The sequence below is a fragment of the Pantoea sp. CFCC18177 genome (assembly GCF_059412425.1).
Map to the genome: position 1 here is coordinate 1 of NZ_JBNBPL010000008.1, position 57,177 is coordinate 57,177.

Below are 57,177 nucleotides of genomic sequence, written 5' to 3' on the forward strand. Positions count from 1 at the left end.
AAAGATGGGACTGGGCGGACTGAGTCCGGTGGAGTACCGGACTCATAATCAAATTAAGCTGACTTAAAGAGTCCAGGTTAAGGGGTTCAGTTCACGATGGAGCATCCATGTTCCAGCGCCACCTTTCGCCCGCGTCCTGCGGGCTCTCCTGGCATACTCGCTCAGCTCAGCGCTGCGAAATGCCTGCCCCGGTGCGGCCCCAGCCAGCTCATTAGCTTCAGTGCGGATTGTCAAAAAGGGCACATTGCCTGAAGCTCTGACGCCTCTGCTGCCCCCTCAGGGCTATCCGCAGCGCTGAGACTTTTACGTTGGACCAGGAGCCCCACGCGGGGAGGCGTGGGGCAGTTCGCGGCCGACCATGGATGGTCATCCGCGAACGGTCCGTCCGGCACGACGTGGAAGTCGAAGGTACCGCTTTAGCGGCGCGAGGACGGCCCAGAGGGGGCAGTAGTGGCGGCAGAGCCCGCACTGAAAAAACAGGCCACTTATCAATAAGCAGCCTGAGTTCTTAACTGACATGCATTACGGCTCCCGGCAGCCTCTTCTGGCAATTCCCATTACGTTCAAGAGTGGGTCAGAAGCTAGTTTTTCGTTCCCGACATGTTTTCAAATTGCTGCGTCAGATAATTGCTGGTGTTATTGAGCGAGCTGATGACGGTATCAAGCCGCGTAAACTGCGCTTTGTAGCGCGCAAGGGTGTCATCAATTTTCTTGCTGGCATTGTTATATTGCTCGGTCAGCGCATTCAATTTTTTACTGATGCCGTCAGTGGCACTTTGCAGCACCCCTTTCGAGCTGAGCATGGAACGCATACTGGACGCCATACCGGTGGCAATACCTGTTTTCTCGCCATCCCCTGAGAAGATATCTCTGACTGCTTCAGGAGTGACCGCCAGTGCGCTGGTCAATTTATCTGCGTCCAGTTTGAGCTTGCCGGAGGTTGGGTCGGTGCTGATACCCGCCTGAGTCAGGGTAGCGAACTGCACGGAGCCGGAGCCGCTTGCCAGAATACTTTTAAGCTGTGTCTGAATGATGCGCAGTGTGCCGTCTCCCAACAATGCGCCGTTGGAGGTGTCCTGACTCGCACCCGCATCAACCGGGGTGTATTTGGTCAAATTGCCCATCGTATCCTGTAGGGCATTATAGGCATTGACCCAATCAGTAATGGCCGTTTTCGCTTTTGAATTATCGCTGCGGACACTCAAGGTCTGCGTGCCAGATGTCTGGTCGTTGAGGTTTAAAGTCATACCTTCAATGGCATCGGAAATCGTATTGCTGCTGCTCTCTACCGGAATGTTATTGATGGTCAGGCTGGCATTTTGTGCCGCCACGTTCTGCGTTATCCCGGACGTGCTTATTGCCGGGTCATACCCCAGAAACGCTTGCAGCGTGTCATCACCCGTGACGGATATGTTATTGAGGGCGTGGCTGGTGCCCGTCTCTGCTGAGGTGAATGAGAGGCGAAAGTCTTTATCAGAGACTTTGATCAAACTGGCACTGATGCCCAGGTTTGACTTGTTGATAGCATCTCTAATTCCGCTTAACGACGTCTGTTCTTGCTTTAAATCAATCGCATATTCATGGCCATCTTCGCTGACGAATGAGATTTTACGCGTCTCTGCTGCACTTCCTGTGGCCTGATTGATGTCGGATCGCGTGGCGCTGGTCAGTGTTTGAGACTGGGCAAGATGCGAAACACTGATGGTGTATTTACCCGGTAACGCTTTGCCGCTGGAATCCGCCGTAAATGCACTGCTGCTGCTTGTGGCTTTCGACTGCGTGTAAAGACTGGCATCTTGCAGGCTGGTGTTGGCGGTCTGAAATGCCTGCACCGCCGTTTTCAGTGTTCCGTATGCAGAGAGCTTAGCCGTTGCGGCTGACTGCTGTTTAGAAATCGGAACCAGTACCTGTTTCTCTGCGGTAGTGAGATTGTCGAGAATATCGCCCAGTTTAAGACCTGACCCAATCCCTAAAGTTGAAATCCCTGCCATCATAAACTCCTGTTATATATCATGTCGTTATGGTTACGTCATGAGTGAGTCTATGTTGGCTTGCTTACGATTTCAGGGTTGCACCGGCGTCGCTCCAACAGGTCCTTCCGTTATTTACATTAATGAGCGTGCAACATCGCCTTAGGCGTGGCGATAACGGACGAAACCTTCAGTGTTTTTGGCGCGTTCAGGAAACCGGGTGCGTGGCGCCTGACTCGCTGGCTGCCGAGGGATTATTACCGAAAGGTCGATTCAATGGGCAAACCCAGACTGGCGATGAAAATCGTAGGGTATGGTCTCAAAGCCAAAGTGACATTCGATCTGCTTTCATTGAACCATGACAACCGTTAGCTACGGCTGCTTTTCCAGTAACGCCAGGACTTATAGGAGAGGACGGGGGGCTGGATGAAGGCTACGATGAGCATGGTGATGAATAACCCAATGCCCACTGATAAACAGTAAAGCCTGTCATGCGTGAACAGCGTCCAGAGAAACACCGCAAAGCAGGCAAAATAGATCCACAAAACAACCCTGAATCGGTTTGCCAGTCCCTGAATGGCTTCCGCCAACGTACCGCCATAGCTGTCAATATTATTACGGATCTTATTCAAATCAGAGCCTGTGAATCCTGCTTTGCGAAGTGCTTCTTCATTCACTCTCATTGCCTCAGCATCCTTTAAAACCAATCAGCCTTTGCAGAAATACCAGATAATCGAAGTGTGATCGACTTGAGCGGGTTGTCCAGGCTTCTGTTCACTCGGATGAAAACGGGGAAGGGCCAAAAGTGCTGATATTTTTACCCTTTATAACAGCAGAATATTAGCTGCTTATAAGACGGGTGAACTCATGCAGAAAATCTATAAACGCGCGCACTTTTTCAGGCAAATGGCGGGTGTTCGGATAGAGCGCATAGATCCCTTGATGGGGAAAATGATGATCTGGCAGCACTTGTACTAACGCTCCCTCAGCCAATTTATCCTGGACCAACCAGGCGGGCAAAAGCGCAACGCCTGCGTTTGCCAACGTAAAGGCCAGCAGCGAAGCCGCACTGTCGGCAGTGATCATCGCTGGATGGCGTGCGCTGAACAGCACTGTTTCTCCCGCTGGCGTGGTCACCTGCCAGCTCAAGGGTGTTAACAGACGGCTATGTGCAATCCATTTCGCGTCGGCGAGTTGTTGCAAACTCTCAATCGGTTGGGTGGTGAGGTACTGGGGAGTAGCCACCACCAGAATAGCGAACCGATCTATGAGACGGGCGTGGTGACTGGAATCCGCCAACTGACCAAGACGGATGGCCACATCGAAACGGCCGGCAATCAGGTCATCATTTTTTGATGATGAAGCATGTTGGATACGCAAGTGGGGGTGTTTGACTGCAAACGCCGCCAGTGCCGGTACCACAACGCGCGCCCCGTATTCAGGCGTAGTAGTAATACGCAGCGAGCCGCTGAGTCCGTTATGTTCACTGTGAATGTCATCAAGTATTTGCGCGGCGTCCTGCAACAGATGCTGGCAGCGATGGTAAAACTTCTCACCGGTTTCGGTCGCAGCAACGCGCCGTGTGCTTCTGGTCAATAAGGCGACGCCAAGTTCTTGCTCAAGCTGCTTTATGTTGAAGCTAACCACTGCTTTTGTCAGTCCCAGCGTCTGAGCGGCGCCGGTAAAACTTCCTGCCTCAACCACCGCAACAAACATTTCCAGACGCTGCATATTAATCATCTGTTACGCCTTTGATGAAGGATGACTGTCAAAAATAGTTTGACAGTATAACTGCATAGCGTGGATTTATCCCGTATTACCATGCTCCTATACTGCGCGCATGACTGCTGTTATGACTGAGAAATCATGAGTTATCGCGTGCGCGTTGCCACTGTGTATCTGTTGGGATTCTTCATCGACCTGGTGAATATGTTTATCGCTAATGTTGCCTTTCCTGAAATTGGGCGACAATTCGATGCGCCGGTCAGCCAACTGGCGTGGGTGAGTAACGCTTATATTTTAGGTTTGACGCTGGTGATACCCCTTAGCCGCTGGCTGGCAGAACGCTTTGGCGCGAAACGTCTTTTTATCCTCTCTTTGATGATTTTCATTTCAGGGAGTGTTGGCGTTGCTGCGTCTCAGTCGATATTGCAACTTATTGGCTGGCGTTTATTGCAGGGGGTAGGGGGGGGATTGCTGATCCCAATCGGACAAACTATGACTTACGTGCTGTATCGCAGCCATGAACGCGCAAAGCTCTCCTCTGCTGTGATGCTAGTGGCTTTGCTGGCTCCAGCACTGTCGCCGGCCGTCGGCGGGTTATTGATTGAAAGTTTTAACTGGCGCTGGGTATTTCTGGCAAGTGTGCCACTGGCCGTTGTGGCCGTGATCCTGGCAGCGTGGTGGCTTAATGCAGATACACCCACGGTGGCCACTGAGCGATTGGACATGGTGGGATTAGTCAGCGGCTGTGGTGCATTGACGTTGATCCTGTTGGGACTGACCTCCTTAGGCGAAACTCAGCCAGCGAATAAAGGTGTATTCACACTCTTAGCGGGGATGATTGTTTTTGGCGGATATATCAGGAATGCACTGAATAAAAGCCAGCCTCTGATTGATCTCCATCTGGTGCGAGATCCGCTGTTGCAGACGTCCATGCTGATATACCAGTTTGTACCGGGAATTTTTACTGGCGTGAGCATGTTAGCCATGCTTTACCTGCAGAATGAGCTGGGTATGCATGCCGCCTGGGTGGGGGCATTAATGTTGCCTTGGTCGATCGCTTCATTTATCGCGATCAGTTATACGGGGAGGCGATTTAATACCCTGGGACCGCGTCCACTGTTTATCAGCGGAAGTATCATTCAGGCGCTGGGCATTGGGCTTGTGGCCGCAACGGGACACTCTGCATCAGCGGTGATATGTGTCATCGCATTCTGTCTGATGGGATTGGGAGGCAGCTTATGCAGCAGTACAGCGCAAAGCTCGGCCTTCCTGCAGATCTCTGACGAGCGGTTGGCCGATGCCAGTGCGATTTGGAATATTAATCGTCAGCTCAGTTTCTGTCTCGGCGTGACGCTGCTCAGCCTGCTGTTTAATTTGCTGTTAAACAGCGGAATCTCTACTGATCTCGCCTTTAAACTTTGCTTTGTGATTGCGGCCTGCACTGTGGTCTTACCGATTTTATGTTGTCTGCGTATTGCCAATCGCAAGGTATTACTTACCCTCAATCAGGAGAAGAAATGAACCGGTATTTTCAGGAAGTTTTAGAGGCACATGAAGGCATTCAACAATGGCTGGGTAATGCGGAAACGAAAGATGAAGTCTGCGATAACCTACTCGCCCGCTTCGGTCCTGATTTCAGCATGGTAAGCCCGGCAGGCGGTCTGTTGAATTTTGATGCACTGAACCTTTTCTTTCGCACACAACGCGGTGCCCGGGCAGGTCTTACCTTGCACATCATGGATATGCAATTGTTAGCTGAAAGCGAAAAGGGGGCAACGGTTTGCTACAAGGAACAGCAGCACATTCCGGGACAAGCTTCGACTTTGCGCTTTTCGACAGCTGTCTTCGAGCTGGATGAACAGGAGAGTGTGATTTGGAGACACCTGCAAGAGACAGCGCTACCGCAGGGAGTTTAACGACTGGAAAAGTTGATTGCGCTAAAGAGTTTTGTATTTAATTAACAGCCGTAAATCGTACTGAGAACATTTTCGGAGCTATAACGTGGAAAGAATCAATATCAGCGCACTCGACGATCATATCTTTATTTACTTCGGTCAGGACTACAACCTGTTTGACGATAGTGAGGATATCGAGCCTAAAATCGACGCATTCTTGGCTGCATCGCACAAAGGGATGCAGTATGCGGTTATCGACGATATCGACTTGTTCCTGCAGGAGTGTGATAACCTGGAGACTGATTTCAGGGCGCATTACCGGAGTTCTTTTATCCCCGAAAACTGGGAAACCACGCCGGCTAAATTTTTGGATTTGGTTAAATGTCAGATACGCCAATATCTGCAGGCTTCGGAGCATTCTGTCTAATCAGGTTCACGGCAGGTTTTTTATCACAGCATTAAGGACTTTATCTTTTTGGCGTCTGTCGTTCTGAAAAGGTCATGTGAGCTTTGGTAGGTCGGTAAAATTACTTTTATATCAATAGCATATCTAAGATCGCAAAATACTTATTATGTTAAATAAGATGTTCAGTCGAACTAGCTTGTTGATAACTGCCCTTAGCTTACGTATTAGATTGGTTGAGTTCTCGACTGGACTACGGATTCACCCATTTGCAGCCGCCAAGTTCTCCGGCCGAATTATAATCCAGCAAAGCCCTTTGATTGTGTTCCCGCGCCAGATGGCACCAATCCAGCTGGCTAATCTGAATCAGCATCACACCGAAGTTATCTTCAGCGTTGCCGCCGTTGTTGGGATGGTTGTAAGTGTTGCTTCCCGGCGCGGCACCCGCGTAAGTTTGCTGTGTGCGTTGCGATAACTTTTGCCATGCCGCTTCAGCCACTGCGCTGTGTGCACCGTGCAACTCAACCGCGCCCTGCAGCCGCAACTGGGTTTTATCGCTGTAACCCAAAACCGTCACGTCTGGATTGATCTTCAGCGCCGGCCATTTCGGGCTGCGCATATCGGTATGAAATTCCAGCGTTCTTGTAACGCGATCAACACCACGCAGCACTACTGTCCTCGCCTGTGGTTTTCCCAGTTGATCAACAGAAGCGATCGTTAAGCAGTGAAAACCGCTGTCAGGATCGTTGGCACCAGATTCCAGCGCATTCCAGCAATCTGTATCAATCATGTTGAGACGCAATGGCATTCGTTGCTCCTGTTGGCTGGATTAATCGTTACTGATGGCGTTCCACAAGCTTAATAATGAGCGCCTGAAGTTCGGCTAATCCTTGCTGCTGGCTGATGTCGCCGGACACCACCGCATTAGAAATCGCATCGGCAGCACCTAAAATCCCCCACATACTGGCTTGGGGGAGTGATGCTTCGGAAAACCAGCCTCGAAATTTCTCAATGAAGTCATGCTGGTATTTACGCTTCACCTCAGCCAGTTCCGGCGTACTATCGAGCGCCGACAGCACATCTGGAATTTCCCGCCCCTGGGCTAACACGCAATCGACATAGCTGGACGCCACCACGTAAGCCCGCTCGGTAAGGCGAGTACCGGCGGCGTTCATCGCCGCCTCGATGATGGTGTTCTGCCGCAGGTCGAAATCTTCATACAACGCAGCGAGCAGACCATGGCGCGTACCAAAATGATCGTAGACCACCGGCTTGCTCACGCCAGCCTCTTCTGCCACGCGCCCTAACGTCAATGCATCACTGCCCTGCTCTCGCACCAGATTCCACGCCACAGTCATCAGTTGCTGCCGTCGGGCTTGATGAGACATGCGTTGGCGAGTGGATGAGTTCATGCGAGTTCCTTGACGTTAAAAAGTCGCTGGCCAAGTTGATGTGCCAGCGCGAAGTGTGCATCAGGATAATTTATATCGCCAGGTAACAACAGTTCACTGGTCACAACGGGTGCGCCGCAGTAGTCAAAAATGCCCACGTCAATCTGCGTACGCATGCTGCTGAAATAACCGCGACGTAAATAAGTTCGCTGACTCGCTGCGCCCAGCGCCAAAAGGTGTACCTGTAATTTGCCGAGTTTTTTCACGACGTGTTGGCCGTCATCCTCGTACGCCCAGCCTTGAGTGAACACGCGGTCTATCCAACCTTTCAACTGCGCGGGGAACGACCACCAGTAAATCGGATAAACCAGTACCAGTGCATCGGCACGGTCCAGCCGCTGCTGCTCGGCCACGACGTCGGCTGGCGACGGGGCGGCATTTTTGAACTGATCAAAATCAGCCTGATTGAATCGAGGATCAAACTGCTCTGCAGCCAGATCGGCAATTTCGTAACTGTTCCCGCCAGCAGCAATGCCTTGTGCCACCTGCGAGACGATGGTGTGAGTATGAGAATGGTGGTCTGGATGAGCTGTAACGATAAGAGCATGCATAGCGACAACCTCCAAAAGAATTAACCTACCAATGGTAACTTACTGTTGGTAGGTTGTCACATTTGAAGGGATGTGGCAAATCAGATCGATGATGGCTGCCGAAGCCCGAATCTAATGATTTTTAGACATCGTCAAGATTGATGCCAGTAGAGTTAGGTAAGCAAAGCGCAGCGACGATCCCAATGATATAAGATGCGATCGCAAGGGCCCCCATGGCATAACCCAGATGAATTTTACTGGATACAATTCCCACTAAGGCTGGCATTAAAGAACCAAAGCCGCGACCAAAACTGGCGCAAAAACCAGCCCCGCTTCCTCGAATGTACGTTGAATAAAGTTCGGAGAACGCCGGTGTCAAACCCGAAGCCAGACCACCCTGCAAGGCTCCCAGGAAAAAACCCAGCACTAACGTAATATTCAGGCTTACATTAGCAAACATGTAGATACTGACGACGGCTATTTGCCCTATCAGGAAAAGGATGATGGTTTTCCATCGACCCAATCTGTCGCTTAATCTGCCATATATGAAGGGTCCCACTAATGAACCCAATATATTAATTGCCAGATAGCCAGACATAGATAATACCGGCAATCCTAACTCCATTCTTAGATAGGTAGGCAGCCAGGTAATCATAATATAGGCGCCACCAAAGATTCCAGAGGCGAGCAGTGTGGCGGTAACTGTAATTCGTCGATTTTTACCTTTAAAAATGTCAGCGATGTTATTGGATTTCTTTTTTTTAGCGATGCTCAAAAAGACCGGAGATTCTGGTACTAAACGACGAATAAACCAGACAAGAATGGCAGGAATAATACCGATCAGGAAAAAGAGTTTCCACGCTATCTCTTGAGGAAAAAAATTGAGCAGCACAGGCAGCACGGCTAACGAGATTGCGTAACCAATAGCGTAACCACTTTGGATAGAGGCGCCTACACGTCCTCGGTAGCTGGCGCGGATCACTTCGCTGATTAAGACCCCACCGACAACGACTTCGCCACCATAACCGAGTCCCTGAAGAAATCGGACGATTAGAAATTGCCAGAATTCACCACAGAGTGCGGTTAATGCGGTGAAGCAAGCCACCCACAAAACCGTCAATTGCATAACACGAATGCGTCCCCAGCGATCGGCCAGCATACCCGCACTCCACCCGCCCAATGCACTGCCAATTAAAGAGGCTGAACCCAAAATACCCGCTTCAGATTTTGTCAGGATTGCCAGGCTCAATAATATCGGCATCACCAGCGAATATATGGTGCTGTCCATTGAGTCGAGCGTGAATCCGCCCAGACACGCCCACCATGTTTTCTGCTCATCCCTGTTTAATGTACTGTACCATCCCAATTTCATTGCTCACCTTCCGTTTTATAATAGTAATAGATTGAGCACCTTGTAGGTGTCGAGGGTTGTGATATTCAAATGCATGGTCATTTAAAAAATAAGTAAAAGCGCCATCGGTCAAAAATATCCCGAGGTTCCTTTATTGTTGTGCGGTAAAGACACAATTATTCCAGTCGGCAAAATGCATCCTGCCAGTTGAAAGGCATCAGGTCGTGATAGTTCACCCCTTTCGCCTGCATACTGGCGGGTAAAGCAGCCTGAACCTGCTGCGTCGCCTGGCTCATCGTGGCATTTAGCCCCACATCCTGTAGCGTTTTGATGACCTCACCCATCTCTTCAGCACGACGAACGCCATGTTCCGCAACGCGGCTGATTAAGTAGTGGGGTAATTGGTCGTTCCACCCCAGAGAGGGGAAGCTGGCATGCAGTGAGGAGAGAACCGCGTCTTCGACGCCGTATTGTTTTGCCGCACTCAGGCACTCTGTCGTGAGCGCTTCCAGTCCTTTGATCATTACGCTGCGGCACATTTTGATTGCCGATACTTCGCCAACATGCAGGCTGGCGGCGCTGGCCTGACAGCCTAAAGCATTAAAAATCGAAGCAGCATACTCTGCGTGGTTACCGCCCATCAGTAATGGTGTCTGAAGTCGTTTAGGGGGTACGGGCGCCATCACCGCCACATCCAGATACGCTCCAGCACCCGCCGCCACTGCTCGCGCGGCAGCGCGTTTGGTTTCCGGTGCAACGGAGTTAAAGTCGAGGAAGTACTGGCTGCTCCGCAATAATGGGGCTGCTTGTTGGGCTACCTCAAATGCATTAGCGGCGGTGACCAGGGACAATACCCAATCAGCGCCTTCCAGTGCCTCAGCAAGGGAACGGGCCGGGTGAACCGAACCCTGCTCAGTTGCTGCTTTTAACGTCTCGCCCGCAGGTGTGAGAAACTTTTTATCCCAGACACTGACTCTCGCGACCTGCGAGAGATCTTTTGCATAAATTTGCCCTGCTTCACCAAAACCAATAATGGCGATGTTCGTCATGTCCTGCTCCTTATTTGCCTGACCAGAGCGTGCCAGGAATCGCGACGGAACCTTCAAACAGCAAGCGAGCGGTACGAATCAGTCCGCTGTTAATGACGTAGCCGTTCAGGTCTTGGCTGAGCATGACGCTAAATTCCCCTTCCGGGTGTTCTATGGAGAGCCGATGCTCGATTTCAGCACTGACTTGTGCCACGCCTTCCGTTATCGCACCGGGGATCAGGCAAGCCGTGGCCACACTCACGGCACCCAGTACGCCGATAGAGGCATGGCAGCGATGGGGAATAAAGGTGCGAGTGGTGACGGTCCCTCCATTTACCGGAGGGGAAATCAGCGTCATTTTGGGGACGGTGCGCGTGCTGACATCGCCAAGATTCATGCGTAAACCGGCCTGTAAGCGAATGGATTCCAGCCGGGCCTTCAGCTCATCATCAGCGTCCAGCTGTTCACGGGTTTCCAGGCCGCTGCGTTGCAGATCGGCGGCGCGCACTAAGACCACAGGCATCCCGTTATCGATGCAGGTTACGTCAATGCCATCAAAGGTATCGCGTGCTTGCCCGGTGGGCAGTAATGCGCCGCAACTCGAACCGGCGATATCCTGGAAACGGATGACCTGCTCTGCCGCGCAACCGGGCACGCCGTCAATTTGCGTATCACCCTGATATTCCACTGCTCCGTCAGGCGTCGCGATTTGCGCTTCGGCGATCTGCCCGGTATTCACCATGAAAATGCGGACTCGCGTCAGGGGGCCCTGAACGGGAATCAGACCTTTTTCAACCGCAAACGGGGCCACGGCGGCCAGAATATTGCCGCAGTTCTGCCCGTAATCCACTTTTGCCTTATCAACGTTCACCTGAGCAAACAGGTAATCCACGTCGGCGTCTGAGCGTGCAGAAGCAGAGATAATCGCCACTTTGCTGGTCAGCGGATCGGCACCGCCGATGCCATCAATTTGTCGCGGATCGGGGGATCCCATCACCGCAAGCAGCACCGCGTCACGCAGTTGCGTCTCTTCTGGGAGATCGCTGGCCAGAAAACAAGCGGCTTTAGACGTTCCACCCCGCATCAGAACACAGGGAATTCGGGTCTGTTTCATGATGAAAGCTTCTGTAAATCGTCAAGGGAATCAAGGTAGCGCAACCCTTTTTCAGCGAGCTGTTCGCGCATCTGATAAATATCCAGACCGAGTTCACCTGATGCTAACCGCACGCGTTTACTCTCTTCATTGGCGACACGCTGCCGGGCAGCCTGTGCCACCGCGTCGGCATCAGCCCTCGGCACCACCACCACGCCATCATCGTCAGCGACCACGATATCGCCCGGATAGACCAACTGGCCGGCGCAGATCAGCGGGATATTCACGGAACCCAGGGTTTCTTTAACCGTTCCCTGGGCATAGACCGCGCGCGACCAGACAGGGAAGTTCATCTCGCGCAGCGTTTGACTGTCGCGAATACCGATATCGCCGACTAATGCCACGACACCACGTGCTTTTAACGAGGTGGCGAGGAGATCGCCGAAAAAGCCGTCATGGCAGTCAGATGTCGGTGCCACCAGCAAGACATCATCCGGTTGACACTGCTCGACAGCAACATGAAACATCCAGTTATCGCCAGGCGAGACCAATACCGTCACGGCACTGCCCGTCACGGTGACACCCTGCTGGATCGGCCGCACTCGCTTATCCAGCAAGCCCTGGCGCTGTTGGGCTTCGTGAACGGTTGCCACACCAAAGTGGGCGAATTCTTTGACCAGGGCACCATCGGCTCGCTGAATTTTGCGCACGACCAGGCCTTTTCTGTTCACCATGCTCATGCCAGATCCTCCGTCACGCGGGGGAACAGGCTCTGATACCCTTCACCGTGGGTAATCACCCGTGTTGAGGTAATGCCAGTATTGCGTTTGGCCTGCACGCCGCGCTGTAATGCGACGCGGGTATAGTATTCCCACAGATGTTCCTGCCCGGCCATACACTGAATCGCTTGGTATTTTTTGTCCCAGACCGAAGTAATATCCAGTAATACATCCGGTTTCCACTGGCACTGCTCGGGCTGGTGGGGTTCAAAACAGTAGACCGGCGGTGCACCAATAATCGGCTCGCCGGGGCGATACCCCTCGGCCTGCGCGATGATGCGCGCTTCCTGCGTGAGATTTGCCGCAAGAGGATGATCGTAGTTATAGGGATCGGCAATCGAGTGTGTCAGGACAAAGTGAGGCTGAATGCGACGGAATACATCGGCCAGACGGAACAATGTCTCTTTGTCAGCGCGTAACGGATAGTCGCCCAAATCAAAGAACTCAATACTCGCACCCAACACTTCAGCGGCCGCTTCCGCTTCCGTGCGACGGTGCTGTTTCACCGTCTCCTCCGTCATATTGCCTTTGCGCCATAGTTTCGCCGATTCGCCGCGCTCACCAAATGAGAGACAAACCACATGCACGTCATAGCCGCGTGCGCTATGCAGCGCGATTGCGCCGCCCGCCCGCCAGACGAAGTCAGCGGAATGGGCACTGACCACCAAAGCACTTTTTTTTGCTGCGTTTTCCATCTTATTTCCCTGCTGTTGCGTTTTTTTTATCCTGCCATGACCCTTCTGAGGCGAATAATGTCTTTCATTGCGCATGCTATGAGTTTTATTTATGTTGTGATGATGATCTCGTGGAGGGAAGACCGGATGACGAATAAGAGCGGCGAAGAATTTGATATAAAAATCATGCAACTAAGAGCGCTTTGTTTAATTGCAGAAAGAGGCACAATATCGAATGCTGCTGAATATTTATTTCGCACCCAATCTGCGGTCACGCGATCGATTCGTGATCTTGAACACACTTTAGACACGCCTTTGTTTGAACGGCATGCCAGCGGAATGCTGCTGACCGAGCAGGGGAAATGTGTGTTACCGCGTGCGCAGCGTGCGCTGCAAGAGCTCAACCGCATCCCGGCCTTGCTGGCAAGATTTAAACAGCGGGAAAGTGTGCGCGATGAGGCTGAGCCCATCTGGTTATTCAATGTGAGGCGGTTGAATATTTTTCTGCAGCTCTACCACCTGCACCATACGCAGAGTGTCGCCAATATGCTGGCGATCAGCCAACCCGCCGTCAGCGCCGCGCTTAAGGTGCTGGAAAAGGGGGCCGGTCAGGTGTTATTTCAGCGTTCGCCAAAAGGGATGATGCCGTCAGCGGCGGCACGTGAAATAGCACCGTATATCAGCCGGGCACTGAATGAAATTCGTCACATCCCGGAAGACCTGGCCGCACAGGATGGGAAATTGCAGGGCGTGGTTCACGTCGGCGCCCTGCCCCTGTGCCGCACTTCTCTGCTGCCTCGTGCCATCAGTCGCCTTGTCGCTGCCCATCCGGCAGTGAGAGTGGTGACCAATGAAAGTGCATACAGCTCGCTGGTGACCGAATTACGGGCGGGTGAGGTTGATTTGATTCTGGGTGCGCTGCGACAGATTGATGGAATCACAGATATTGATCATCAGGCACTGTTCAGCGAAGAGCTGGTCCTGTTGACCCGCCCTGGGCATCCCTTGGTCGGAAATCCCGTCATCCCTGAGGATTTCGCGCAGACGCAATGGATTTTGCCGCGGGCGAATACACCAGCCCGACACTTACTGGATCAGGCCTTTAAGACGTTGGGGATCGCCTCTCCTGTGCCTGTCGTGGAGAGTGGCGACCTTGCCATCGTGCGTGGCCTGTTGATGAATTCCGACATGGTGGCGGCCGTTTCCTGGCATCAACTGGAATACGAATTACGCGCTGGCACGTTGGTGCCTCTGAGCTTCACGCTGCCCGATACGCAGCGTGATATTGGCATTACGCTGCGCCATGGGGCGCTTCACTCTCCCGCTACGCTGGCATTGATTGAATCCATTCGCGCCGAAGCCGTCTCAGACATCATCTAAACGAAATGCATAGGGTGATTAACGCTAAACTGCATGAGTGGCAATCATGTCGGCGTTTTTCACCTGTTGCTTTCGCCAGAGACTATGCCAACTCGCTCACAATATAAATGTAACTCATACCTTTAAAAGGGTTTTTAAACAGACATAACGCGCCAGGCTGCATACCGTGTAATTGGATTGTTAATACGCAACGACAACAAAAATAACCTCAGTCCCTTTACCGAGAACCTACCCATGAACACAGAAAAACTGGTCGATATCAAAGCCTGGATTGATGCACGGCCTATTTCGCCCTTTCAGTGGCGCGTACTCTTTCTCTGCCTGATTATCATCATGTTCGATGGCTACGATGCTGCGGTGATGGGGTTTATTGCTCCCGCGCTGATTGAAGAGTGGCATATTTCCCGTGCCGCCATGGGGCCCATCCTCGGCGCTGCCATGTTTGGCGTGGCGATAGGCGCATTGATTGCCGGCCCTTTGTCCGATCGCTTTGGGCGCAAGAAAGTCATTCTGCTGTCGGTGCTGATGTTCTCCACTTTCAGCCTCGTCTGCGCATTTGCTACCACGCCTTTACAAATGGCCTTGCTGCGTTTTATCGCCGGCTTGGGGCTGGGGGCCGTTATGCCTAACTGCGTCACGTTGCTGTCAGAGTACATGCCTGAACGGCGCAAGGGCGTCATGATTACCTTGATGTTCAGCGGTTTTAATATCGGGTCTGGCTTGGGCGGGTTTATTGCGGCTGCATTGTTGGCGCACTATCACTGGTCTGCCGTACTGATTTTTGGTGGCGTAATCCCATTACTGTTGCTGCCATTCCTGGGCGTGCTGTTACCTGAATCCGCCTTCAATCTATTGGTGCGTAAAGCACCCCGTGCTCAGATTGCGGCTTTGCTGAACCGGATGGGCGGACATTTCACCCCGGATTCGGCCTTTATCCTCAATTCCCCTCGGATGAGTCGCAACAGCACCATTTCACAGCTGTTCCGTCACGGCTTTGCTCGCGGCACTATCATTCTGTGGATGACTTACTTTATGGGGTTGTTCGTCATCTATCTGTTGAATGGCTGGCTGCCGACCATAATGCGTTCAGGTGGTATTTCACTGGAACAAGCCGCCGTGATTGCCGGTCTGTTCCAGCTAGGTGGTCCACTGGGCGGCATCATCGTTGGCGCGTTAATGGACAAACTCAACGCAAAATATGTTATTGGCGTGGTGTACCTGTTGGGCAGCCTCTGTTTAATCGCTCAGGGGGTGTTTAACTTCTCTGGCGTGAGCCTTGGCATTTTCATCTTCATCATCGGCATGTGCATTAATGGAGCGCAGAACGGGTTGCAGGTCTATTCGCCCGCCTATTACCCCACGGAAATTCGCGCAACGGGGGTCAGTTGGATGCACGGTATCGGTCGTACCGGTGCCATTTTAAGTTCTTCCGTGGGGGGCTTACTGATCGGGGCGTTTCCAGCACAGTCCGCCATCTTCTTCATCCTTGCTTTGCCCGCGCTGTTCGCCGCAGTAAGCATTGTGTTACACCGTAACGTATCACTTTCATTGAAAGTCAAAGGGGCGGACCTGGATGATCTTCCAGTGCTTTCACAAACCCTAAATAACCGGTGATGTTACGCTCTAAAAAAAAGCTAATTACCTTACATATTGTTTAACAGGAATTTCATTATGACGATTCAACTGCCGGAACCCTGCTTTGATATTGCCCATCTGGCTCACGTTGAGATTTATAGTGACAAATTTGAAGAGAGTCTCGACTTCTTTGTTAACGTCTATGGCCTGACCATTTCGGCTCAGGATGCGGATCATGCCTGGTTGCGTGCCTGGGATGATTACGAGTTTCACAGTCTGAAGTTGACTCGGCACCACACCACCGGAGTCGGCCATATTGCCTATCGCGCCAGTTCAGAAGCCGCTTTAATGCGACGTGTCGCGGCCATTGAGGCGAGCAAGTATGAGGTGCTGGGCTGGGTCGATAATGAGCAGGGGCACGGTCGTGCTTTTCGCTTTGCCGATCCCTTTGGGCATGTTTTCGAGATTTACTACGATACGGTGCGCTACCAGGCGGACGCCGAGGAACGCCCATCGCTGAAAAATTTGTCACAGCGTTATCATGCACGCGGTGCCTGCCCACGCCGTCTTGATCATCTCAATCTGTTAGCCGCCGATGTCAGCGAGTTCAAAAACTTTATGGAGACCTGTCTGGGCTCACGCGTCACAGAGATGATTCAGCTGGATAACGGCCGCATTGGCGGGTGCTGGTTCACTATCAATAATAAAACCTACGATCTGGCCTGTACGGAAGAGCACGGTGGCGGCAACGGACGTCTGCATCACGTCACCTATGCCACGGATACGCGCGAAGATATTCTGCGTGCAGCCGACATCTTTTTGGAGAATGGTATCCATATTGAGACCGGTCCACACAAGCACGCGATACAGGGCACGTTCTTCCTTTATGTCTGGGAGCCTGCGGGGAATCGCGTTGAGCTGGCTAACTCGGGTGCGAGACTAATTCTGGCTCCTGACTGGCAAACGGTCGTCTGGACTGAGGCTGAAAGGAAAAAAGGCCAGGCGTGGGGGCTGAAGACTATTGAAACCTTCCATACGCATGGTACGCCGCCATCTCGTTCTAACGGTTAAATTCCCTGCCATATTAGCCGTGCGGACAGCATCAGCTGTTCGCTGGCTGATTGACGTCAACAACGTTAATGATGTTTGCATGGCGCTAAAATTCGTGTCTTCCAACCGATCCCCTGACCACCATCCAGCTATCAAACCTCGGTAGTTCCCCAACTGACTGCTGGCGTATATGGCAGATCAACCTGCGCGCGGCTTCACGTCCCATTTCATACACCGGCTGAGCAACCACGGTTAAAGGCGGTGTCATCAATTCCGTCCAGGGAAAATCATCATACATCACAAACGACATCGCTTCGGGCACCCCTAATCCGCGTTTTGCCAGCCCTCGTAGGATGCCCATGGCAATGAGATTATCTGAGGCAATCAGTGCAGTGGGTGGTTCTGGGAGAGATAACAACTCCGTCAATAGTTGTTCGATGATCGCGTCGTTAAAGGCATTGAGGCGGATAAGGCTGGGATCCAGTTTAAGCCCTGCGTCCTGGTAAGCATCTATCATCCCCTTTACACGCTGTGCCACGGGAGTTGGCCCTAAAGTTGTTGCCGTTGAGTAGGGTTCAGGCACCCGCATACTGGAGAGATAAGCAATGCGTTGATGGCCAGCATTGAGTAATAACGTGGTTGCCTCTTTCGCTGTGGCTAAAAAGTTTGCCTGTATCGCCTCAACGTCCATGCCTTCGACTGCCCGGTCAAACATAATCAGTGAGCGGCCTTCGGCCAGCACCTGTTTAAGGTGTTCATTATCGCGTGACATCGAACTGCAAGGTGCCACGATGATGCCATCGACACGCTTATCCAGCATAACGCGCACTGCTTCCTGCTCCTCTTCCAGTGTCTCATCACTGTTGCTGAGAAGTAAGTGAAAGCCTGCCTGTCTGGCAACATCTGCCATGCCGCGTAATGCGAGCCCAAAGTGTGGGTTTTCAATATCCCCGACAATCACGCCAATGGTATTAGAGCGCCCGGTATTCATGCTGCGGGCCAGCTCATTAGGCCGATACCCTAAGGCCTCTGCCGCCTGGTTAACCCGGGTTTGCACCTCTTCACTGACGGAGCCATACCCGCCTAGTGCTCTTGCAGCCTGCGCTTTTGACACGCTGGCTGCGCGCGCGACATCAGCCACGGTAGGGCCACGGGAACGGTGATTTTCATTGGTCATAATTATTTCGAATCACAAGTTGATGACGACAGAATTGACGCTTCTTTAGGCGTGTGCTTAATATCAGTATATCCACTTGAGACCGGTCTCACAACATGCGCCGGTTTCATTTTGACCCTCGCTGAGACCGGTCTCAATCATAATATACCGGCTTAGCGGACTCTGAAGTTTCACCTGCACAGACGGAAGAGCCTTATGACATCGCAAAAATATTTTACCCACCTCACTGCCGCACTACTCGGCTGCGCCGTGTTGTTTTCAGCCAGCTTCAGTGCTCTGGCAGCAAATGGCAGCAATCCTTACGGTTTACTGGAACCCGGACATCTGCGCGTGGCCAGTTTGGGAGACGCTAAGCCCTACACCTTCACCGACAAGAACGGAAATTTTACTGGGTTTGATATCGAGTTCTTTAAAAACGTGGCGCATAGGATCGGCATCGATAAGGTGGATTTTGTCGGCCAGGATTTCTCCGCCATTCTGCCCGCGGTAGCGAACGGACAATATGATGCCGGTGTGGCCGCGATTGGGATCACCCCAGCACGGGAAAAAACCGTCGATTTTTCGACCGGCTATCTGGCTGGCTATCTGACCGTGCTGACCCGCAGTGACTCGGGGGTGAAGAATGTTGAAACGCTGGCACATAAGCGGTTAGGGGTGATCCAGGGCACGTTGCAGGAAAGCTACGCGTTGCAGCATTTCAAACAGACCGACCTGGTGCGTTTTCCTGATAACAACAGTGCCGTTTCCGCGCTAAACAATGGCACCCTGGATGCCATGTTCCTCGATTACGAAGCCGCCAAAGATTATGTCACCCGTTTCAAACTGGTCACAGCGGCTGATATCCCCTCTTTCGATGCCCCCGCCGGTGTGGCGATCGCGAAAGACAAGCCTGCTTTTAAAGCCGCTCTCGACAAAGCTATTAAAGATGCGATGCAGGACGGCACCTGGAAACAGCTTTATGAGAAGTGGTTCCCGGGTTCGCCGATGCCGAAACAGTATCTGCCGAACGGCCAATAACCTCGCGCGACATCTGAGCGAGAGACTGCATCCGGTGACGGCAACGGTCCGTCACCCGTAACAGAGAATCGGCTATGGACCTGATTACCATTCTTTCCCGGACGTTCTTTGATATTCCCTCAATGATGGACGTTCTGCCGCAATTGCTGGCAACTGGACTGGTTAACACCATTATCATCTCAGTCGCTGCGACGATACTGGGGACGCTGTTCGGCCTGATTTTGGCGTTGATGGGCATCTCCCCTTCGCGCTGGCTGCGACTCCCGGCGCGGTTATATACCGATTTGTTTCGCGGCTTGCCCTCCATCCTTACCATTTTACTGATTGGTCAGGGTCTGGCGCGATTCAGCTACCAACTGTTTGGTCCTACACCCTACCCGCTCGGCATTTTTGCCTTAAGCCTCATCGCCAGTGCCTATATGGGCGAAATTTTTCGCGCGGGTATTCAGAGCGTTGAGCAAGGCCAAATGGAAGCCTGCCGGGCACTGGGGATGAGCTACAGCCGCGCGATGAGGCTGGTGATCATTCCGCAGGGCATACGACGCGTGTTACCCGCCATCGTGAATCAGTTTATTGCCATCATCAAAGACTCCTCGCTGGTGTATTTGTTGGGGCTAATGACGAATCAACGCGAGTTGTTCCGCGTGGGTCAGGATGCCGCAGTACTGAGTGGCAATCTCTCTCCGCTGATGCTGGCCGGCCTGTTCTATCTCATCATCACCGTGCCCCTTACCCATGCGGTGAACTATATCGATGTGCGCTATCGAACCGGACGCCGTCGGGCGAGCGCGCCACAAAGCGGCCTGAAGGAGGTTGATGAGGTGGGGCAAAAGCGCACCGTCGCGCCGACTGGCTCACTGACCCGCGAGCGAGGACATTAATATGGCGACTTCCACTGCATTCCATGGCGCGAGCCTTGAGTTGCGCAATCTGACACTGGCTTACGGGCCAATTGAAGTCCTGCGCAATGTGTCTCTGACCGTCGCGCCTGGTACCACAACCTGCATCATTGGCCCTTCCGGCTCGGGAAAGTCGACGCTGTTACGCGGCATCAACCGTTTGCACGAACCTAAAAATGGCGATGTGTTGCTGGCGGGGCAATCGGTACTCAAGGACAAGCCCGATGCATTACGCCTGAGAATTGGCATGGTGTTTCAGCACTTCAATCTCTTCCCCGATCACAGCGCGCTGGAAAACGTGGCGCTGGCACCCTGGAAAGTCAAAGGGCGGCCAAAGGCTGAAGCGTGGGACATCGCCCGTCGACGGCTGGCTGAAGTGGGATTAGCGCAGCGCGCTGACCACCGTCCGCGCGATCTTTCTGGTGGTCAGCAACAGCGAGTGGCGATTGCACGCGCACTGGCGATGGAACCGGAAGTGATGCTGTTTGATGAAGCGACCTCCGCGCTGGATCCCGAATTGGTTAAGGGAGTGCTGACGCTAATGGCAGAACTCTGCCAGCGCGGGATGACCATGGTGGTGGTGACACATGAAATGGGCTTCGCCCGTCGCGTGGCCGACCAGGTGGTGTTTATGGATGAGGGGGAAATCGTCGAATCCGGCACGCCTGAAGCGATCTTTGATCGACCACAGTCTGCCCGTTTACAGCGCTTTCTTTCGGAGGTGCTTTGATGACACGCCAACGCATCTTGGATCTTGCCCTCCACGAACCCGCGTATGTGAATGCCTGACGGCTGTTCATTTTTAAGAGAAGGAATAAATGATGTCTGAGAAATCTGTAGCGAACACCGTTATCGTGCTGGGCGGCGGTATCCTTGGGGTATCCACTGCCTGGCATCTGGCCAAAGCTGGGGCGAAAGTCACACTGGTTACCGAATCAGAACTGGCGTCGGGCGCTTCAGGACGTTCACTCTCCTGGCTGAATTCTGCTGGCGAGCGTTCACTGCCCTACCACAACTTACGTATGGCGGGTATCGATCGCTACCGCACCCTGTTTGCTCGCTATTCTAATCTCGACTGGTTGCGTTTCGATGGCGCTGTTTTCTGGGCGGCTGATGATGAGGCGGGAACCCAGGCGCGCCATCAGTATGAGAAGTCGCATGGCTATGATTCACGCCTGATTGACCAGACCACAGTGGGTAGCGTGGATTCGCAGGTGAATAAAGCCAGTCGCTCAAAGATTGCGATTGCCAATCCGGGAGAGGGCTGGGTGAGCCTCCCTCACCTTATCGATCATCTTGTTGAGGCGTTTAAAGCGCTGGGGGGAGAAATCGTTGAGGATGCGGGTAAAGGCAGTGTGATGACCGATTCTGGTAGAGCGATTGGTATTCGCTGCGAAAAGCGCGGGGAGTTTACTGCCGAGAATCTGCTGGTGGCGTGCGGCCCCTGGACACCCGATGTGGTTGCCCCGCTGGGTGTGAACATCCCCAATGGGTCGCCGGTTTCGATGTTAGTCACCAGTCAACCGAGTGGCCGCGGGCTCAAAGTGGTGTTAAATACCCCGCGCGCAGCCGTGCGACCCAATCCTGGCAATACCTTAGCGGTTGATCATGACTGGTATGAAGAGGATATCGTTGCGCATGCCGATGGACGGTACAGCATTGATGAAGCGGTCATTGGCCAGTTAATGGCAGAAGCGGGAAAGCTGATTGGCGATGGTTCACCCCTCACAGCGAACAGCTGGAAGATAGGTTTGAAGCCCATTCCCGGAGATGGCGAACCGGTGGTCGGGGAATTGGTGAAAGTTCCAGGGTGTTTTGTTGCGTTTACCCATTCGGGGGCCACCCTGGGGCTGATACTGGGGGAGTTGATAGCAGAGGAAATGCTGACTGGGGTGAAGCACCCGATGCTCGCGAGTTTCCGGCCGGAGCGGTTTGATTGATTCTAATGTGCTTCCAGCGCCTTGATAGTTGTGGCGCTGGAATTAATTGTACTTATACAGCTTTCAATAGTTTCATAAAATATGCGCATTGATTAACGCGGCAAAAATTTGGTTGATGGAAATAGGCCTAAATTTTAAAGATTAATGTTTAGGATGTCTCTGAGATTAACCAAGTATTGGTAAACTGTTTACTTTTAATGTGAACGCTTAGCTCGAATTTTTTAATGCAAACATATTGGTCGCGAGTATAGAGCATGTTCGGACTGGCAATAAGAATCAGGTGCATGGTGTCTTTTCCGCTGGATGCCGCGAGATTTTTACCGCAATGTGGACACCATGAGTAAACCTCAGCTAACAATGAAAATTCTGGGGAACGGCGTGAAGGCTAAGGTAGTATTTGATTTGCTCACAACTGACCAGCAACGCGATTAACCTTTATTAACCCGCATATAACGCCATGATTTATAGGATAATAATGGTGGCTGTATAAAAGTAGCCACTGCAATGCCGCATAGTAGCGCTACTCCTCCTGAAAAGACAGTTTCGCTGGAAGTAAAACATAGCAGGTAGGCGAATATCGCAATGCAGCAAGAAACCACACTCAGCGCAATAATAAAGCGTCGCGACAGGTCCCGAATGGCATGATCTAAAGTGCCGCCATAGCTTTCAAGGTTGTTCTTTACCTTGCGAATGTCCGACTGACTGAACCCCGAACGTAACAGCTTTTCTTCATTGACTTGCATAGCCCTTGACCCTTAACACTTTAAGCACTGGTCAGATATATCAGAGTCCGGCACTTTTTTCGAGCCAGTGTCCCTATCACACGGTGTATCTTATCAGGGCGCAGGTGAGTATTGCAGGTAAGCTGGGGTTCACTTCTCACCAGAATGCGGTTCCATTGTTGCGTGAGCTCGTCTTGCATATCTAAAAGCAACGGCAGCCCGATTTAATGCAGGCTGCCATATTTATCCACGGCTGTACGGATGAGCAAAATCCGTATCTAGCTAAGGGTTACGCCATGCTATGCAGCATATGATCCGCCAGGCGTAAACTGAGTGCCGCCCCTGTTAATGTTGGATTCATACAGGAGGCTGAAGGCATGACGCTGGTACCCGCGATCCACAGGTTCGGATGGTCGTGGGTCTGGCAATCACGGTTCACTACCGAGTTTTTAGGGTCATCGCCCATGATGGTGGTGCCCATAATATGCTGACGATCCTGGAATTTTGTATCAATCGACAGGATGTCGGCATTCAGCAGCTCTGCGAACTTATGGAAATCCTTAATGCCCTCTTCTTTTCCGGCGTGCCAGTAGTCTGTCACGCTGTAGTAGATTTCCGGCAACGGGATACCAATCGCATCCTTTTTCGTTTTGCTGGGTGTCACCCGGTTCTCCGGGAGTGGCAGCGTCTCGAAATCGATAGCAAAGTTCAGCGAACGTGCTGACTGGCGACGGATCTCCGCATCAAGTTTTGAACCCAGTACCCCTTTCTCAATTAATGATGCAGCATAGTCGGCAGTGGGGACGGTATTACGCACTTTGATCTTGTAACTGGGGAAGTCTTTGCGGAATGCACCATCTCGGTTATTCAGGTAAACCAGTAGCTCTGTCGGTCCCTGCCCTGGCCAGACGTCCTCGGACATCATCACATTCATGCTGATACCGGTATGGCCCATCAGATTGCGTCCGACCTGATCAGACGAATTGGCGATACCCTGCGGATATTTCTCTGACGTCGACATCAGCAACAGCTTCGGTGACTCAATGCCGTAAGCCGCCAGCACAAAGTAGTTTGCCGTGAGGTGATGCTCGGAACCATCCGGTTTTTTATACCAGATACCGGTAATTTTCCCGTCGTCGCCCGCTTCAATACGGTAAACCACGGCATTATCCAGCAAGGTTGCACCCAACCTTTCAGCCTCATCAATGTGCATTGAGCCATCATATTTAGCCGCAATCGGGCATACCGGATTACAGTTGTTGTTCCCGGCACACATCGGGCGTTTTCCCCAAGGCTTAGTGGCACGGCCATTTGGCTCCAGTATCGGGTTATATCCGCCTTTCCCCAGCATCTCGCTCAGACGGTCGAACAGATAGCTGGTGGGTAAACCTGGCATCGGGAACGGTGTCGAACGTGGTGGCCAGGCTTTGCCGCCCTGTCCGCTCTCGTCCTGCCCATCAACGCCGGAAACGCCCAGTTCGTGTTCGGCTTTGCCGTACCAGGGTTCCAGCTCATCGTAGCCAAAGGGCCAGTCGCGCCCGCGCCCATAAAGGCTGTTCAACTTAAAGTCATTGGGGATCATGCGCCACAGCGCTGAACCAAAATGCCATGTGGTGCCACCGACCACGCGCAGGTATTTAGTGGGGTATTTTACCGGGCCGACCTGCTGCAGATAATCACCGTACGTCGAGGGGATGTGCGGCGGGTTGGGATAAGGAGAACCGACACCCTGTAATTTGATGTTGGTCAGCGACATCTTAAACGGCGAATTGCGGAAGCGTTCGACAATCTCCTGACGCGAAACACGGGGACCCGCCTCAAGGATAATCACCGATTTGCCGGCTTTTGCCATCTGCGTGGCGATCAGCCCACCCATCACACCCGAACCGATGATAATGACATCGGCATCTACTTTTTGTGCACTCATGCGCCTTCTCCTGTTGTCGCCACTTTGCCATCGGTTACTGCCCAGTAGAAAGGACCGCCACCGTACGTTGGTACCACCAGAATGTCTCTGGTTGGCAGGTACATCAGCGCCTCGGCATAGGCGATAAGCTCTAAATCACTTCCTGTGCCGACAACACCAGTATACCAGGCAGAAATAATCGTTTTTGCTGTCTGCCAGTCACCGTTGTCTGTACCCAACGCGGCGAGAAAATCATCCACGTGAGCAAAGTGACGCTGTTGCAACAGGGCGTTGAGGCTGTCGAGTTTGTGTTGGAACTGCGGGTCATGGCGGGTTAATGCTTCAAAATAGCGCTGTCCCAGAACCGGACCCACCGAACGGCTGACAAGAAATTGTGAGACGTCAAGAAAACCCGTGTCTGACATCTGTGCCGCAGCCAACGCGCGTGCCGGGAACAGGGAATTGCACATTGTCGCGAGGGACAGAATGCCCATGCCCTGCAGAAGCTGCCGCCGCGACAGCTGCGGGGAAGATTTATTGGTCATGCTTTTTACCCCTGCGGGAGAATGCCACGATGATCAGTAACAGAACGATCACCACCACTGCACCGCCGCCCCACACGGCTGGCTGGGCCAGTCGGGCAATCAGGGGCTGTTCTCCTCCCTCGCGGATAGTTTTCACCTGCGCGGGCGTCACGTTGAGTTGTGCATTGCCGAAGTTCTTCAGCACGTAGTTGCTGACATCGGCAATCTGCTGATCGGTCAGACGATCGGTAAACAAGGCGTCAGGGCCGAATCCCGGCATGTCGACGTCTTTACCGGCCACGGTACGGTGCACACCGTAAACGATGGCGGCGATTAAGTTATCCGCCTGAGCTGCACCGGTCGCGGTGTTGTGGTACAGCGAAGGGTAAATTTGGTTGCCCGAACCATCAGGTTGATGGCAGTTCGCACAGGTACTGGCATACACTTTCCAGCCAGCATCCGGATTGTTAATGGCGCGCAGGGCTGCTTCGCTGGTTGCTGGACGTCCGAGGCTTTCGCGTGATGCGCTGCCAGGAGCGCTGATGGCTGGAACCTGACGCAAATAGGCGACAATGGCGGCAATATCTTCATCGCTCAGGTGCTGAAGGCTGTGCTCAACCGCTTCTGCCATGGGACCCGCAGCCTGAGCTTTGCCTGCGACGTGCCCCGTTTTGAGGTACTGAGCAATATCGGCACCACTCCAGTTGCCGATTCCCGCCTGTTTGTCAGGGGTGATATTCGGGGCGTACCAGCTGCCGAGGCTTCCGCCGCCCAGTGCCTGGTCATTGTTTTGTCCCATCAGTGCATTACGTGGCGTATGGCAGGTATCACAGTGCGCCAGAGCGTTGACGAGATAGTCCCCGCGATTGACCTGCGCTGACTTGTCCTTTGCAGGATCAAAAACCGTTTCATTGGCGAAGAGCATATTCCAGAAAAACATGCTTGAACGGATATTAAACGGGAAAGGCAAATCTGTTTTAGGTGGCACGTTATCATCTGCTGTGACGCCATACATAAAATAGGCATACAGAGCATGAATATCCGCATCAGTAATTTTAGCGTAAGAGGTATAGGGCATCGCCGGATACAGATGCTGGCCCTCTTTATTAATACCTTGCCGGACGGCTCTGGCAAAATCTTCTTCGGTATAATTCCCTATTCCCGCTGTTTTTGACGGCGTAATATTGCTTGCAACAATATTCCCTAAGGGGGAGGCGATAATATAACCTCCGGACATCTCTGAGCCATGTTGTGGCGCGGTATGACATGCACCACAGTCAGCAGCAATGGCCAGATACTTACCTTTCGCTATCAGCGCTGCAGAGTCATTCGCATTTTCTGCATGGGCAGAAAATGTCACAGACATCATTGCGCTCAACGCGAAAGGCAGACAACGTAGTCTCACCTTTCTTGCCTTCATTATAATTGCTTCCGGTAAATGATTATTTAATGTTGTTAGAATAATAAATGCACATCTGCGGGATGACCGCAGATGTGCAGATTATCAAAACCATTAATTTTACAAAATACAAACAGTGCTATAACAGTTCGTAATCATTAAAAACAATATTGTCCGCACTGGCCGCCGTAATCTCGGTTTTTCCAGGCTCGGTTAAAAACACATCACCTGGATGTACCCAGAGTTCTTTCACCCGGTTGGTATGGGCACGATCGGCGATGAGTACACGTCCTTCGGTGAAGAAGACGCGTACGCCGGGACCGTGCTGGGTATACTCTCCCGTGCTCTGGCCCGGTTTCAGGGTGACTTTCCAGCCTTTGACGGTTTTCTTATCCAGCACCTGCTGGAAAGCTTCACTTGCCGGGCGTGTGGCACCGCCAAAATGTTGCGGACCCGGAATGTTAATTTCAAAAGCGACCTGATGATTCACCGTACTGCCGGTATTGGTCACTTTATCGGTGTCTGACTTGCCCTGATGGTCGCCAAACTTCACGTTACCGGTTTTCATCTCGGTATTGTTGACAGGCTTATCAGGATATTCAATTTTAACCGGGCTTCCCTCTATATGCGTGTTCACGTAGTCCAGATGCTGCTCATGAAAGAGTGTCGACTGTCCCGGCTGAATTAATACGCGCATGACGGTGACATATTTATTTTCAAGAATGACATGGTGAAGAGGTTCAAGATCGGTGGCGACTACTTTTTCAGCAGCCTGTGATTGAAAGGCTGCTCCCAGTAATACAGAGCATAATAAAGTTTTATTGAGCATCTTTTGAATGCTGGACATGACGACTCCTTTTTTACGTAATCAGACTCTGAAAAAAACGGCATTAAATAATGCACAGGTAATAACAAGATGTTATTCCACAATGGTGATCCAGTTTGCTCCCTTACCGGTGGGTACTCGTTCAATTAAGTTGAGTTTTCCGCTCTGTTGATCAATGGCGTAAAGTGATATTTGCGAAGACTTCTGTCCTGACTCGATCAAATAATGACCGGAGTTATCAATGGCAAAACCGCGTGGCTGAGTCTCGGTTTTAATACTGTTAATCAACGTCAATTTTCCGTCCGTCGGTGATACGTTAAATGCCGTCAAAGAACTGCTGGTTCTTTCCGTTGAATACAGGAAGCGACCGTTCGGAGTGATGTGAATATCGGCCTGCCACAACCGTGGCTTCTCAGACTTGGGTAAATCATCATCTCCGGTCAGCGGTCTTGCTTCACCACGCTGCATATTTCGGGCAATGGCCGGATCCAGTGAAGGCGTTACGTCGCGTTCAGTCATGGTGCCATCCTGGTTCAGCGTCAGGCGCGAGATATTCCCTGCCATCTCCGTCAGCAGATACATGTTCTGCTCCCCTTTTGCATCCACTGCCGGGGCAAATGCAAAGTGGCGCGGCCCGGTTGCCGCCTCGTGCTGGATATTGATAAATGGAGGAGTATTGGGCGTGACTTTCCCGGTGGCGCTGTCGAAACGATACTGCAAGAGCTGATCGGCGCCGAGTAACGGCACAAACAGGTACTGGTTGCTGGGGTCGGTCTGAATCGAATGGGCGCGCTTGCCGGTATGCACCACCTGAACGGGAGCGCTTTCGACCTTACCGTCTGCAGCAAGGCGATTAATGCTGAAGAGGTCACCGCCATAAGAGGAGGAAAGGAGAAAACGCCCTGTCTTATCCAAGGCAATGTACGCCATCGCTTCGGGCAGCGAGGTATCGGCAAAATGGGTCAGCGATCCGTCCGGCTGAATATGCCAGCCGGCAACATGGTAAGGCTGACTCCGCACCGATATGTACAGCGTCTTTTTATCTTTCGACACCACCATAGGCATACTTTTCAGCCCAGTGGGATATTCACCGATAGGCTTCAGCTGGTGCTTTGCTTTATCCAGCGTGTAGGCTGTCACCGTCCCGCTGTCGCCGTTTGAGACGTAAACAAAAGCCGTATCCTTTGCCATGGCTGCGGCTGCGAACACCATCATCCCCGCCGCGATAACTGTTTTTTTCATGTTCTTTTCTCTTTTTTGTAGGGTACAGAGTAACGCTTACCAGTGCGTCTTGAAGTGCTCACAAAGTTCATGCACTGCCGCTTCTGGCAGCGCGGCCGGTTTGATGGCGCAGTTCAGCCATAAGCGCGCCGTTTCTTCCAGTTCCTCCAGCGAGAAACTGGCCGCCGAGACGGACGCGCCCCAGATCACCGGCCCCAGGCGTTCAAGCATCACACCGCGAACCTCATTGGCCAGTCCGGCGACCTGTTCCGCGACGTCTGCATGACCCGGACGACGATATTCAATCAGTGGGATGCGCCCGACTTTCATGACCTGATAGGGCGTTAGTGGCGGCAAGATGCTGTCTTGCTGCCAGACACCTGCCAGCGTCAACTGGACCAGATGCGTTGAGTGCGTATGGACCACGCCTTGCGCATCCGGATTACGGTCATAAATCTGTCGATGCAGCAGCAGCGTTTTGGAGGGTTTATCACCCGATACCCACTCGCCGTCTCGATTCACCTTGGCGATACGCGCCGGTTCAAGGTGGCCCAGACACGCATCGGTGGGAGTGATCAGCCAGCCATCTTCCAGTCGCGCACTGATGTTGCCCGCGGTTCCGGTGGTGTAGCCCCGGGTAAACAGGTCGGCTCCCACCTGGCAGATCTCTTCCCGTAAAGCCTGTTCGTTTTGCATTTTCCCTCTCCTCAATCGTTAGCAGTGGCAATAACATTCGATTCACGGCGCACGCTGACGGGCAGCGGCTCCAGCTTGCCCAGCACGAACATAAACGTCAGCGCGCCGAGCACACAGATGGCACCAGCGACCAGTAAAGGCACCACAAAAGATCCGTGGCTGAGGCTCAGCATCAGTCCGGTAAATGATGCCGTGACAATCCCGGCGAGATTGCCAGCGAAGTTCTGGATGCCGCCCAGCGTGGCCACATAGTTACTGGCAGGCGCGACATCAGCTGGCAGCGTCCAGATGTTGGCTGCTGTGAATGCCAGACCGGCATAAGTGATGGAGAACAGCGTCAGGATCACGGCGATGCTGTCGGTGAAGGCCGCAAAGGCGATGACGGACGAGAGCAGCATGCCGGCCACCAGGCAGGTTTTACGTGCAGCCGTGAGGCTGAAACCTTTACGGTACAGAGCATCTGAGATGACGCCCCCTAACAGGCTACCGGGAATTCCCATCAGCGCTGGGATCGCGCCCAGCGTACCCAGTTCTTTCAGCGAGAAACCGTGGGCGACGGTGAGATAGGTCGGGAACCAGGTGACGAAGAAGTAGGTCGCAAAGTTCATGCAGAAAAAGCCGATCATCATTCCCCACACGTTACGGTGGCGGAACAGTGACCAGAGTTCGACTTTAGCGTTTTCCTGCGTGACCGGCGCAGCGCGATCCTCGAGCAGATTCTGACGCTCCGTCTCATCCAGTCCTTTCTTCTCTTCCGGATCGCGATAGAACACCAGCCAGATCGCTACCCAGACCAGTCCTAATGCACCGGTGACGACAAAGGAGGTTTCCCAGTCCCACGTGCTGATCAGCCAGGCAACCAGCGGCAATGCCAGTGCGCTTCCGGCGCGCGGGCCTGCATCGAAGATGCCGCTGGCGGTCGCACGCTGTTTTTTCGGGAACCAGCTGTAAACCACTTTCACGCAGCCCGGGTTGCCGCCTGCTTCACCGATGCCGAGCGCTAGGCGCGCAGCAAACAGAGAGGTGAAGCCTTTACCGAATGAGGTGAATACCGTGAAGAGTGACCACCAACCCACTGCCAGTGCGAGGCCCGCACGTGCACCCAGACGGTCAATCAATCTTCCCGCCGGGATCTGCATCAAGGCATAGGTCCAGAAAAAGGCGCCAAGAATGAGCCCCATACTGGTGTCATCTAATCCCAGATCGGCCTTGATGTGAGGTGCAGCAATTGCGAGATTGATGCGGTCAATGTAGTTGATAGCAATGGCGAAGAAGCAGAACACGATCATCAGCCAGCGAATTCGTGGATATCTGCGCATGGTGAATTCCTTTATGATTTATTTATGGGTAACAGAGGTTCTGCGGCGTTGCGGCCTGCAGCAGCCAGCGTTGCGGTTAAAATTTGGGGATGCAGGTCATGATTTGGTTAATAAATCGTGAGCAGGCGTCCTCAAGCTGATAACATGTTTTCAAAAGTAAGCGATTACAAAATACAGTCAAGCCAAAAGTAAGCGCTTTCAAAATTGATCGTGAGTTGTCTGCCAAAACTGTGGACAAGCTCACTTTTTTCAGCAGGAGTGACTTGATGAGTGAGAAGCAAAATGGAACCGGTCGCGTATCACTGGAAGATGTCGCGCGTCTCTCAGGAGTATCCACAGCGACGGTATCGCGGGTACTGAATGGTAGCTCCACGGTAAAAGCGGCACGCCGGGAAGCGGTGGAGAAGGCCTGCGAGGAGTTGGGGTACGTTATCAACCGTGCGGCGCGAACCCTTGCATCGCGCCGCAGCATGACCATAGGCGCGGTGGTCCCTACGCTCGCTACTGAAACCTTTTCCCGACCGCTGGCCGCCTTTCAGCAACTGATCCACGAAGCGGGGTACACGCTGCTACTGGCCAACTCCAATTTCGACCCAGACACCGAACTGAAGGAAGTCAACAAGCTGATTGAGTACGGGATAGATGGGTTAATGCTGGTGGGGAATACCCACCATCCCAGGCTATGGGAGCGCATCACGCAGCAGGACATCGCCTGCGTGCAGACCTTTTCACAAGACCGCGACAAGCCGAGTGTGGGTTATGACAGTGAAGGAGCGGCAGAAACGCTGGCTAACCACCTGCTGGGGCTGGGACACCAACGCTTTGCCGTGATTGTGGGTACGCCCCCCTCCAACGATCGTGTCTCAGAGCGACTGAAAGGCACCCGTCGCGCGTTGCAGCAGCATGGGCTTGAACTGGCTGATACGCATCTGATTGATAATGCTTTTTCCATGAACGATGCGCGTAAAGCCGTATTTCGTCTGCTCGACGGGCCACAGCCACCCACCGCCATTATCTGCGGTAATGACCTGCTGGCGTTTGGCGCGATGCGCGCAGCAAGCGAACGCTACCTGCGCATTCCTAACGACATTTCGATAGTGGGCTTTAACGACTATGAGTATGCGGAACATCTTGAGCACCCGCTGACCACCATGCGTGTCGATTTGGCGTCAATTGGTGAGCACGCTGCGCATTATCTGTTGAACACACTGAACAACCAGACAGCGCAGACGCATACTGTGATTAAGACGGAACTTATCGTAAGGGGCAGTACGGGGTCAGTGCCCCGTCAGGATCGTTAGTCACGGCGCACTAAGCCAAACTGGCTGAAGATATCGGTGACTTGCGGTGTTTTCAGCCATGCCAGAAATTCGCGCGCGGGCTCGCTGTGTGTCGTCTTGTTCAGCACGGACGCTGAGATAGACACCGGCTGCTGCGTTTCAGGTGGCAACGCGCCGACAATCTCAACACCGGATACCATCAGCAATTCACTGAGCTGCTGTACCGCCAAATCTGCATGGCCATTGACCAGTTGCTCTGCGGTAAAGCCGGCAGGAATGACGGTACCACGGGCACGCAATTCAGCATCGATATTGAGTTGTTTCAGCACATGGCTGAACCACACGCCGCTGGCCCCGGCTTCCGACCATGAAACCGAACGTGCTGCCAGCAGGGTATCAATTAACCTTTCTCGCGTACTGATGTCAGGGTGCGGTGTTCCCGCCAGAACAGCGATACCGATGGGTGAATCTACCACCTCTATCCGATCATCTTTAGCAGCCAAACCCGATTCAATCAGCCTGTCGAGTGTTTCGACCGTGGCGATAACCACATCAGCCTGCTCGCCTGCGTTCAGCTCTTTTTCAATGATCGTACTGGGATGCCAGCGAAACGTCAGTTGCGTCTCAGGATGAGCATCCTGCCAGTGTCTGACCAGCGTATTAAAGGGCGCACTCAATGCCAGCGCGCTGTAAAGGGTTAACTCCATGCTCAATCCTCTTTGGCAAAATAGGGCGCACGGCGCAGCAGCGTGGCATCAAGTTGACCCGGACGCGTTACGCCGATAAGCGCCAGATCGCGGTCGATTTCATCACGCAGAATGTGCATCGCATGCTCAATTCCTGCCTGGGCACCAATCACAGAACCGTAGAGGAACGGTCGGCCGAGGAACACGAAGTCTGCACCCAGCGCCATGGCCTTCATCACGTCGGTACCGCGACGGATACCGCTGTCGATAATGACTTTCATCTCCCCTTTTGCGGCTGCGATTTCCGGCAATGTATGCAGTGGCGGAACGGTATAATCGAGTTGTCGGCCACCGTGATTTGACAGGATCACCGCATCTGCGCCGAGATCACGCGCTATGAACGCATCTTCGGGAGACATCAGCCCCTTAATCACCAGATTTCCTTTCCACTTTTTGCGAATGGCTTCAACGTGCTTCCAGCTCAGCTGATCGCGCGCATTGGTGTTACGCACCTTGCTGGACATCATGGGTGGGCCACGTTCAGCATCGGTGTTTTCAAAGTGGGGAGCGCCATGGCGCAGGAAAGTCTGCGCGACAGTACCCAGCAGCCAGCGTGGACTCATCGCGCTCTGCCACATCACTTTGGGGGTAATTTTGATGGGCATGCTGAAACCACTGCGGGTGTTGTGCTCCCGGTTGCCCAGCATCGGCGTATCTCCCGTCACGACCAGGGTTTTGTACCCTGCTCGCTCGACGCGTTCGACTAAACGATCGATGCGCGGCTGATCGCCCGCCAGATAGGCCTGGAACCAGGCATCAGGGTTTGCCGCAATCACCTCTTCCAATGGGATGAGGGATGAGGCACTCAGGATCATGGGCACATTCATCGCGCGGGCTGCTTTGGCCAGCATCAGGTCAGCGCGATAGCTGACGAAGGAGGCGCCGCCAAGCGGTGCCACGCCAAAGGGATGAGCCCAGTCTTGTCCCAGCAGATTGACTCGTTGATCCCGGCCCGACACATCACGGAACATGCGCGGCACAAAGACATACTGTTGGTAGGCTTCATAAGCCGCTGCAAGCCCCCTTCCGGTCTCAACGCCTCCCTTAACGTACTGATAAATCATATTGGGTAAACGCTTGCGGGCATGACGTTCGAAGTCTTCCAGTGCCAGTAAGTCCCTGAAATGACGAGGAACGGTACTGACTGGACGTGTCTGAGCTTCAGGCACACTGGCGATGTTAATAGCGGTGGTCTCTCCACGAGTAGTCATTTTGCGTTCTCAGTCATAAAAAAGTAAGCGATTTCAAAAATAACATTCAGGTGAATGTGGTCTGTTATTATCCTGCCAGATACTCAAATTATTTATGTGATCAACATCACTCAATAAGGATAAATGTAAGCCCTTACATTTTATTTTTCTATTCGATATGGTGTGCTGTAAAACAGAACTCTTACGGCTGATAACGGAGACAGTGATGAGCCCACGCATAGTTTTACTGCATGCCACCCCAGTGGCGATGACCCCGATACATGAAGCGTTCAACGATCTGTGGCCCGAAGCCGAGACAGTGAACCTGCTGGATGATGGTTTAACGATTGACCGTGCCAAAGAGGAGCAACTCTCCCCACTTTTAAGCGACCGTTTTGTCGCACTGGGACAATACGGCTATTCCATGGATGCGCAGGGCATCCTGGTGACCTGTTCCGCATTTGGTCCGGCGATTGATCAACTTGCCGCCACTCTGCCCATCCCGGTGTTGAAACCTAACGAAGCGATGTTTGAAGCCGCGTTGCAGCAGGGTAAACGCATCGGCATGCTGGCAACCTTTGGCCCTTCTTTGGTTACCATGTGCGAGGAGTTTGAACGTTATGCTGAACTGACGGGATCCCAGGCTACGTTGGAAACGGTGCTGGTCCCGGACGCCATTGATTTGCTGCGCAAAGGGGATGTTTCCAGCCACAACCGGTTAGTGGCAGTGGCCGCACCCAAACTTTCCCATTGTGATGCCATTATGCTGGCGCACTTTTCCACTTCTCGTGCCGCTGCGGCTGTGCGAGAGCGTGTGAATGTATCCGTTCTGACTGCTCCTCACGCGGCGGTTAACAAACTGCGCGCTGCGCTGGAGGGCCCATCATGCTGATAGGAGTGATCGCCGACGATTTTACCGGTGCCAGCGATATCGCCGTTACCCTGTCCAAAGGGTTACCCGGAGAAGGTGGGCTGAGTACCACCCAGTATCTCGGCGTACCTGTGCAGCCCGCGCGACCTGAAGTTGAAGCAGGTGTGATTGCGTTGAAATCACGTTCATTACCCGCTGCGGTAGCGGTTGAACAGTCCCTTGCTGCCTGCGAATGGTTGCTGGATCAGGGATGCCAGCAAATCGTTTTTAAATACTGCTCAACCTTCGATTCAACCGATAAAGGCAATATCGGACCGGTTCTGGATGCCTTAACGAAGCGACTGAAGGCGAAGCGGGTGATAGTCTGCCCGGCCTTTCCGGCAATGGGGCGCACGCTATACCAGGGTAACCTTTTTGTTAACGACCGCCCTCTCAATGAGTCCGGGATGGAGCATCACCCAGTGACACCGATGAAAGATGCCGATGTCCGACGTCTGCTTTCACGTCAGGCTGAGACGCCGGTGCGCCATATCAGCTGGCAGCAGGTGGTTAAAGGGAGTGAAAGCCTGCGTAGTGCTTTGCATGCCGATGCATCCGAAGCGGCACAGCTGGTGGTGGTGGATGCCATAAGCGATCATGATCTGACCATTATCGGCATATCGGCCGCGCAAGCACCGCTTATCAGTGGCGGATCGGGCATTGCTATGGCTTTGCCGCATAATTTTATCCAAGCGGGCAAGGCTAAAGGGGGCATGCAGGATTACCCTGTTGTGCAAGGGCCAACAGCGATTTTAGTTGGGAGTTGTTCGGGCGCCACCCGTGGCCAGATTGAGGAACACCAAAAGCAGTATCCCGTGCTGGCGCTGGATATTCAGGATGTGATGAACGGCCGCGTGAATGCCGATGAGGTGGTGGCGTTTATTTGCGGGCATCAAGAGTCACTCCCGCTCGTCTACTCTTCGGGCGATCCTGAGAGTGTGAAGCAGGCACAGCAGCAATACGGCCAGGAGAATATTTCCCAACAGCTGGACGCGTTGTTTGGCGAAGCGGCCAGAAAACTGGTTCATGAACAAGGCATTCAGCGGCTGGTGGTGGGTGGCGGAGAGACTTCCGGCGCGGTGGTTAGCGCGCTGAACCTGCATTCGCTGCAAGTTGGGGAAGAGATTGATCCTGGGGTTCCTGCCCTCTTTCACACGGCCAGTAAGCCGTTAGCGCTGGCGCTGAAATCAGGGAATTTTGGGCGGCGGGACTTTTTTAGCCACGCGTTGAGGGTGTTGGGAGGGGGGGATTGATTTAGTTTATGATTGGCATGCCGTGGTTTTATTTTTGGAGCTACGGCAGATCATGCTAATTATGTTAAATTTACACAGTAAGAAGAAACAATCTCATCCCTTAGTGTGTGCATTTCTGCTCTCAGAAAGAAATCAATGATTTGCTTAATGAGTATCTCGCCTGACGGCGTCGAGGGAGTATTGATTGTTTCAAAAAATAAACTAACAATCTAATATGTTTTTTTCAACTGTTTTTTCTCAAGCATATTTAGCAGATCAATGTTTCCCCACTTGACAAACCAAGGGTTTTCAGAGCATTCATTTAGGAAAACATTAATTTCCAATTTGTTTGGAGCGCCAATTTGTAAAAATGAAGTGATTTTCTTCAACCATGATATCTTTAAGTCAGTATCGATAAAAGGGCAAGACATTAAATCTAAGAAGAGATGTGCTTTCTCTGAAGATGATAATATATCTGAAAAATCTGAAAACTCATGTTCAAGATGCTGAATTACACTAGCCCGCGTAATCTTGTACCTTATGCTATCCTTAGTTAAGTAAAAAAATACTATTATTGAATAATATGACTTATGTTTATTAAACATTGTCTCAATTAAATTTTCAGGAACAAAATTCCCATCATCAAGATCGCAAATTGAACACAGGATGTTTAAGTTTTCTAAGTCTATGGCGCCTATCATATCGTTGTTACCAGATGAAAAACTCAAATACTCGATCACTTCTGTGAAAATGTTTTCCCTGAATGATTTTGTATAATTTGGCGTTAGATTTTTCGATGTTTCACTAATGACTGTTATCATCGATGATAGTTTATAAGATGAGGGCATTGAGGGTGAAACTTTATAAAAGAAAAAACTTACAGAGAAGAGAACAACAAATGTGTGGTACATGTCTTTTTCTTCATAAGAATCTTTGTTTTTTGTCAATCTTTTTATTCTTTCGAAAATGGAAGATATTATGTATGAAGATGATTCATCATATGAAACACTGTTGTCGTGGCATGATATCTTAACTCGCTCAATGAAAGCATTGATCAAATTGTATGGTTTGAAAATTTTTTTTGGAACTAATTTGTTGAGATCATCAGGCTCTAAAAACTTATCAATAAAGTCGTTCAAAATATTGCTTACTGATAAGATAACTTTTGATTTCCCAGTTAAAAATGGCCTGGAACTTAAGTTAACCTTAGCGATATTAATATGCATATTATAATGACTGAGCTCATCAGCATAAATGTCATGAATATTCTTAGCAATAGATTCTGACTTAGCAAAGATAAAAATATCATCCACATATCTTCTAACTTTATAGTCCTTAGATTCAATTAGTGGCTCTTCTAATAGTGATAGCTTGTTTTCAACATTTGAGTCTATTCGTTGGAATATTATTTCTGCGAATACTCTACTTATTTCTGGCCCAATAATTAGCCCGTTAGTTTCATTATAGTTTGCTCTTTGCATTAGCTTGTCAAATGCTTCCCCAAATGAAGAGTATCCTTTCCCAAGCATTTTCTTGGTGAAATCTTTGTTTTTTGTGGCCCAAGCTATAGTATGCGTGTATATGCTATCAAAGCATCGCGTAACATCGAGAGTATGTAAGTTAGGAAAGTTTGACTCTAACAAAATAAACTCAGAAGACGAGTAGAATTTGTAAATTCTATCATAACCATTATACCCGAAATATGAGGATGAATGCTTTGATAGATTTTCCTCTTTAATAGTTGCAACTTTACTTTTCTTATAACTACTTCTATCTTCAAAAGGATTGCGATGATAATAAGTGCTCGCGATTCTTACTGGTGCTCTGATTGAAAACTTGCTTTTAGAACAGTAATAATTAATTATTCTTCCGTATATTCTATAAAATTCTTTCATTTCAAATTGCGCTAATGGGTGAGGCAGGGATAGCTTTCTGAACCCTCCATCATTTTTTTTGATCTTGTAATTATAAGGTATAGTAAATTTAGGTTTCTTACTCCCTTCGATTAATTTAGAAAAAATAGAGTTCCACAAAGTTGAAAATTTATCTTTATTATTTGCATTTGTGTAAAAACCATCATTTGAAAATATTATAGGGGTTTCAAATGGCGTAGTTTCAGTTACCAATGCTCTGTTATAATCATTTTTATTTATTTTTATTTTCTTTTGATTAAACATATTTCCAGCATCCTTGTATTTTTGCCATATTAGGGAATGAGTAATGGAAAAATGTACATTTCATATGTCCGCGAATAAAGCAAAACTGTAGTAATCTATGCTTTTGCCTTTGCGTAGTTTTAAAGTTGAAGACTGAGAAAATTTTCCCTTCAGAGGAAAGGATTGATTTTTTTAAAAACGAGTTCAACTCTAAAAGACTACAAGAGTGATTAGGATCTATCAAATGATAATTATAATGAAGCCCTGATAGACGCTTTAATTCTTTATTTTTATCGACAATGCTAAAGTTTGTTGTAAGGAATCTCAATCTATCACAAAGAAGGTCGAAATTATTGTCATTATTAAAAGACATGATAGAACGCACAATTCTTGTTTTTATCTTCTTAACTTTTGATTTTGATATATCAAGAGATACTTTCCTAGTTGTTCCTCTGATTTTACATTCAAAAATTTCATTATTTATCTTGAAATCATACCCTAAATATTCAAACTCGAATAAAATATTGGACTCACCAACTTCTGGTTTATTAAATTTATTAATTGTATTGCTCACTAAATATTTTTTTCCATAGTTGAAACTCATGCCTGAAGGGAGGTAACTTGCAAGTTTTCTAGTAAACTCTTTTTTGTCTTCACTGCCATCAGTTAATATAATTATGTCATCAACATATCTGCCATAGAAAAAAATATTATTATTATTTTTTGTTTTTTTATCAAAATCGCTCATGAATAATTCGGATAATAGAGAGCTTATTGGTAGTCCACGAGGCAAACCTTTCCCACCACTAAAGTGATGTAAAAAAACAAGTTGTTTCAGTAAGACGCTTGTGGTATGACTTATTTTATTTAATTCATCTATCTTTAAATTTATGAAGTCATTACTGAAGGATTCATAAAAAGACTTAATATCTAATCTATAAATTCTATACTTTATATTTTCAGATAATAATATTCTCAGGCCATCTATGAGTTGAACCCGACTACTTGACTTGACTTTATTAAATCTATGTATGTTCTTTTGTATTTTCCTCATTACCAATATATCTGCAAGACTATCTATACTATATACTGATTTACCTTTAACTATAGAGCATGTTAAATCTAATCCTAGAAATCCGTCATCAGCACGTTTTTGAGATAAAAGTATGATATCTCTTCGATGATCTTCACTTTGTAGTGTTTTCCATTTACTGAAATCAATGGGTAATAAGCATTTAGATAATGTTCTGCTGTTAAAGGATTGGTCAAACATAGGTCCCTCTAAATAAAGCTGAAAGCTTATAATAAAACTCTAATCGTTGATTTTAAATATAATAAATCTTGATTAGGTGACTGAACTATTACTAGTATACTTTTTAACAGGTATATTCCGTCCCGTCAATCTCCCCATCCATAATTATAAGAATGCACATAAATCGATCTAACCTATTGTTAAATATCAATTTGTATTCTTGTTGTCACTTATGTGTAGTCTTAAACAAATAGCACATCGTGGTGCCTTTTTTAAATTAATTATACCTGGCAAGTCATCATAGCGAACACGACCTGCAGCGGTTAGTTTGATGACTATAAGTCTAACCTTAAATGATTAAGCCCCTATCAGTTTGCTTCTTGCTCATCATCTCCCTGCTACTAAAAGATCATGTCTCATAACGATAACTTCATATAATTGTGTTTATACGAATGCTGACGGCTCCCCACCCACCCCTCCAGATCAAACTCTTACCCAAACCCCTAACCTTATATAATTATCATTATATAAGGGCAGACAAGCCCTCAAAACCCTTGTATCATGCGGATCCGGGCTGGATCCTGACCTTAACGACCATTTATACACAGCGGTGGCATTCCTGATGACGACCCGCTAAACAACTGCCCATACTGGCGGTTAAAAATACGGCAGCGCTACGTAAAATTTGCAGGGAATCTACCCTGCTGTTCCCACAGAATTCACGTAGCGTTGCCATTCAATTAATGGGCGAAAACTGAGCAAATATGAACGATCTCTCTGTTTTTACCGGTTTAACCGCTGGTGGAACCCCTGATGATGAACTCACCAGAAAACTGGAGGCCTTCGTTCGCCATCGTGACGCATTCTCGCCAAACACTTGGCGGCAGCTGTTGAGCGTAATGCGGATCTGTTGGCGCTGGTCACAGGAAAACCGGCGTTCGTTCCTGCCCATGACACCGGAGGATTTGCAGGATTATCTTTTCCACCTGCAGGCCATTGGTCGGGCAACCTCAACCATTTCGGTGCACGCCGCGCTGATTGCGATGTTACACCGTAACGCAGGACTGGTCCCTCCGACGGTGTCACCTGATGTTGTGCGCTCCAGAAAGAAGATAAATCGTACAGCGGTCGTCTTGGGTGAACGCACCGGCCAGGCGGTCCCTTTTTGTCGGCCCGATCTGAATCGTCTTGATGCCGCCTGGCAGCACTCTTCCCGACTCCAGCAGCTGCGTGATCTTGCCTTTATGCACGTGGCATACGGCACGCTTCTGCGCATGAGTGAATTATCGCGTCTGCGGGTGCGCGACATCTCCCGTGCAGCTGATGGACGCATCATCCTCGATGTTGGCTGGACGAAAACCATTCTGCAGTCGGGGGGGATGGTTAAGGCACTCAGTGCTCGTTCGTCTGAACGCTTGATGGAATGGATACACGCAGCGGGTCTGGCCAGTGAACCCGATGCCATCCTGTTCTGCCCCATCCATCGCTCTAATAAAGTCACCAATACTGCTACTGTGCCGATGAGTGCGCCTTGCCTCGAAGATATCTGGCGTCGGGCCACCCGGCAGGCAGGTGAAAAGTCATCCCTGAAAACTAATAAAGGCCGGTACTCCAGCTGGAGCGGTCACAGCGCGCGCGTAGGTGCCGCACAGGATATGGCCAGAAAAGGGATTTCGATTGCGCAGATCATGCAGGAAGGTACCTGGACGCAAACTCAGACGGTGATGCGCTACATACGTCGGGTCGAAGCGCATAAAGGCGCAATGGTTGGGCTGATGGAAAAGGAAGACTGGTCTGAATAAATATCGTTGATAACAAAGCGTCCGACCTGAATAAAAATTTCATGCCATACTTGGCAGGTCATTATTCACGATATCGCGAAGGAGTTGAGATGCGCTCAATGATGATTAGCGCCGTTGTTGCCATCGCAGGTGGTGTATGTGGTGCCTTACTCATTCAAAGTAAAACGCCCTCTACACCTTTAGCCCGTTCCTCGCTTCCCGATCCCGGCATCCATTGGATCACCCCCGCTATCTCTGGTTACGGTAAAGTACATTTTGACGCCAGCAGCGCATTCCAGCCCAGCAGCGCGCTGAGTAATAAAGTGGTTTTTAAAGTCAGTCGAGGTGCAGAAAAACTGAGTCAGGTTAATCCGGCGCTGGAAAATGTGGCGCAAGTGGTGAATACCTATGTGGCAGCCGGTGTGCCAGTTCAGGCGTTAAACTTTGTCGTTGCGGTGAATGGTGAAGCGACATCAGCGATGCTGAAAAATGATCGTTTTCGTCAACTTTTCGGTGCAGATAACCCCAATCTTGCTCTGATTTCAGCCTTAGAGCAGCAGGGCGTCAAAGTCACTGTGTGCGATCAGGCGCTTGCCTGGCACCATTATCAGCCTCAGTGGATCGCGAACTCAGTGATCCATACGCCTTCCGCATTAACCACGATGACGACGCTACAAAATCAGGGCTACGCTTTACTGAGTATGTGATTGCACGAACATCTCATGCATCCTCAAGATTTTTACCTACTCCAACAACGCGCTCAAATATTTCAGGGCGCTTTAAGACCCGCACACCATCAAATATTAAACCAACTGCGTCGATAACCGGTTTAATCTCGCTTGCGGCTCGGCGCTGGCCATTTCGTCTAAGCGGAAGGCGCTGACACGTTCAGACATGATCGCCGCATGTTCAGCCATCAACTGCGCTGCGGTGGCTGACTCCTCAACGCCATGTAGTGCACGCCGAACACGTCATCGAAGCCGCAGACTGACAATTCACTTGCACGCTACTCCGCTGACTAACTTATCGCCAGATTCACATAAAAACGTTTTTATTGCGTTTTGTGGGGCTAGAACACGGATTAATTTTACTTGGTTAAACTGTTTTAAATCAAATTGTTATGTTAATTTTTTGAGAGGACTGTACTGCTATGATCAATCGTTACTTATGATGGGCCACCACTTGGTAATCTGGATTTTATGAAAGAAATCTTGATCACGAGAGGGATCAGTCATACCATTCATGTACGGTAATCACCCGTACAAATTTTATGGCGTATGGGAAGTAACCTGAAATGTTTAGTTATGAGTAACACAATCCTGCCAGAAGCCAGTGAACTGGCATTCTAACAGCCTTTAACGAGACGCGTTTACTCAGTCACCATGAGCAGAGCCAGCGTCGACTCTGCCCTATATCCGGAGTAAATATAGCAAATGGCAGCCGTAACTAAGAAAGAGCGCCTGGAGTTTAGAGTTAGTTCAGATATCAAAGCTGATATTGAAACAGCAGCGCAGCTAACACGTGTTAGTGCATCACAGTTTATCGCTGATTCAGCTTATGAACGTGCGCAAGCGGTTATTAGTGAACACAGCCGTATCACTCTCACAGATGACGCCTGGAATGCGATGAGACAGGCACTCGACAATCCGCCAGCACCTAACGAGCGATTCAGCCGAGCAGTAGAACGCATGAATGAGGACTCAACCTGGAAATGGGAAAGTTAAAAAAAGGCGTTCAGCCTTATGATCTGGCTGTTCCTTATAAGACCGATAGCTTTGATTGTGGTCGCCCCATTCTGGATGACTTTGTAAAAAAGGATCTGGCAAAGCAGCAGAAGAATCACATTCTGCGTGGCTATGTGATTCAGACTGATGAGCAGGGTGATGGGTCACCCGAAATTATGGGTTATTACACGCTTTCTGGAGGCAGCTATACCAAAGCGGGCATGAGTAACGGCAGACGGAAACAAGTTCCTTACCGGGATGCCCCCTGCATTCTTCTAGGCCGCCTTGCCGTTGACAAACGACTCGCAGGCAAAGGCTTTGGGTCAATTCTGGTTGCTGACGCTGCGCGTCGCACCTATGAAGCGGCACGTTCGGTGGGCGTCTATGCCATGATGGCAGAAGCTAAAGATGAAGCAGCCGCTAGATTTTATGAGGCGATGGGATTTACCAGACTCGCCACAGAAGATAGCCGTCTGGTCTACTTTTACCCTACTAACTCCATCGAGACGCTGATAGACAAATACCCGCCTCTGACCTGATCTCAACCTACAGATAGCGCTCCCGGTCATCGAGGGCCATTCACGCCTTTCCTGCCGGACAACGGCTGATCAGAATCGGTGCAGTGCTTTGCAAGCATCACTCCTTGCGCCGCAGTGTAATCCGCGTCAGTTCCGCAGGGCGTCCCAGCCTGATCGCCATGCCAGGCCAGAGTGCCGTACCGTTATTCACATAAAGCTGCATGCCATCGACGTCGTAAAGCCCCGAGACAAAGCCCGCATTGGGTTTAGCAAACAACCGATCAAACCCCACGATAAGTCCGCCGTGCGTATGGCCAGAGAACTGTAAATCAACCTTCTGCGTTGCGTTCTGCCGTGCATTGCGGGGTTGATGATCCATCAGCACCACCGGGGCGTTGTCGGGAATACCCTCCAGTGCTTGCTCAAGGTCAGGCGCCATTGCCTGCCTGCGTGACGCGGATATATCGGGCAATCCTGCAATCACTAATTTTGCTGCGCCGCGTTGAATCACCGTGTGGCTGTTGAGCAGTGGGCGCAACCCGAGTGTCGCGAGGTGTTCCGTCCAGCGTTGCTGCTCGAAGAAATATTCATGGTTGCCGGTGATGGCAAACACGCCGTCTGGGGCATGTAAACCGCTGAGCGGTGACACGTCATTGCGGCGATTTTCCAGCGTGCCATCAATCACATCGCCGGTTACCAGGATAAGGTCAGCGTCCAGCGCCATCGCCTTTTTCACCATGGCTGCAGTCCAGCTGGCATTGAAGAGTTTGGTGATGTGCAGGTCAGTCAGCTGCAGCAACTGGTAGCCTTCAAATTCGCGAGGGAGGTCCTTGATGGCGATGGTCACCTCTTTCACCGGCGGCACGCGTATCGCCTGCTGTACGCCAATGCCTGCCACGATCATGGCAAACAGCGCTGCTGCACAGCGTACTCCGGAACTCATCTCCCACGGATGACGTAACAGCAGGGAAATCACGGCCGCCACATCCATCACGATTTGGGTAAAGGCGAGGATCAACACCGTGCCGAATGCCCAGTTGAACAGGATGGTCACCGCGCGCGGCATTTCAGGTGAGAAAATGCCGCCGGGCGTAAATCGGCTGATTAACAAGTACTGTGAAGCCAGTAAAACCACCAGAGATAAGATGATCTTGAATACTAGCGGCATGGCCAACGGGAAAACGAATCGGGCGATAACATACCAACTCGGTATGCTGAAAATCAGATGAAACATCACTCTCTTCCCTGTTCGAAAAGCACTGAATCAGCGCGCAATAACACTCATGATATTGAGTGTTGAAGAGGAGGGATGGTAAAGGATGGTTGCGGGGTCATCTTAACCGAATGTGGGGCAAGGGAAAGGCCGCGCGCCGGCGGCCTGGGGTTTATCGGGTGCGATAGGCTTCCACACTGAAATCATTGGCGTTGGCGAAACCGCGCAGTCCACCCACCAGCACTGACATCAACTGTGTACCGACCTGTTTTTCCGTCAGGCCGACGGTGTTCAGCAAGTCAAAGATTTCACGTGGATCGAACAGGATGTTCCACAGGAAAATCGCTTTGTCACCAATATCCGGCAGGTCCATCTCCTCCATCGCTTCGCGCAACGCAGGGCGCAGGGCATCTGCCTGAACTTTCAGGTAATCCGCGCCTTCCCACAAACGTTCGAGGTAGCCACGACGGTTACGCATCGGCACCATGGCAGCACCGTTTTCACGCACCAGCTTTATCCAGTGTCGGCTGATGTTCTCCAGCTTCTGTAGGCCCACACAGCGTTGGCTCAGACTGAAATCGAGCAATAACTGCCCCACTTCCTGGCGATAGGCGTTCAGCACCTCTTCTACCGAGGTAAACTGGCGATAGGCCGTGGCCACTGACACGCCAGCCTCGTTGGCAATCTCCGCCAGGCTGATCGGGTTCTCTGCATGCTCGAACAGGCGGGCGCCCGCCTGAATCAGGTTTTTACGGTTTCTTTCGGTATCACTGCGCATCGCTCTTTCCGCCATTATGGATTTTCTTCCCCCTGTGCTGCGTCTTAATTCAAACCCGCCAGAGCACGCTTGAGGCGACGTACACCTTCAATAATCGCCTCATGACTGGCCGCGTAAGAGAGACGCAGATGACGCTCGCCCGCGGCACCGAATTCACTGCCTGGACGGACCGCGATACCCTGCTCACGCAGCAACGCGACCATGTCGATGGCCGGGATAGGCAGTGAATAGGACGGGAAGCAGTAAAATGCGCCTTCCGGTTCGTTGAGCGACAGCTCCGGGATGGCATACAGCCCTTCCATCATTAACTGGCGACGTTCACGGTAGACATCATACATACGTTTGACGTCACTTTTACACTGCGTGAGCGCCACCAGCGCCGCACGTTGCACCGCACTGTTTACCGAACCGTTAACGCTATTGTGGACGCGTGCGGCGGCGGCAATCATCTCCGCCGGACCGGCCAGATAGCCTACGCGCCAGCCGGTCATGGCATAGCTTTTGGAGAAGGTCTGGCAGAACAGCGTGCGCCCTGCAAAAGCGGCCACCTGTAACACTGAGGTGAAGGGGCGATCGGTGAACACCAGGTCGCTGTAGGCTTCATCGGCAATCACCAGATTGTTGTGTTTGTTGACCAGTTTACCCAGTGCTTCAATCTCTTCACGGCTGTGGACGATGCCGGTGGGATTGCCAGGGTTACAGAACACGAACAGTTTGGCGCCATCGAGCGCCTTATCCAGTCGATCGACATCCCAGTGCAAATCGCTGCGGCACGGCATGGGAATGCAGATACCGCCCGCCATGTTGACCAGGTCGGCATACAGCGAATAGGTCGGATCCGGGATCACCACCCGGTCGCCCGGATTGACGATGGAGAGGATCGCCGCCGCTAATCCCGCGGTACCCCCGTGCGTCACCAGCACCTCACCCTGTTTCACCGGCATACCGCTGCGTGAAGAGACATCATCGGCCAGTGCCTGGCACAGGGCTTTGTCGCCCAGCAGAGGGGCGTAGTGGGTATAGCCCTGTTGCAGCGCTTCAACGGCGGCCTGCACGATACGCGGTGGTGTATCAAAATCGGGTTCGCCCATCGCCAGTGAGATCATGTCACTGCTGGAGGCGGGCTGCTGCACGCGCAGTGAGGTGCGTTCGACACGCAGCACCGCTTCGGACGCTTTAAAGAATTTGGCAGACATCATTCACCTTCCTGTGGGATCAGTTATGGTTAAAACGCTCGGCTTTACAGGCGGCAGGCGCATTTTTCCAGCGGCTGATCTCCAGATCGCCGGAAACGTCACGCAGGAACGTCGGCGCGACAATCAGTTCTTCAATCACCGTGCGCATCGGCAAACTGGCACACAGCAGGATGGCGTCGGCGACATCTTCCGGCTGCACCATATGGTCACGAATGCTTTGCAGCGGCGGATTGGCGCGGTTATCCATTATCGGTGTGTTCACTTCGCCCGGCAGAATACAGGTGGAGCGGATGCCGTCATTACGGAAGGTATTGTGCAGATAGGTCATAAAGTTGCGCACGGCAGCCTTTGCCGCACCATAGGCTGCACCGCCCAGCAGGTTCGGACGCAGCGCGGCCAGAGATGAAACGGTGATGATGGTGCCGTTTTTCCGCGCCAGCATCGAGGGCAGTAGCGCCTGCGTCAGCAGAAACACCGCCTTCATGTTGACGTCCTGCACTTGATTCCACTCTTCTTCTTCGAGCCAGCGGGCATTCAGCGTCTTGCTGGCGCTGCCCGCGTTGTTGACCAGAATATCGACTTCGCCCAGTTCACTCAGCGTCCAGGCAACCAGGGCGTTAACCTCTTGTTTGCTGGCGATATCGGCGGCATAAGCCCAGGCTTCTCCGCCCTTCTCACGCAGATCCGCCACCACCTGATCCAGCACCGCTTTGCGGCGGCCGACCAGCACGACGCGCGCACCGCCTTGCACAAAACCTGCCGCCGCTGCTTTACCAATACCGCTGCCAGCCCCGGTGATGATCACTACTTTGTCCGTTAACTGTCCCATATTTAGCTCCTGTTCAGTGTGGCAATGTCCACGCCGTAATCACGTAGCGCTCCCGCTTCGGTGATGTAACCTTCCTGTAAATCCCAGAGGATCGCCTGTGGATCACGTTCAGCGACCGGCAGCTTACCGCCGCCGCCCGGCATCTGGATGGTGACTTCATCGCCTGGCAGAACATCGTGACGGCCAACCGGTTTGGCGAGAGACTTACCGTTAATCGCGATAACGTTGGGCGCGCCCGCCGCGCCGCCCAGCACGCCCGCTGCCGGGTGTTTCTGCCGTGAATAGAACATGCTGTGCGAGAGTGGGAATTTGCTGGTGTTGCGGATGACCATGCGCTGTGCCACGCCGCCTCGATAGCGCCCGGCGCCGCCGGAATCCGGCACGATGGCTTTCTCCAGGAACAGCAGCGGCGTCGCGGATTCAATCAGCTCAATCGGCGTTGAGGACATATTGCCTGGGAAGCCGGTGACAATGCCGTCCGCTGCCGGACGCGCGCCGGTGCCTCCGTTGACACACAGACTCTCCACAAAGCGGCGACCGTCATCGAACTGCCCGGCGAACACATCACAGGTTACCGGTGCACTGCCTGAGTGGCCCATGACACGATCCGGCAAGATGCCTGACAGCGCGGTGAAGATGGCGGCGTGCGCCATATGGCCAACGCGGTTGCGCATTTCAACCGCACAAGGTGGACGCGCGTTAGCAATCGACCCTTCGGGTGCCGTCACGGTGATGGACTTAAAGCAGCCTTCGTTATTGGGCAGATGGGGTTCCAGCAGGCACTTGAGCGGATAGACGCTGTAGGCATAGGTGAAGGACATCGGGCAGTTGCTGCCAAACATCGATTCAGCCGACGATCCGGCGTAGTCGATAGTGATATTGCTGCCCTCGACGATCACTGCCACATTGAGGTGGATATCGCCTTCGTAGTCACCAATATCCACGGCTGCTTCATAACGCCCATCCGGTACCGCTTCAATCGCTTTGCGCATGGCCGCTTCGGTCAGCGCATGGATTTTCTCGGCCAGCGGGGTGACGGATTCCAGCTTCAGGTCATCCATCAGGCCAAGCAGACCGTTAGCGCCAATCTGGTTTGCGGCCAGCATCGCGTGCAGATCGCCCTCGACCTGATCCGGTGCGCGCACGTTGGCGAGGAACAGGTCCAGCAACTGCTGGTTCACCTTACCCTCTATCATCAGCTTGCTCGGTGGGATCAGGAACCCTTCTTCATACATGTCGCGCGATGAGCCCATATTCAGCGAGCCACCAATATCCGACATATGTGCCGCCGCACCGGTGAAGGCCACCAGTTTGCCGTCGCGGAATACCGGCGTCACCACCGTCACGTCGTTGAGATGGCCGGTGCCGAGCCAGGGATCGTTGGTGATTAGGCTGTCGCCGGGTTTCAGGGTTTCAACCGGAAATTTTGCCAGCAGATGACGCACGGTGGCGGGCAAGGTGCCGATAAACACCGGCACGCTGGCTTTCGGCTGCGCCAGCGAACTGCCACTGGCATCCATCAGCAGGCAGGAGTAATCGCCTACCTCACGAATGATGCTGGAAAACGCCATGTTAACCAGTGTGGCCGCCGCTTCTTCGGAGATACTCACCAGCCGATCCCAGGTAATGCGCAGGCTGATGGGATCATCGAGAAATCGCAGATTGTCAGGGGTTGTCATCGCCATCAGTTCAGCTCCATCAGAATATTGTCTTGTTCATCCAGTTGCGCAGTGGCGTCCGGGCCGACATAGATCGCACACTCTTTCTCCTGCAGCAGTGCCGGACCCTGCACCACCTCGCCAGTGACCAGCAGGCTGCGCGGGATCACGCGGCATGGGCGGTAACCCTGTTCGCGTCCGAGATAGACCTGCAGGCTTTTTTCCCGTGCGTCAGGTTCGGGGTGACGCAGCTGATCGCTGGTGTTGAGTTTGGGAGGCGTGGTTTGCACACGTCCACGCCAGTTCACCACTTCCACGCCCTGCCCTGGCAGCGTGCGGCCAAAGCGCGCCAGATGGGCGGCTTCGAAGGTATCGATCAGCGCCTGCACATCTCCGTGGTGCAGGAAGCTGTCTGGCAGCGTCACGGTGAGTTCTGACCCCTGACCGACGTAGCGCACCCCAGCGAGTTTTTGCTGTAGGGCGCTGGCAGGATCGGCATTCGCGGCCGCCAGCGTGGTCATCGCCTCATCAAAGCCTTCGGCGAAGATCGCACTGATGCGGGTGATATCGATGCCGGGTTGCAAACGACAGCGGTCGGCACGCACAAAGTCCGCGCTTGGTGGTGCGGTTAACAGACCGAAGGCGGAATAGACCCCCGCACCGTTCGGGAAATAGACCCGTTTGACACTGAGCTGTTTAGCCAGCGACCAGGCGTGGCTCGGACCTGCGCCACCGAACGCCAGCATGGTCATCTGTGAGGGGCTGACGTTTTTCTCAACGGCGTGGGTGCGTAACGCCTCGGACATTTTGCTGTTCGCCACTTCATGAATGCCCCAGGCGGCCTCTTCAATACTCAGCCCCAGTGGTTCAGCGATGTGTTTAATCGCTGTGCGGGCTGCATCCACATCGAGCCGCATACGGCCACCGAGGAAGGCATCCGGATCCAGCAGCCCCAACACCAGGTTGGCATCGGTGACTGTGGGCAACGTGCCGCCACGCCCATAACACGCCGGTCCCGGCCAGGCACTGGCGCTCTCCGGACCAATCTCCAGCAGACCCAGTGAATCCACGCGCGCGATACTGCCGCCGCCCGCGCCAATTTCAATCATGTCCACCACCGGCAACTTGACCGGCAAGCCGCTGCCTTTCAGCAGTCGGTCAGCGCGACCCACTTCATAATCGGTGGTAATAGCGGGCTCGCCGTTGCGTACCACGCAGGCTTTGGCGGTGGTGCCACCCATATCAAACGCCAGCACCTGATGTTCGGCATTTTTACGTGCAAACGCGGCAGTCGCGACAATCCCGCCTGCCGGGCCGGATTCGATGATGCGGGTGGGGTAATCAGCGGCCACTTGCGGCGCCATCAAGCCGCCGTTTGAGCCCATCACCAGCCAGTCACAGGTGAATCCGCCTTCGCGTAGCTTGTGTTCCAGCCGTGCCATATAGCGGCGTGCTTTGGGCTGCACAAAGGCATTCATCGCGGTCAACACGCCGCGATCGTATTCGCGGATCTCACGCGACACCTTGTGTGAAACGGAGATGGAGACGCCCGGCAACTCACGGCTGAGAATCGCTTCGATCTGATTTTCATGCTCCGGCCAGGCATAAGCGTGCATGCAGAGCACCGCTACCGCTTCATAGCGCTGCGCGCGTAGTTCTGCCGCCAGCTGCACCACTTCGTGCTCGTCGAGGGGGGTGATCACTTCTCCGCGCGCTGTAACACGCTCGCTAATTTCATAAGCCTGCGAACGGGTCAGCAGCGGTTTTGCCGGTGCGCCGTTCAAATCATAAATGTCGTAGCGATACTCACGCCCCAGCACCAGTACATCGCGGAAGCCGCGCGTCACCACCAGCGCCGTCTTCGCGCCGTGGCGCTCCAGCAGCGCATTGATGGCCAGCGTGGTGCCGTGGGTGATGGTGTGAATATCGCTGGCGTTAAGCCCTGCTATCTCCACCAGTTGAGTCAGCCCGGTGTACGCGCCTTCGGAAGGGTCTTCCGGCGTGGTCAGCGTTTTATGACGAATCGCTTCGCCGGTGACGTCGTTCAACAGCACCAAATCGGTAAAGGTGCCGCCAATATCAAACCCTATCCGCCAGGGTGACGCGTTTTTCATAGTGACCTCGAAATCCTGGGTGTGTACGTGTTATTCGTCAGCCAGCGGTTTGCCAGCGGTCTCTTTCAGATACAACGCGCTGATCAGCGTCAGCGCCGCGGTGAAAATCACCATGTAGCTGGGGATGCTGGCGATGCCGGTCATACCGATAAGCCAGGTCATCAGCAGCGGTGCGGAACCGCCGAAAATCACCGTGGAGAGGTTGAAGCCGATGCTGTAGGCGCTGTAACGCACGTTGGTCGGGAACATTTCAGCCAGCGTAGCCTGAATCACCCCAGCGTGTCCGGCAAAGGCCAGGGCCAGCAGAATCGATGCCATACAGGCCAGCGGAAACATACCCAGCGTCAGCAGCCAGAAGCACGGCCACGCCAGCACGGCCATGGCAATGGCGGAGGCAATCAACAGCGGTTTACGCCCGAGGCGATCGGAGAGCCACGCCATTAATGGGATGGCCGCGACGATGGTTAACAATCCGCAGGCCGTGACCATCAGGCTCTGGACCTGCTGGAAATGCATCACCTTGTTGAGATAAGTCGGCATATAGACAAACAGGATGTAATAACCCGGGCCGTTGACCGCTGGCAGGGTGATCGCCAGGCCAATCGCCTTCAGATGACGCTTGGATGACAGCACTTCACGGATGGGATTCTTCACCACACGTTTGCTGGCCTTCACCATCTGAAAATGCGGCGTATCTTCGATGCGGGTGCGGATGTAGACGCCGATCAGCGCCATTGGAATCGCCAGCAGGAACGGAATACGCCACATCCAGCTGTTCAACGCATCGACACCAAAAACGTTGATCAAGCCGCTGATCAACAGGCTGCCGAACAACAACGCGATAAACGACCCCATCACCAGCGGTGACATCACTACCGCACGACGATGGTCTTCCGCATACTCCGCCACGAAAGAACCGGCGCCGGACACTTCGCCGCCGGCAGAGAAGCCCTGCACAATACGCAGCAGGATCAGCAGCGTCGGTGCAGCCCAGCCGATGCTTTCGTAGCTTGGCAGCAGGCCAATGGCGGCGGTTGCCAGTGATATCATCAGCAACAGGACCGTCAGCAGTTTTTGCCGTCCGATTCTGTCGCCGAGGTAACCACAAATCACGCCACCAAACGGACGCACCACAAAGCTCACCGTGAAGCCGACGTAGGTGAGCATTAAGCCGGCGTCACTGGTGTTCATGTCACTGGCGGCAAACACCAATACCAGCGAGCTCACCAGCAAGCCGTAAATCCCGTAGTCATACCACTCGACAAACGAACCGACGCCACCGGCGATTGACGCGCGGCGTACAACATTGTTCTTGGTGCTTCCATCCTTCGGCAGTGCGTAATCCATTGTTGCAGCATGTGATTTCGTCATCTGTTTTGCCCTGAGTTAAGCGTGATGAATCCCCGGAAGGCCGTAAATATGTCTATGCACGGGCGTTATTGATATTGACCGGTCACTTCTGCCGTCATTTCCACTTCGCGCCGGGCCACTTCACGCACCGCCACCAGTACTGCCTCGGCGCGCCAGAAGGGAATGATGATGATGCCATCGTCATCACCCACCACGATGTCTCCTGCGGCGCACACCACTCCGCCTATTGCAACCGGCTCGCCAATCACGCCTGGGCCATTTTTGAATGGTCCTGCTGGAGACACACCGCGACAGAAGGTCGGTAAGCCGGTGGATTCAATCACTTTGCGGTCACGCACCGCGCCATCAATCACCTGCGCCGCGGCACCCGCATGCTGGAAGCGTTGGGTGAGCTGTTCGCCCACTAAGGCGCGGTCAATATGGCCCTGGCCGTTGATCATCATTACATCGCCAGGCTGGATGTATTCCAGTGCGCGAATGACTGCGGCGTTGTCGCCAGGCGTCACCAGTACCGGAAACGCAAACCCGACAAAGGCGGTGTGGGTGGTAACCGGAACAATTCCGGCATCGCACATGTTGAGCCTTTCCATCGCATCACCAATGTTGGCAACGGGGAAATCAGCGAATGCAGCAAGCCATTTTTTATCTGGACGGTTCCATGCCTCTGGAATACGGACGTAAGCGGTTTCGAGTGCCATGCCAATCACCTTTTAAATGAAAAGTGTTTATCAAGTGAGAATGTTTTATCACTTTAAAAATTTGGTTGGCAATACGTTAAATATGATGGTGAGAGAGGTTTTTGCGCTCGTAGGATAAGGTTTCTAAGGAATAATATATATCCATGTTGATGAATATATTGGTTATTTAATGGTGGCAATGAGATAAAAACGACAGGAAAGCCTCATGGATTTATTTCTATATTATTTTCTTATGGAATTATTTTGATGTTGCGCACATAAATAGAGCATTTGTGATTAAAAATGAAGGTTGCATCACAACATTGGTGCATCGAATGATAATTTTTAGTGAGTTGCCATTTTAAGGAGACTTTTAATCATCATTTTTAAAGGCATACATTGCACTATTTAAGGGCGGGTTTTAAAGCGCATATAAAATTCAATCTTTTGTTACAACGGCCTGCTGTAGGACCATACTTTATCAGATTATTCCTCCTAACCTTTCTCCTGCCAGTGGTTATGCTGTTAAGGCACTCACCAAACAGGAGGATATATGGACGACTGCATCATTTTCAGGGAGGGACTGGCGCCCTTCATCCGGAAAGTGCCCCGCGACAGTACCCATATCGACATACACAATCCTGAAACCGGTAACTTTGACAAATTCCGTTTTCATGCGGTGCTAAAGGGAAGAATGAGTAACAATCCTCAGCGCTTTCTTTATGCCGGTCGGGAGAATGTTGATCCTTATGAAAAATGGGATGTGTGGCAGCATATCAGCCAGTTAAAACCGCAACCGGTGACTGAAAACTGAAGGCTATCTATCAGGCATCCATACCACATCAGCCTGCGGTAACAGTTGATGGCATATGGCGCCGATCTGGTCCACGGCACTGAGCAGTTGAGGTGTGGCTGGGTTGGCGCAGTTCAGGCGCAAGTAATGGCTCAGTTCTGCCCCCGGAGCAAACAACGGCCCCGGGCTAATCCCTATTCCCTTCTCCAGCGCACGACGGTGTACCTCCAGCGCATCTGTATGCTGCGGAAGTTCTACCCATAACAGGAAGCCAGCGGCTGGCGCACGCACCCTTGTACCCGCTGGAAAGCTTGCTCTTACCTGCGTGATGATGGTTCGGACTCCCTGATTTATCCGCGTTTTTAAACGCCGCAAATGCCGATCGTAGTCTCCACTGGCCAGCACTTCACTGGCTGCAGCTTCCAGTAGTGGTGACCCAGCCCAGTCTCCTGCCATACGCGCTTGCAACACCTGATCGTGGTAACGCCCCGCTACAATCCAACCGATTCGCCAGCCTGGCGCAAGGGTTTTGGAGAGTGAGCTGCAATAAATCACGTTGCCGTTTCGGTCAAAGGCTTTGCAGGCGGGTGGGCGCTGCCCTTCTCCAGCCAGGTCACCGTAGACATCGTCTTCAATCAAAGGGATACCGGCGCTTTCCAGCAAGATAACCAGTTCCTGCTTACGCGCCACGGACATGCTGGCCCCGAGGGGATTTTGTACCGTCGGCGAGGCCAGAACGGCGGCGGGTTGATGGTGATGAATAGCTTCAGCAAGCGGTTCAAGCAGCATACCTTCAACCGGGTCTGTCGGGATTTGCAGTGCCTGCAGTCCCAAATCTTCCAGCAACATCAACGTGCCGAAGTAGGCGGGCTGCTCGATCGCCACGATATCACCAGGCTGGCACACCGCATGCAGCGCCAGACGCAGGGCTTGCGTCGCACCAGCGGTAATGATCACCTCATCGGCACCAAATTGCGCACCCCACTGCGCTGCCCGCGCGGCAATCTTACTGCGCAAATCTGCCCTGCCTGGCGGCAGGCTATAGCTTTGCCCGTGTGCATCCAGACGACGGCCTGCCGCCTGCAACGCGCGCTGCAGCGTCGCGGTTGGCAGCCATGCCGGATCGGGCAACGCCGCCCCAAGCGGAATCAGACGGGTCTCTGCACTACTAAACAGAGAACGGGCCAGCGCCGACATCGACACCGAAACTGGGCCGGAAGACGAATGCGAAGACGGTACTGTACTGATCTGCTGGACGAAATACCCGGAGCGCGGGCGTGCCACAATCAGCCCGTCACTCTCCAGGCAACGCAACGCTTCCAACGCTGTTGGCAGGCTGACCTGTTCACGTTCAGCCAGTTTACGCGCGGAGATCATCCGGTCACCGGGCCGCAAAGCGCCCGAGGCCAGGGTGAGTCGCAGCATCTCAGCAATCCGACGGTAGTGTGGGGACGATAAGGCAGGGACGGACATGGCGATCTGTACAGTCTGATTTTCGATAAATCTGACTATACAGACGATGCTGTGCTTCATCTAGAGTGTCGAACATCAATCAGATAAGGAGGCATGATGCACAGCGACAACTTCGATCTTTCCCGCTATTTATGCCGTATCAACTATACCGGCCATGCGGTCGCCGATACCGCTATGTTACATGCGCTGATGCGCCATCAACTGTTTGCCGTCCCCTTTGAGAATCTGGATGTGCAGGCGGGCAAAGTCGTCTCGCTGGTGCCGGAACACATCTGCGACAAGGTATTGCGCCATGGTCGGGGCGGCTACTGCTATGAGGTCAACGGGCTGTTTGCCATGGCGCTGGCGGCGTTAGGCATACCCTACCGTTTTATTGCCGCACGTCCGATGTTTTACCCGGTACGTCGACCCAAAACCCACATGGCGTTGATCGCTGAAGTCGATGGCCGCCAGTGGCTGTGCGATCTGGGTTTCGGCAGCTATGGCATTCGTGCGCCTTTGGCGCTGGACAGGCTCGATATTGATATCCAGCAGGATTTCGATACCTTCCGGCTCAGCCGTGATGAACAGGGTGAATACTTATTACAGGCGAAAGTGGAGGGTGAATGGGCCAATCAGTACGGCTTCGACCTGTCACCGCAGGAGTGGATTGATTTCGTGCCCGCCAACTACCTTAACTCCACCCATCCTGATGCTATTTTTGTGCAGAAACTGCTGGTGGTGCAGCATCGGCCTGACGGGCGCATGATCTTACTGGGCGATGTCCTTAAAACCATCACCGGGGCGGGGGTCGAGAAACTGCAGTTGACGCCAGATGATGTGAATCAAGTGCTGGCGAGCCGCTTTAACCTGCCTGCGATGAAAGCGTCACATTGACAGCAAATTAACGTTCTCGCGATTATTTTCGAATTTGTTAACCTTTTCGGGCTGGAATTACCATTCCAGCCTGGCGAAATTATCATTTTCGCGCTACATTCGCCATTAATTATCGTTTTAATGCGGTTGTTAGAGGAAATGATCGATGCTGGTGGGATTTAAGGCACTCTGCAAGTTATATAAGATTGAGCTGGTTCAGCCACTGCGCGTCGAATCCTCGATTGGCACGGTGCGTGCCCATAATGAGACCCATGGGCGCATTGAAAAGCGTTACCCGCCCAGCTATCAGCCTGATGATAGCTTTTCCGGCCACTTTGCCTTTGGGCTTAAGTATGAAGAGATCCATCTGGAGTTCTTCGCCCGCCTTTTTGCTGCAACTGGACCTGAGCCGATTGAAAGCTGGTGCCTGCGTGAACCCTTTGGGCAATATGCACGTCGCACCGGATTTCTCTATGAGTGGCTGACCGGCACCACGCTCAATGTGCCGGATGTGACGAATGGCGGCTATATCGATGCGATCTCAGCAAAAGCGTACCTGACCCGAACATCCACCAACAGAATCAAACGCTGGCGCATCAATGACAATCTGCCAGGATCCCCCGATTTTTGCCCGCTGGTGCGCCGCACATCGGAGATACAGCACGCCCTCGCTTTTAATCTCTCCTCGGCATTAAACGAGTTAGATAATACCTTCGGCGCCGACATTTTAATGCGCACCGCCAGCTGGCTGACGTTTAAGGAGTCACGCGCCAGTTTCCTGATTGAAAAGGAAGCGGACCAGGCCGATCGTATCCAGCGCTTTGCCCATGTCATCGCGCAACACTGCGGTCAGATCGATGACCCGTTGAGTGATGAAAGCC

53 protein-coding genes (1 of these 53 only partly in view) are annotated in these 57,177 nt (G+C 52.2%); 20 read left to right on the forward strand and 33 right to left on the reverse strand.

All coding sequences use genetic code 11. The annotated features are described in order from the left end of the window. Nucleotides 1-581: 581 nt before the first annotated feature. The 3 genes from fliD to ACPUC8_RS10065 all read right to left on the reverse strand — a co-directional run bounded on the left by fliD (nt 582) and on the right by ACPUC8_RS10065 (nt 3,710). Nucleotides 582-1,991 carry a flagellar filament capping protein FliD gene (gene fliD, locus ACPUC8_RS10055; RefSeq protein WP_494926120.1) on the reverse strand — a complete coding sequence of 470 codons (1,410 nt, stop codon included), beginning with the start codon at nt 1,989-1,991 and terminating at the stop codon, nt 582-584. Nucleotides 1,992-2,338: 347 nt separating this feature from the next. Next, nucleotides 2,339-2,653 (reverse strand): hypothetical protein, encoded by a 315-nt coding sequence (locus ACPUC8_RS10060; RefSeq protein WP_494926121.1) that lies wholly within the window; start codon nt 2,651-2,653, stop codon nt 2,339-2,341. Between the two features lie 157 nt (nt 2,654-2,810). Beyond that, nucleotides 2,811-3,710 carry a LysR family transcriptional regulator gene (locus tag ACPUC8_RS10065; RefSeq protein WP_494926122.1) on the reverse strand — a complete coding sequence of 300 codons (900 nt, stop codon included), beginning with the start codon at nt 3,708-3,710 and terminating at the stop codon, nt 2,811-2,813. A 126-nt stretch (nt 3,711-3,836) separates the two neighbouring features. On the opposite strand from ACPUC8_RS10065, the gene ACPUC8_RS10070 reads away from it, so the two are divergent. The 3 genes from ACPUC8_RS10070 (at nt 3,837) to ACPUC8_RS10080 (ending at nt 6,017) form a co-directional block, all read left to right on the forward strand. Then, a complete protein-coding gene (locus tag ACPUC8_RS10070) occupies nt 3,837-5,216 on the forward strand; it encodes an MFS transporter (RefSeq protein ID WP_494926123.1) in 1,380 nt (459 codons plus the stop codon). Further along, a complete protein-coding gene (locus ACPUC8_RS10075) occupies nt 5,213-5,611 on the forward strand; it encodes a DUF4440 domain-containing protein (protein ID WP_494926124.1) in 399 nt (132 codons plus the stop codon). Before ACPUC8_RS10070 ends, ACPUC8_RS10075 begins: the two co-directional genes overlap by 4 nt. Nucleotides 5,612-5,696: 85 nt before the next feature. Next, entirely contained in the window at nt 5,697-6,017 is a 321-nt protein-coding gene (locus ACPUC8_RS10080; protein WP_494926125.1) for a contact-dependent growth inhibition system immunity protein, read from the forward strand. A 229-nt stretch (nt 6,018-6,246) separates the two neighbouring features. Here the strand turns inward: ACPUC8_RS10080 and ACPUC8_RS10085 are convergent, their stop codons facing one another. From ACPUC8_RS10085 to galB, 8 genes are all read right to left on the reverse strand, one after another. Beyond that, complete coding sequence (locus tag ACPUC8_RS10085; RefSeq protein ID WP_494926126.1) at nt 6,247-6,801, reverse strand: pyridoxamine 5'-phosphate oxidase family protein; 555 nt, start codon at nt 6,799-6,801, stop codon at nt 6,247-6,249. A 28-nt stretch (nt 6,802-6,829) separates the two neighbouring features. Continuing rightward, on the reverse strand, nt 6,830-7,405 hold the full coding sequence (locus ACPUC8_RS10090; RefSeq protein WP_494926127.1) for a TetR/AcrR family transcriptional regulator: 576 nt from the start codon (nt 7,403-7,405) through the stop codon (nt 6,830-6,832). Continuing rightward, a complete protein-coding gene (locus ACPUC8_RS10095; protein ID WP_494926128.1) occupies nt 7,402-7,995 on the reverse strand; it encodes an NAD(P)H-dependent oxidoreductase in 594 nt (197 codons plus the stop codon). The genes ACPUC8_RS10090 and ACPUC8_RS10095 overlap by 4 nt, the downstream gene beginning before the upstream one ends. Nucleotides 7,996-8,116: 121 nt before the next feature. Continuing rightward, nucleotides 8,117-9,346, reverse strand: a complete 1,230-nt coding sequence (locus ACPUC8_RS10100) for an MFS transporter (protein ID WP_494926129.1) — start codon at nt 9,344-9,346, stop codon at nt 8,117-8,119. 155 nt (nt 9,347-9,501) lie between these two features. Further along, nucleotides 9,502-10,374: an NAD(P)-dependent oxidoreductase gene (locus ACPUC8_RS10105; protein ID WP_283227493.1), complete on the reverse strand. Its 873-nt coding sequence runs from the start codon at nt 10,372-10,374 to the stop codon at nt 9,502-9,504. A gap of 10 nt (nt 10,375-10,384) precedes the next feature. Then, entirely contained in the window at nt 10,385-11,467 is a 1,083-nt protein-coding gene (locus tag ACPUC8_RS10110; protein ID WP_283227494.1) for a 4-oxalomesaconate tautomerase, read from the reverse strand. After that, nucleotides 11,464-12,186, reverse strand: a complete 723-nt coding sequence (locus ACPUC8_RS10115) for a 4-carboxy-4-hydroxy-2-oxoadipate aldolase/oxaloacetate decarboxylase (RefSeq protein ID WP_283227495.1) — start codon at nt 12,184-12,186, stop codon at nt 11,464-11,466. Before ACPUC8_RS10115 ends, ACPUC8_RS10110 begins: the two co-directional genes overlap by 4 nt. Then, nucleotides 12,183-12,920, reverse strand: coding sequence for a 4-oxalmesaconate hydratase (gene galB, locus ACPUC8_RS10120; protein ID WP_039336311.1), 738 nt, complete (start codon nt 12,918-12,920; stop codon nt 12,183-12,185). Before galB ends, ACPUC8_RS10115 begins: the two co-directional genes overlap by 4 nt. A gap of 126 nt (nt 12,921-13,046) precedes the next feature. Here galB and ACPUC8_RS10125 point away from each other — a divergent pair, with 126 nt between their 5' ends. The 3 genes from ACPUC8_RS10125 (at nt 13,047) to ACPUC8_RS10135 (ending at nt 16,925) form a co-directional block, all read left to right on the forward strand. Continuing rightward, complete coding sequence (locus ACPUC8_RS10125; protein WP_283227575.1) at nt 13,047-14,279, forward strand: LysR substrate-binding domain-containing protein; 1,233 nt, start codon at nt 13,047-13,049, stop codon at nt 14,277-14,279. 234 nt (nt 14,280-14,513) lie between these two features. Next, nucleotides 14,514-15,893: an MFS transporter gene (locus ACPUC8_RS10130; protein WP_494926130.1), complete on the forward strand. Its 1,380-nt coding sequence runs from the start codon at nt 14,514-14,516 to the stop codon at nt 15,891-15,893. A gap of 57 nt (nt 15,894-15,950) precedes the next feature. Beyond that, nucleotides 15,951-16,925, forward strand: coding sequence for a VOC family protein (locus ACPUC8_RS10135; protein WP_494926131.1), 975 nt, complete (start codon nt 15,951-15,953; stop codon nt 16,923-16,925). A gap of 85 nt (nt 16,926-17,010) precedes the next feature. On the opposite strand, the gene ACPUC8_RS10140 is transcribed toward ACPUC8_RS10135, so the two are convergent. Further along, the gene (locus ACPUC8_RS10140) at nt 17,011-18,081 is read right to left on the reverse strand and encodes a LacI family DNA-binding transcriptional regulator (RefSeq protein ID WP_494926132.1); all 1,071 of its coding nucleotides are present in this window, start codon (nt 18,079-18,081) and stop codon (nt 17,011-17,013) included. 195 nt (nt 18,082-18,276) lie between these two features. On the opposite strand from ACPUC8_RS10140, the gene ACPUC8_RS10145 reads away from it, so the two are divergent. The 4 genes from ACPUC8_RS10145 to ACPUC8_RS10160 all read left to right on the forward strand — a co-directional run bounded on the left by ACPUC8_RS10145 (nt 18,277) and on the right by ACPUC8_RS10160 (nt 21,937). Beyond that, nucleotides 18,277-19,098 carry an ABC transporter substrate-binding protein gene (locus ACPUC8_RS10145; protein ID WP_494926133.1) on the forward strand — a complete coding sequence of 274 codons (822 nt, stop codon included), beginning with the start codon at nt 18,277-18,279 and terminating at the stop codon, nt 19,096-19,098. A gap of 74 nt (nt 19,099-19,172) precedes the next feature. Beyond that, nucleotides 19,173-19,979 carry an amino acid ABC transporter permease gene (locus tag ACPUC8_RS10150; RefSeq protein ID WP_283227500.1) on the forward strand — a complete coding sequence of 269 codons (807 nt, stop codon included), beginning with the start codon at nt 19,173-19,175 and terminating at the stop codon, nt 19,977-19,979. A gap of 1 nt (nt 19,980) precedes the next feature. After that, complete coding sequence (locus ACPUC8_RS10155; protein WP_494926134.1) at nt 19,981-20,727, forward strand: amino acid ABC transporter ATP-binding protein; 747 nt, start codon at nt 19,981-19,983, stop codon at nt 20,725-20,727. Between the two features lie 91 nt (nt 20,728-20,818). Beyond that, the gene (locus tag ACPUC8_RS10160) at nt 20,819-21,937 is read left to right on the forward strand and encodes an NAD(P)/FAD-dependent oxidoreductase (protein ID WP_494926135.1); all 1,119 of its coding nucleotides are present in this window, start codon (nt 20,819-20,821) and stop codon (nt 21,935-21,937) included. Between the two features lie 428 nt (nt 21,938-22,365). Here ACPUC8_RS10160 and ACPUC8_RS10165 read toward each other — a convergent pair whose 3' ends face one another. From ACPUC8_RS10165 to ACPUC8_RS10200, 8 genes are all read right to left on the reverse strand, one after another. Then, the gene (locus ACPUC8_RS10165) at nt 22,366-22,680 is read right to left on the reverse strand and encodes a hypothetical protein (protein ID WP_494926136.1); all 315 of its coding nucleotides are present in this window, start codon (nt 22,678-22,680) and stop codon (nt 22,366-22,368) included. Between the two features lie 268 nt (nt 22,681-22,948). Beyond that, nucleotides 22,949-24,586, reverse strand: coding sequence for a GMC family oxidoreductase (locus ACPUC8_RS10170; RefSeq protein ID WP_494926137.1), 1,638 nt, complete (start codon nt 24,584-24,586; stop codon nt 22,949-22,951). Then, nucleotides 24,583-25,110, reverse strand: a complete 528-nt coding sequence (locus ACPUC8_RS10175; RefSeq protein WP_494926138.1) for a sugar dehydrogenase complex small subunit — start codon at nt 25,108-25,110, stop codon at nt 24,583-24,585. The genes ACPUC8_RS10170 and ACPUC8_RS10175 overlap by 4 nt, the downstream gene beginning before the upstream one ends. Beyond that, nucleotides 25,100-26,509: a c-type cytochrome gene (locus tag ACPUC8_RS10180; RefSeq protein ID WP_494926139.1), complete on the reverse strand. Its 1,410-nt coding sequence runs from the start codon at nt 26,507-26,509 to the stop codon at nt 25,100-25,102. Before ACPUC8_RS10180 ends, ACPUC8_RS10175 begins: the two co-directional genes overlap by 11 nt. Before the next feature lie 118 nt (nt 26,510-26,627). Next, on the reverse strand, nt 26,628-27,335 hold the full coding sequence (locus ACPUC8_RS10185; protein ID WP_494926140.1) for a hypothetical protein: 708 nt from the start codon (nt 27,333-27,335) through the stop codon (nt 26,628-26,630). A 72-nt stretch (nt 27,336-27,407) separates the two neighbouring features. After that, nucleotides 27,408-28,556: a lactonase family protein gene (locus ACPUC8_RS10190; protein ID WP_494926141.1), complete on the reverse strand. Its 1,149-nt coding sequence runs from the start codon at nt 28,554-28,556 to the stop codon at nt 27,408-27,410. Nucleotides 28,557-28,592: 36 nt separating this feature from the next. Continuing rightward, nucleotides 28,593-29,231, reverse strand: coding sequence for a 3-oxo-tetronate 4-phosphate decarboxylase (otnC, locus tag ACPUC8_RS10195; RefSeq protein WP_494926142.1), 639 nt, complete (start codon nt 29,229-29,231; stop codon nt 28,593-28,595). A gap of 11 nt (nt 29,232-29,242) precedes the next feature. After that, nucleotides 29,243-30,550, reverse strand: a complete 1,308-nt coding sequence (locus tag ACPUC8_RS10200; protein WP_283227510.1) for an MFS transporter — start codon at nt 30,548-30,550, stop codon at nt 29,243-29,245. A 266-nt stretch (nt 30,551-30,816) separates the two neighbouring features. Between ACPUC8_RS10200 and ACPUC8_RS10205 the strand changes: the two genes are divergently transcribed. After that, complete coding sequence (locus tag ACPUC8_RS10205; protein WP_283227511.1) at nt 30,817-31,851, forward strand: LacI family DNA-binding transcriptional regulator; 1,035 nt, start codon at nt 30,817-30,819, stop codon at nt 31,849-31,851. Here the strand turns inward: ACPUC8_RS10205 and ACPUC8_RS10210 are convergent. Both ACPUC8_RS10210 and ACPUC8_RS10215 read right to left on the reverse strand, forming a co-directional pair. Next, a complete protein-coding gene (locus ACPUC8_RS10210) occupies nt 31,848-32,537 on the reverse strand; it encodes a substrate-binding domain-containing protein (RefSeq protein ID WP_494926143.1) in 690 nt (229 codons plus the stop codon). The genes ACPUC8_RS10205 and ACPUC8_RS10210 overlap by 4 nt on opposite strands. 2 nt (nt 32,538-32,539) lie before the next feature. Then, complete coding sequence (locus tag ACPUC8_RS10215) at nt 32,540-33,787, reverse strand: alpha-hydroxy acid oxidase (protein WP_494926144.1); 1,248 nt, start codon at nt 33,785-33,787, stop codon at nt 32,540-32,542. A 205-nt stretch (nt 33,788-33,992) separates the two neighbouring features. Between ACPUC8_RS10215 and ACPUC8_RS10220 the strand changes: the two genes are divergently transcribed. Beyond that, a complete protein-coding gene (locus tag ACPUC8_RS10220; RefSeq protein ID WP_494926145.1) occupies nt 33,993-34,658 on the forward strand; it encodes an aspartate/glutamate racemase family protein in 666 nt (221 codons plus the stop codon). Further along, nucleotides 34,652-35,929 (forward strand): 3-oxo-tetronate kinase, encoded by a 1,278-nt coding sequence (gene otnK, locus ACPUC8_RS10225; protein ID WP_494926146.1) that lies wholly within the window; start codon nt 34,652-34,654, stop codon nt 35,927-35,929. Before ACPUC8_RS10220 ends, otnK begins: the two co-directional genes overlap by 7 nt. A 209-nt stretch (nt 35,930-36,138) precedes the next feature. On the opposite strand, the gene drt3b is transcribed toward otnK, so the two are convergent. Together drt3b and drt3a are read right to left on the reverse strand one after the other, a co-directional pair. Continuing rightward, nucleotides 36,139-38,085 (reverse strand): antiviral reverse transcriptase Drt3b, encoded by a 1,947-nt coding sequence (gene drt3b, locus ACPUC8_RS10230; protein ID WP_494926147.1) that lies wholly within the window; start codon nt 38,083-38,085, stop codon nt 36,139-36,141. After that, entirely contained in the window at nt 38,078-39,337 is a 1,260-nt protein-coding gene (gene drt3a, locus ACPUC8_RS10235; protein WP_494926148.1) for an antiviral reverse transcriptase Drt3a, read from the reverse strand. The genes drt3b and drt3a overlap by 8 nt, the downstream gene beginning before the upstream one ends. A gap of 743 nt (nt 39,338-40,080) precedes the next feature. Here drt3a and ACPUC8_RS10240 point away from each other — a divergent pair. The 4 genes from ACPUC8_RS10240 to ACPUC8_RS10255 all read left to right on the forward strand — a co-directional run bounded on the left by ACPUC8_RS10240 (nt 40,081) and on the right by ACPUC8_RS10255 (nt 43,360). Next, the gene (locus ACPUC8_RS10240; RefSeq protein ID WP_494926149.1) at nt 40,081-41,118 is read left to right on the forward strand and encodes a tyrosine-type recombinase/integrase; all 1,038 of its coding nucleotides are present in this window, start codon (nt 40,081-40,083) and stop codon (nt 41,116-41,118) included. An 89-nt stretch (nt 41,119-41,207) separates the two neighbouring features. After that, nucleotides 41,208-41,804 carry a DsrE family protein gene (locus ACPUC8_RS10245; RefSeq protein WP_494926150.1) on the forward strand — a complete coding sequence of 199 codons (597 nt, stop codon included), beginning with the start codon at nt 41,208-41,210 and terminating at the stop codon, nt 41,802-41,804. Between the two features lie 726 nt (nt 41,805-42,530). Further along, entirely contained in the window at nt 42,531-42,821 is a 291-nt protein-coding gene (locus tag ACPUC8_RS10250; RefSeq protein ID WP_494926151.1) for a type II toxin-antitoxin system TacA family antitoxin, read from the forward strand. Then, entirely contained in the window at nt 42,809-43,360 is a 552-nt protein-coding gene (locus tag ACPUC8_RS10255) for a GNAT family N-acetyltransferase (RefSeq protein WP_494926152.1), read from the forward strand. Before ACPUC8_RS10250 ends, ACPUC8_RS10255 begins: the two co-directional genes overlap by 13 nt. A 97-nt stretch (nt 43,361-43,457) precedes the next feature. Here the strand turns inward: ACPUC8_RS10255 and ACPUC8_RS10260 are convergent, their stop codons facing one another. From ACPUC8_RS10260 to ACPUC8_RS10295, 8 genes are all read right to left on the reverse strand, one after another. After that, nucleotides 43,458-44,573, reverse strand: coding sequence for a metallophosphoesterase (locus ACPUC8_RS10260; protein ID WP_494926153.1), 1,116 nt, complete (start codon nt 44,571-44,573; stop codon nt 43,458-43,460). Nucleotides 44,574-44,724: 151 nt separating this feature from the next. After that, nucleotides 44,725-45,345 carry a TetR/AcrR family transcriptional regulator gene (locus ACPUC8_RS10265; RefSeq protein WP_494926154.1) on the reverse strand — a complete coding sequence of 207 codons (621 nt, stop codon included), beginning with the start codon at nt 45,343-45,345 and terminating at the stop codon, nt 44,725-44,727. A 29-nt stretch (nt 45,346-45,374) separates the two neighbouring features. Further along, entirely contained in the window at nt 45,375-46,529 is a 1,155-nt protein-coding gene (locus ACPUC8_RS10270; protein WP_494926155.1) for a pyridoxal phosphate-dependent aminotransferase, read from the reverse strand. Between the two features lie 16 nt (nt 46,530-46,545). Next, nucleotides 46,546-47,355: an SDR family oxidoreductase gene (locus tag ACPUC8_RS10275; RefSeq protein ID WP_494926156.1), complete on the reverse strand. Its 810-nt coding sequence runs from the start codon at nt 47,353-47,355 to the stop codon at nt 46,546-46,548. A 2-nt stretch (nt 47,356-47,357) separates the two neighbouring features. Further along, nucleotides 47,358-49,040 (reverse strand): hydantoinase B/oxoprolinase family protein, encoded by a 1,683-nt coding sequence (locus ACPUC8_RS10280; protein WP_494926157.1) that lies wholly within the window; start codon nt 49,038-49,040, stop codon nt 47,358-47,360. Next, nucleotides 49,040-51,127, reverse strand: a complete 2,088-nt coding sequence (locus ACPUC8_RS10285; RefSeq protein WP_494926158.1) for a hydantoinase/oxoprolinase family protein — start codon at nt 51,125-51,127, stop codon at nt 49,040-49,042. The genes ACPUC8_RS10280 and ACPUC8_RS10285 overlap by 1 nt, the downstream gene beginning before the upstream one ends. A gap of 30 nt (nt 51,128-51,157) precedes the next feature. After that, on the reverse strand, nt 51,158-52,498 hold the full coding sequence (locus ACPUC8_RS10290) for an MFS transporter (protein WP_494926159.1): 1,341 nt from the start codon (nt 52,496-52,498) through the stop codon (nt 51,158-51,160). 65 nt (nt 52,499-52,563) lie between these two features. After that, nucleotides 52,564-53,196 (reverse strand): RraA family protein, encoded by a 633-nt coding sequence (locus tag ACPUC8_RS10295; protein ID WP_494926160.1) that lies wholly within the window; start codon nt 53,194-53,196, stop codon nt 52,564-52,566. Nucleotides 53,197-53,728: 532 nt separating this feature from the next. On the opposite strand from ACPUC8_RS10295, the gene ACPUC8_RS10300 reads away from it, so the two are divergent. Further along, nucleotides 53,729-53,989 (forward strand): hypothetical protein, encoded by a 261-nt coding sequence (locus ACPUC8_RS10300; RefSeq protein WP_494926161.1) that lies wholly within the window; start codon nt 53,729-53,731, stop codon nt 53,987-53,989. A gap of 3 nt (nt 53,990-53,992) precedes the next feature. On the opposite strand, the gene ACPUC8_RS10305 is transcribed toward ACPUC8_RS10300, so the two are convergent. Next, entirely contained in the window at nt 53,993-55,441 is a 1,449-nt protein-coding gene (locus ACPUC8_RS10305) for an aminotransferase-like domain-containing protein (RefSeq protein WP_494926162.1), read from the reverse strand. Nucleotides 55,442-55,537: 96 nt separating this feature from the next. Between ACPUC8_RS10305 and ACPUC8_RS10310 the strand changes: the two genes are divergently transcribed. Together ACPUC8_RS10310 and ACPUC8_RS10315 are read left to right on the forward strand one after the other, a co-directional pair. Then, entirely contained in the window at nt 55,538-56,317 is a 780-nt protein-coding gene (locus tag ACPUC8_RS10310; protein WP_494926163.1) for an arylamine N-acetyltransferase family protein, read from the forward strand. A gap of 145 nt (nt 56,318-56,462) precedes the next feature. Further along, a protein-coding gene (locus tag ACPUC8_RS10315; RefSeq protein WP_494926164.1) for a Fic family protein crosses the window boundary here: on the forward strand, nt 56,463-57,177 show its 5' end (the start). 809 nt of this gene lie beyond the right edge of the window; the window shows 715 of its 1,524 coding nt (coding positions 1-715); the start codon lies at nt 56,463-56,465; the stop codon falls past the right edge of the window.

Excerpts from the sequence above, each read along its gene's own strand:
- fliD (WP_494926120.1), bottom strand. The coding sequence starts at position 1,991 with ATGGCAGGGATTTCAACTTTAGGGATTGGGTCAGGTCTTAAACTGGGC.
- ACPUC8_RS10060 (WP_494926121.1), bottom strand. The coding sequence starts at position 2,653 with ATGAGAGTGAATGAAGAAGCACTTCGCAAAGCAGGATTCACAGGCTCT.
- ACPUC8_RS10065 (WP_494926122.1), bottom strand. The coding sequence starts at position 3,710 with ATGATTAATATGCAGCGTCTGGAAATGTTTGTTGCGGTGGTTGAGGCA.
- ACPUC8_RS10070 (WP_494926123.1), top strand. The coding sequence starts at position 3,837 with ATGAGTTATCGCGTGCGCGTTGCCACTGTGTATCTGTTGGGATTCTTC.
- ACPUC8_RS10075 (WP_494926124.1), top strand. The coding sequence starts at position 5,213 with ATGAACCGGTATTTTCAGGAAGTTTTAGAGGCACATGAAGGCATTCAA.
- ACPUC8_RS10085 (WP_494926126.1), bottom strand. The coding sequence starts at position 6,801 with ATGCCATTGCGTCTCAACATGATTGATACAGATTGCTGGAATGCGCTG.
- ACPUC8_RS10090 (WP_494926127.1), bottom strand. The coding sequence starts at position 7,405 with ATGAACTCATCCACTCGCCAACGCATGTCTCATCAAGCCCGACGGCAG.
- ACPUC8_RS10095 (WP_494926128.1), bottom strand. The coding sequence starts at position 7,995 with ATGCATGCTCTTATCGTTACAGCTCATCCAGACCACCATTCTCATACT.
- ACPUC8_RS10100 (WP_494926129.1), bottom strand. The coding sequence starts at position 9,346 with ATGAAATTGGGATGGTACAGTACATTAAACAGGGATGAGCAGAAAACA.
- ACPUC8_RS10105 (WP_283227493.1), bottom strand. The coding sequence starts at position 10,374 with ATGACGAACATCGCCATTATTGGTTTTGGTGAAGCAGGGCAAATTTAT.
- ACPUC8_RS10110 (WP_283227494.1), bottom strand. The coding sequence starts at position 11,467 with ATGAAACAGACCCGAATTCCCTGTGTTCTGATGCGGGGTGGAACGTCT.
- ACPUC8_RS10115 (WP_283227495.1), bottom strand. The coding sequence starts at position 12,186 with ATGAGCATGGTGAACAGAAAAGGCCTGGTCGTGCGCAAAATTCAGCGA.
- galB (WP_039336311.1), bottom strand. The coding sequence starts at position 12,920 with ATGGAAAACGCAGCAAAAAAAAGTGCTTTGGTGGTCAGTGCCCATTCC.
- ACPUC8_RS10125 (WP_283227575.1), top strand. The coding sequence starts at position 13,047 with ATGACGAATAAGAGCGGCGAAGAATTTGATATAAAAATCATGCAACTA.
- ACPUC8_RS10130 (WP_494926130.1), top strand. The coding sequence starts at position 14,514 with ATGAACACAGAAAAACTGGTCGATATCAAAGCCTGGATTGATGCACGG.
- ACPUC8_RS10135 (WP_494926131.1), top strand. The coding sequence starts at position 15,951 with ATGACGATTCAACTGCCGGAACCCTGCTTTGATATTGCCCATCTGGCT.
- ACPUC8_RS10140 (WP_494926132.1), bottom strand. The coding sequence starts at position 18,081 with ATGACCAATGAAAATCACCGTTCCCGTGGCCCTACCGTGGCTGATGTC.
- ACPUC8_RS10145 (WP_494926133.1), top strand. The coding sequence starts at position 18,277 with ATGACATCGCAAAAATATTTTACCCACCTCACTGCCGCACTACTCGGC.
- ACPUC8_RS10150 (WP_283227500.1), top strand. The coding sequence starts at position 19,173 with ATGGACCTGATTACCATTCTTTCCCGGACGTTCTTTGATATTCCCTCA.
- ACPUC8_RS10155 (WP_494926134.1), top strand. The coding sequence starts at position 19,981 with ATGGCGACTTCCACTGCATTCCATGGCGCGAGCCTTGAGTTGCGCAAT.
- ACPUC8_RS10160 (WP_494926135.1), top strand. The coding sequence starts at position 20,819 with ATGTCTGAGAAATCTGTAGCGAACACCGTTATCGTGCTGGGCGGCGGT.
- ACPUC8_RS10165 (WP_494926136.1), bottom strand. The coding sequence starts at position 22,680 with ATGCAAGTCAATGAAGAAAAGCTGTTACGTTCGGGGTTCAGTCAGTCG.
- ACPUC8_RS10170 (WP_494926137.1), bottom strand. The coding sequence starts at position 24,586 with ATGAGTGCACAAAAAGTAGATGCCGATGTCATTATCATCGGTTCGGGT.
- ACPUC8_RS10175 (WP_494926138.1), bottom strand. The coding sequence starts at position 25,110 with ATGACCAATAAATCTTCCCCGCAGCTGTCGCGGCGGCAGCTTCTGCAG.
- ACPUC8_RS10180 (WP_494926139.1), bottom strand. The coding sequence starts at position 26,509 with ATGAAGGCAAGAAAGGTGAGACTACGTTGTCTGCCTTTCGCGTTGAGC.
- ACPUC8_RS10185 (WP_494926140.1), bottom strand. The coding sequence starts at position 27,335 with ATGTCCAGCATTCAAAAGATGCTCAATAAAACTTTATTATGCTCTGTA.
- ACPUC8_RS10190 (WP_494926141.1), bottom strand. The coding sequence starts at position 28,556 with ATGAAAAAAACAGTTATCGCGGCGGGGATGATGGTGTTCGCAGCCGCA.
- otnC (WP_494926142.1), bottom strand. The coding sequence starts at position 29,231 with ATGCAAAACGAACAGGCTTTACGGGAAGAGATCTGCCAGGTGGGAGCC.
- ACPUC8_RS10200 (WP_283227510.1), bottom strand. The coding sequence starts at position 30,550 with ATGCGCAGATATCCACGAATTCGCTGGCTGATGATCGTGTTCTGCTTC.
- ACPUC8_RS10205 (WP_283227511.1), top strand. The coding sequence starts at position 30,817 with ATGAGTGAGAAGCAAAATGGAACCGGTCGCGTATCACTGGAAGATGTC.
- ACPUC8_RS10210 (WP_494926143.1), bottom strand. The coding sequence starts at position 32,537 with ATGGAGTTAACCCTTTACAGCGCGCTGGCATTGAGTGCGCCCTTTAAT.
- ACPUC8_RS10215 (WP_494926144.1), bottom strand. The coding sequence starts at position 33,787 with ATGACTACTCGTGGAGAGACCACCGCTATTAACATCGCCAGTGTGCCT.
- ACPUC8_RS10220 (WP_494926145.1), top strand. The coding sequence starts at position 33,993 with ATGAGCCCACGCATAGTTTTACTGCATGCCACCCCAGTGGCGATGACC.
- otnK (WP_494926146.1), top strand. The coding sequence starts at position 34,652 with ATGCTGATAGGAGTGATCGCCGACGATTTTACCGGTGCCAGCGATATC.
- drt3b (WP_494926147.1), bottom strand. The coding sequence starts at position 38,085 with ATGTTTAATCAAAAGAAAATAAAAATAAATAAAAATGATTATAACAGA.
- drt3a (WP_494926148.1), bottom strand. The coding sequence starts at position 39,337 with ATGTTTGACCAATCCTTTAACAGCAGAACATTATCTAAATGCTTATTA.
- ACPUC8_RS10240 (WP_494926149.1), top strand. The coding sequence starts at position 40,081 with ATGAACGATCTCTCTGTTTTTACCGGTTTAACCGCTGGTGGAACCCCT.
- ACPUC8_RS10245 (WP_494926150.1), top strand. The coding sequence starts at position 41,208 with ATGCGCTCAATGATGATTAGCGCCGTTGTTGCCATCGCAGGTGGTGTA.
- ACPUC8_RS10250 (WP_494926151.1), top strand. The coding sequence starts at position 42,531 with ATGGCAGCCGTAACTAAGAAAGAGCGCCTGGAGTTTAGAGTTAGTTCA.
- ACPUC8_RS10255 (WP_494926152.1), top strand. The coding sequence starts at position 42,809 with ATGGGAAAGTTAAAAAAAGGCGTTCAGCCTTATGATCTGGCTGTTCCT.
- ACPUC8_RS10260 (WP_494926153.1), bottom strand. The coding sequence starts at position 44,573 with ATGTTTCATCTGATTTTCAGCATACCGAGTTGGTATGTTATCGCCCGA.
- ACPUC8_RS10265 (WP_494926154.1), bottom strand. The coding sequence starts at position 45,345 with ATGGCGGAAAGAGCGATGCGCAGTGATACCGAAAGAAACCGTAAAAAC.
- ACPUC8_RS10270 (WP_494926155.1), bottom strand. The coding sequence starts at position 46,529 with ATGATGTCTGCCAAATTCTTTAAAGCGTCCGAAGCGGTGCTGCGTGTC.
- ACPUC8_RS10275 (WP_494926156.1), bottom strand. The coding sequence starts at position 47,355 with ATGGGACAGTTAACGGACAAAGTAGTGATCATCACCGGGGCTGGCAGC.
- ACPUC8_RS10280 (WP_494926157.1), bottom strand. The coding sequence starts at position 49,040 with ATGGCGATGACAACCCCTGACAATCTGCGATTTCTCGATGATCCCATC.
- ACPUC8_RS10285 (WP_494926158.1), bottom strand. The coding sequence starts at position 51,127 with ATGAAAAACGCGTCACCCTGGCGGATAGGGTTTGATATTGGCGGCACC.
- ACPUC8_RS10290 (WP_494926159.1), bottom strand. The coding sequence starts at position 52,498 with ATGACGAAATCACATGCTGCAACAATGGATTACGCACTGCCGAAGGAT.
- ACPUC8_RS10295 (WP_494926160.1), bottom strand. The coding sequence starts at position 53,196 with ATGGCACTCGAAACCGCTTACGTCCGTATTCCAGAGGCATGGAACCGT.
- ACPUC8_RS10300 (WP_494926161.1), top strand. The coding sequence starts at position 53,729 with ATGGACGACTGCATCATTTTCAGGGAGGGACTGGCGCCCTTCATCCGG.
- ACPUC8_RS10305 (WP_494926162.1), bottom strand. The coding sequence starts at position 55,441 with ATGTCCGTCCCTGCCTTATCGTCCCCACACTACCGTCGGATTGCTGAG.
- ACPUC8_RS10310 (WP_494926163.1), top strand. The coding sequence starts at position 55,538 with ATGCACAGCGACAACTTCGATCTTTCCCGCTATTTATGCCGTATCAAC.